Below are 57,671 nucleotides of genomic sequence, written 5' to 3' on the forward strand. Positions count from 1 at the left end.
TTAACCACAGATATTGCACCTGGATATGATCATATTACATCTGCAATTGGTGCGGCTATGATTGGCTGGTTTGGGACGGCGATGCTTTGCTACGTTACTCCAAAAGAACATCTCGGCTTACCAAATAAGGAGGATGTGCGTGAAGGGGTTATTACGTATAAAATTGCTGCACATGCTGCCGATTTAGCGAAGGGCCATCCGGGAGCACAAGATCGTGATAATGCCTTATCGAAAGCTAGGTTCGAATTTCGTTGGGAGGATCAATTTAATTTATCTTTGGATCCTGAGCGGGCAAGGGAATATCATGATGAAACATTGCCAGCTGAGGGGGCAAAAACGGCTCATTTCTGTTCGATGTGTGGACCAAAGTTCTGTTCGATGAGAATTTCTCATGATATCCGCGGCATGGCAAATGAGGATAACGAGTTTGAAGGAACCTCCATTGAAGAAGGGATGAAGCAAAAAGCAGAGGAGTTTGTCCATGATGGCTCAAAAATCTATCGATAATTCGAATGAGATTAGGAATTTAATGGAGAATGTAGTTGCTTTAGAGGAACAGATTCAACACCTGACGAAAAGGATCCAAACGATTCAGCTTCACTGTAAGCATGTCTTTTTAGAAACGGCCTTCATGAGGAAATGCCGGAAATGCAGTTTTACGGAAAGTACGTATTATTAATGTCATTTTCCTTATTTAACCTTAACGTTGATGAAGGCCAAAACTTGAGGGAAGACTCTTGGAAATAGGTTTCATAGGCCCGATGAAGGACAAATCTTGGTAAAAGAGCTATAGAAATGGTCTTCATAAGCCCAATGAAGGACAAATCTTGGCAGAAGAGTGATGGAAATGGTCTTCAATAGCCCGATGATGGTCAAATCTTAGCAGAAGTGTGATAGAAATGGTCTTCACAAGCCCGATGATGGACAAATCTTGGCAGAAGAGTGATGGAAATGGTCTTCATAAGTCCGCTGAAGGACAAATCTTGGTAGAAGAGTGATAGAAATGGTCTTCACAAGCCCGATGAAGGACAAATCTTGGTAGAAGAGTGATAGGAATGGTCTTCACAAGCCCGATGAAGGACAAATCTTGGTAGAAGAGTGATAGAAATGGTCTTCATAAGCCCGATGAAGGACAAATCTTGGTAGAAGAGTGATAGGAATGGTCTTCACAAGCCCGATGAAGGACATATCTTGGCAGAATAGCTATAGAAATGGTCTTCATAAGCCCGATGAAGGACATATCTTGGTAAAAGAGCTATAGAAATGGTCTTCATAAGCCCAATGAAGGGCAAATCTTAGCAGAAGAGTGATAGAAATGGTCTTCACAAGCCCGATGAAGGACAAATCTTGGTAGAAGAGTGATGGAAATAGTCTTCATTAGCCCGATGAAGACCAAAACTTTCCAAAAGAGTAATAGAACGTCCTTCATCAAAAACTTTCTATCATAATGGTTTTTACAGCCGCCTGGTTAGGCGGCTGTTTTTTATAAAAAAGGCCATTTTAATAGAATGATAATTCAAAACTATCAAAACTATCGAACTTTGATGAAACGTATTGCGTTTTTCTGTGTATAAAATTACAATGAAATACATAAAAACACTTTAGTTTGCTAAATTGATAAAGAGAATAATGGAGGAATACATCATGAAGAAGGTCATCCAGATATTTATCATCATGGCCGTTGCTATAATGGCAACTGCTTGTGGCGCACAGCCAAATCTGCCGGATGCAAAAACAAAAGAAAAAATACAAAAGGCTGAAAGTGGAAATACACTGGATTCCATTAAAAAACAAGGTGTGATCACCATTGCTATGGATGATACATTCCCGCCAATGGAATATCGAAATGATAAAAATGAATTAGTAGGTTTTGACGTAGACCTAGCAAAAGCCATTACGAAGGAGCTCGGCGTGAAAGCTGAATTTAAACCAACCGCATGGGACGGCATTTTACCTGGATTAGATGCGAAACAATATGACGTCATTATGACTTCTATGAATATTACTGATGAACGAAAGCAAAAGGTTGATTTTGTAGAGTACCTGAAACTAGGACAAGTTGTTGCCGTTAAAGCCGGAAACCCATTAAGCATTCAATCCAAGGAAGACCTTTCTGGAAAAGTTGTCGGTGTTCAAATTGGTTCAACGAGCGAAACGGCAGCAAAACAGATTAAGGGAGTTAAAGAGTTAAAGACTTATAATGCTTATACCGATGTATTTAATGACTTAGGTCTAGGGCGACTTCAGGGAGTAATCGTTGCTGAAGCGGTCGGTCGTTATTATAAAGCAACAAAACCTGAAGCTTTTGATGTGGTAGGAAGCTCATTCCAAAAGTTACCAATTGGAATTGCCGTTCGAAAAGGTGATGACAAACTTGAAGAGGCATTAACAAAAGCTGTGCAAACTGTGAAAGATAATGGCACTTATGCGAAAATCAGCCAAAAATGGTTTGGAAAAGATCTTTCAAAAGAATAGGGGAAGAGCGGATAAATCGGTTTGTAGATTTATCCGTCTTCTTTTTAAAAAGGAGTCGTAAACATGAAGGAATTTTTGTTATTCTCACTTACCTACCTCCCCTATTTATTACAAGGGGCGTTAGTGACCATCGAAATCGCGGCGATAGGAGTAGTTGCCGGAAGTTTAATTGGATTATTATTTGGTCTTGGACGTGTTTCAAAAGTGAAATTATTTTCACAGATTAGCAGATTTTATATTTGGGTGATTCGCGGAACACCGCTTTTATTGCAATTATTTATGATTCATTTTGCCATTCCGTCTGTGATCCCAGCACTCACGATGCCGCCATTCGTTTCGGCCTGCATTGCCTTGTCATTAAATGCGGCAGCTTATATTGCCGAAATTTCTCGGGGGGCCATTCAGTCCATCGATAAAGGCCAAATGGAAGCAGCGCGGTCACTAGGCTTAAGTTACGGACAAGCGATGAGACGGGTCGTTATTCCTCAAGCTTTTCGCCGGATGCTACCGCCATTGGGGAATGAATTTATCGCACTTATCAAGGAATCGTCCTTGGTTTCAACAATCGCTTTATATGATTTACTTCGAACAGGTCAACAAATTATCAGCAGTACGTACCGGTATATGGAAATTTTTATCTTAGTCGGGTTAATCTATTTATTACTTACCACGATCATGACATATATCGTTGGAAAAGTAGAGAAAAAGGTAGGTGCATATGAATGATTTCCTGCAAGAAGGTTGTAAAATCCTTTGGAGATTTGGAAGTTTTAAAAGGAGTTGATTTGGACGTTTCACAGGGTGAGGTCGTCGTAATCATTGGACCGAGCGGATCTGGTAAAAGTACCTTTCTTCGTTGTATGAACCATTTAGAGACCATCAATAGTGGCAGTATTACGGTAAAGGGTAAAATGGTAGAAAATAAAGAATCAACTTTAAATAAACTGCGTCAGGAAATAGGTATGGTCTTTCAGCAATTTAACCTTTTTCCCCACAGGACCGTGATGGAAAATATTATCGAAGCTCCGGTTCTCCTGAAAAAAATGTCAAAAGCGGAAGCCAAGAAAAAAGGGATGGAGCTTTTGAAGAAAGTAGGATTAGAAGCAAAAGCCGATGAATATCCGAATCGTTTATCCGGTGGGCAAAAGCAGCGGGTAGCGATTGCCCGGGCGTTAGCTATGGAGCCGACCGTGATGCTTTTCGATGAACCAACTTCGGCTCTTGACCCGGAGCTAGTTGGAGAAGTACTGGCTGTAATGAAACAACTGGCAAAAGATGGGATGACCATGGTCGTTGTCACACATGAAATGGGATTTGCAAAAGAAGTAGCAGACCGAGTCATCTTCATGGACGGCGGCTATATGATTGAACAAAATACTCCTGATGAGTTATTTGGCCATCCGCAGCATGAACGAACGAAAGAGTTTTTAGGGCATATCAAGTAGGGAGAGATCATCATGAAACAAGCTTCAAGTTTGGATTTAACCTCAAAGATTAATGAAAAAGTAGATCAATTGTTTCCTAGATTAGTGGAAATGAGAAGACAGCTTCACATGTATCCGGAACTTAGTAACCGAGAATTTAACACAACTAAACAAATCAATGACTGGTTAAACGAATTCAAGATTCAACAAATTCCACTTAGCCTTCAAACCGGGACTGCAGCAGAGATTATTGGTAAAACCTTAGGACCAACCGTTGCTATCCGTGCTGACATTGATGCCCTGCCGATTTTTGAAGAGGCCGACGTACCGTTTCGTTCGAAAATTGATGGGATCAGTCATATGTGTGGCCATGATGTTCACACGACGATTGCCCTTGGTGCAGGGATTATTTTACAAGAAATCAGTGATTTACTCCCAGGCAATGTCCGAATTCTTTTCCAGCCGGCTGAGGAGTCGGAGGGCGGCGCCGAGTCAATGATTCACCAAGGGTTATTAAATGAAGTAAAATCAATCATCGGTCTTCACAATGTTCCCGAACTTCCAGTAGGAAAAATCGGGGTTAAAGAAGGCTTTTTGATGGCCAGTGTGGATGATTTTACAATCACTATTAAAGGAAAAGGCGGGCATGCGGCACTTCCGGAAAAAACAATTGATCCAATCGTCATCGGCAGTGCGGTCGTCAGCCAGCTGCAAACCATTGTCAGCCGCACAATTTCTGCAAAAGAATCGGCGGTGGTCACGATTGGCTCATTCCAAGCAGGCTCGACGAACAATGTCATCCCAGATAAGGCCATTCTTAAAGGAACGGTTAGGACATCCAATGTAGATGTCAGGAAGAAAATCTATGATGTCTTTACCAAGACGGTTACGAATACAGTAGCTGCCCTAGGTGGTGAGGTAGAAATTGATTATCAATTTTTACTTCCTGCTGTTTATAATGATGCAAGCGTTGCTGAAATTGTTCGGACTGCCGCAGTGTCTGTGGTCGGAAGTAAGAATACGGTTATTGCTGAGCCTACCATGGGTGGAGAGGATTTTTCTTTTTACCAAAAAGAAGTTCCCGGCTGCTACGTTTGGCTCGGATCCGGTAACGAAGAAAAAGGGATTCAATATAGCTGGCACCATCCGAAATTTATGGTAGATGAGGAAGCTATTAAAATCGGTGTTCATTTGATGGTCCAATCTGTCTTGCTTTTATTAGAAAATTCTTCTATATAATATTGCCTGCCTGCTAGTATGTTGTAGCAGGCAGAATTTTTATAATCCTCTTGTATTTATATTCCAGTTGTATTAGGTTAAATACGATGTAACTTCTTTGGCGGGAGCGATGAATGTGTTTGGACATAAACGGGCCTTTTTGTACTTAAGTATTTTTCTATTTTTCTTTCACTCTTCTTCGACGGTGATCTCAACTTTTCTACCAGTCTATTTTCAAGAAGAGCAGCTTACCGGGACTCAAATAGGTTGGCTAATGGCTGTTGGGCCGTTTTCTTCATTATTATCGCAGCCTTTTTGGGGCTACATCAGCGACCGATATTAAACAATTAAAAAGATTCTGCTGCTTTGTCTAGTAGGGGTGATCTCTTGCAGCATTATCTTGTTTCAAGTTAACTCCTTTTTAATGCTTCTATTCTTATGTGCCATCTTTTATTCGTTTCTCAGTCCGATCGGAGCATTCGGTGACAGCTTAGCATTGCATACCTCTCAAATCGTTGGCTCTTCTTTTGGAAGGATTCGCATGTGGGGTTCTTTGGGCTATGCGGTTACCTCATACCTAGGGGGCCAAATTCTTACTCGAATTGGACTTGAGCATTTACTCTACCCTTATCTTGCTTTTACTATTATCGCTTTTGTTTTTTGCTGGAAGGTCATGGATATTAATACACCATCTGCACCCATAAATCTTAAGGGAGCGATCCGAAATATTCTCCGCCCAAATTTCTTATTTTTCTTACTCATCATTATGTTTGTTACGATTCCGCATCGAACGAATGATATTTTTTCAGGAATCTACATTAAGGAGCTTGGGGGTAATGAATCCTTAATCGGGTTATCCTGGTTTGTAGCAGTTGCATTTGAAGCGATTGTTTATTTACTTAGTCCTTTATGGCTGCGTTTTTTTAATGAAATGACTTATATGGTTATTGCATCGGGATTATATGGGGTAAGGTGGCTTTTATTTTCTCTTGCAGAAACTCCTTCGCAAATCATCTTGCTTCAGGCTTTGCACGGGATCACCTTTGGGATATTTTATTTGTGCTCGTTTCAATATGTTTCAAACTTATTCCCGAACGAATTTAGAGCTACTGGGCAATTATTCTTTATTTCCGTGTTTTTTGGACTGTCAGCGATCATCGGTTCTTTAGGCGGAGGGATGATTCTTGATGTTTTTAATGGTCAAATGTTATATAAACTGTTGAGTTATCTGGCTTTTGCTGGATTTGTTGGATTATTGGGATTCACTGCCTATTCGGGCAAAAAGTTAAGGCCTGTTAGTGAGATTTTACAGAAGTAAGGAAAGGAATGGAAGTTGATGAGTGAAGGAACGGGACTAATGATTCAAGCTGACCGTCTTTGGAATGATTTAATGACGCTTGGAAAAATTGGTAAGGGAAAAGATGGGGGAGTAACCCGCACTTCCTTTGATTCAGAAGATATAAAGGCACGGAAATTTTTACTTCAACTTTTAAAAGATGCAGACTTAGATCCTTATATGGATGAGGCTGGTAATATTTTTGGGCAAATTCACGGAAAGAATCCTAATTTGCCTGCGATTCTTATTGGTTCGCATATTGATACGGTGCATTCAGGCGGGCGCTTCGATGGCGCAATGGGTGTGTTAATGGGGGTTGAAGTGCTCAGGTCCATAAAGGAGAAGGGAATTCAACCGGAGCGAACAGTGAAAGTTGTCTCGTTTACGGATGAAGAAGGAGCCCGTTTTGATTATGCTTTTGTCGGAAGCACCGCCTTGTCGGGTGCGATCAGTTCTGATCAATTGCAAAAGGATTTAGCGACAGCCCTTGATCAGGAGGGATTTTCTTATTTAGAAGCGATGAAACGTGCTAGTATGGAAGGCGGCTATTTTAGCCGAATTAATCCTGAAGAGTTGGGAAAGGCTTGTGTCAGAAAAGCTGAAATAAAAGCCTATATTGAAGTACATATTGAACAAGGAAAAGTTTTAGAAAGTCGCGATTTAGCTGTCGGGGTGGTGAGCGGCATATCAGGCGGGCACTGGGCCGAGGTTACCATTACAGGAGAGGCTGGTTATGCTGGGACAATCGGAATGTTGGAACGAAAAGATGCGTTAACGGCAGTGGGTGAATGTTTGCTTGCTATTGAAAAAATTGCACGTGATAGCGGTGGAAGTGTGGCAACCGTTGGAAAGGTAGCGGTCAAACCCGGAAGCGGAAACGTGATTCCTGGTCGGGTTGATTTTACATTAGATGTCCGAGATATCTCCGATGAACGTCGCGAGCTAACTGTTAAAAAAATTAATGAGGCATTACGAGAAATCTCTGCAGATCGAGGTGTGGACTGTGAAATAAGGCCGTTTCAATTTATTGCATCCGTTATGAGTTCACCGTTGGTGGTTGAGGCTATTAAAGAAGCATTTATTGAGCTGGATTATCCGATTTGTGAGTTACCAAGCGGAGCTGCGCATGACGCTATGGTCATGGGAGGCATTACTGAAATTGGTATGATTTTTGTGCGAAGCAGGGGAGGAATCAGCCATCATCCGGATGAATGGAGTTCGTTTGAAGATGTTGCGCTAGGCTGTGAGGTTCTTTACCACACAACCATGAAGCTTCTTTAGTATGTTGAATATTCAAGACCTCTGCTGCAAAAAATAAGCTGAAGTTTTTGCAGCAGGAGGTGGCACATTTGGAAAAAAATCAACCAAACCAGGATTTAATCTCAAATAATAGAGGGAATGAAGAGGAACTGGTCATCAGTTCGACAGGGTATGGATTAGAATCTGTATCAAAAGAGGAAGCATCAAAGGAATCAAATCGTACAGACTCATCCTGTGGCGGATTGTAAGAATAATCAAAACCCTATTCCTTTTATGGGAGTAGGGTATTTTTTATTAATAATCGTTTTTATTGAAACGATTCCACCGTACGTATGATTTGATTCACCGCTTCTTCCTCATCATTCCCGCTTGCTTCAAAGGTTAATTCTGCATCCTTTGAAACAGCTAAGGACAAAACTCCCATCATAGATTTCAAATTCACTCTTCGTCCATTATGAGTAATAAAAATGTCGGAATCATAACGAGAAGCCTCTTGGACCAATCGGGTAATATATGGCGGATACAGACCTACTTTTGTTTGCAATTTTACCGATTGTTGAATCATGTAAGTACCTCCCCAATTTTCTTAAAACTCTCTGTTTTATGTATGAATCCCCACTCTAAAAAATGCACCGATTACAAAGAAAAATCCCAAAACCATTTTGGGTTTTGAGATTTTTAACACGTTAAGTTTGCTTTTTCTGGTAGGCAATCACGACAATATCGTCATGAGCATTTTGATTTAATTCGTGTTCGAAAGATTTTATTTTTTCAACCATTGAAGCATCCAGATCTGCCGTCTCATATTTTAAATCCTGTTGGTCCATCGTACCTGCCCCTTTCATCGGAATCCCGAAATATTAAATCTATTTTTCCCTGCCATTTTTCTCTTTTAATTCATAACGAATCTTGCCTGGGTCTTGTTTTCCTTTTGGTACAGATCGTTTTCCACCCAGACTTACATTTGGATAGCTTGTGCCTTTTTCACTCATCGATTTTACCTCCCATTCACTTAGGTTCTACTCATCAATCTTAGTGTAAGAAATAAGCAAACATTTCATGCAACTATAATTTTAGAAACCTTAATCGAAAAAGGAATGCACATAATGAAAAATCGGAACACTAACCGTGTTCATTTTTTAAAACGCTATCGCATCTTTTTAGGAGGATTTCCAAGATGAATTCAAAATATGAACCATTATTTGAGCCATTTACATTTCCAAATGGTGTTCAAGTTAAGAACCGCATCGTAATGGCACCGATGACAAATTTCTCATCGAATCCAGATGGGACTGTAACCGAGGCGGAGGTGAAATACTATTCACGCCGTTCGGCCGGTGTAGGCATGGTGGTAACGGCTTGTACTTATGTAACTGAAAATGGAAAAGGATTCAATGGTGAATTTGGAGCAGACCAGGATGATTTCATCCCGAGTTTAAAACAGGTAGCAACCGGGATTAAAGAGCAGGGCGCAAAAGCGATTCTGCAAATTTTCCACGGCGGCAGGGAAGTGCCTTCAGCGCTTATTCCCAATGGCGATGTTGTCAGTGCCAGTGCGGTTCCAACCGAGGGTGAAGGAAAACCAGTTCCAAGGGAACTATCCGATCAGGAAGTAGAATCAATTATCCGCGACTTTGGTGAGGCAACGCGCAGGGGGATTGAAGCAGGGTTTGATGGGGTGGAGATTCACGGAGCAAACGGCTATATCATCCAGCAATTTTTTTCACCACACTCCAATCGCCGGGAGGACCAGTGGGGTGGCAGTATCGAAAAAAGACTTGCTTTTCCATTAGCGATTGTGGAGGAAGTTAAGAAAACAGTTGCTGAATATGCGAACGGTTCCTTTATTATCGGCTATCGGTTTTCACCTGAAGAGGCAACAACTCCGGGAATTACAATGGCGGATACGTTGGTATTAATCGATGCCCTTGCTGATAAAGGCCTAGACTATCTTCATGTTTCTCTAAATGATTTCTGGTCCACTCCAAGACGCGGTATTGATGATACCCGCCCGCGGATTGAAATTATCAAGGAGAAGGTAGGCGATCGTGTTCCTGTTATTGGCGTCGGCTCGCTCTTTACTGCAGATGATGTGTTAAAAGCTTTTCAAACCGGAATACCACTCATTGCATTAGGACGAGAAATGATCATGGATCCCGACTGGGTGCAAAAAGTCAAAGAAGGAAAAGAGTCAGAAATTATCACAAAAATTGATAAAGATAAGCAGCAGGAGCTTATGGTTCCGGATCCGCTATGGCAGGCGATTGTTAATAGTCCGGGCTGGTTCCCTGGTGTCGAATAATTTTTTCAAAAAGAGATGGACCGTCTTTTATAGACGGTCATCTTCCCATCCACGAGAATAATCTTCTATTGTATTTTTCTCCTTTAAGGTTTCAACATATTGAGTTAAATCCACAGCTTGATTGGTGATTGATTCATTTTCTGTGTTTGGATTTTCTTTTTTCATCCTATAACCTCCAACTATTGTTATCCCTTTTGTAATGTATCCAAATTTTGAAAAATTACCCTGTTTAAAAACTGATAAAAAACTAAGGAAAAAGAATGCGTATTGTAAATGATTTTTGTGAATAGGATAGATTTTTAAAAGGGGATGGGAGAGTCAGGATTTTAACTTTAATAACATGCGAACCTGTCAATCCGGGAACCCATCGGTTAATTAGTTATTTTGGTATTAGATCCTTACCACACGTCCATTAAAGGTCTGTTTCCAATATCCTTTCGACAAATCCTCAATCGCAACTCCTGTATTGTTTTGGGAACCGATGAATTTCCCATTCCCAATATAAATGCCAACGTGCCCGTCTTTTTTGTAGGTATCAAAGAACACCAAGTCACCAGGCTGGATTTCATCGAATGGTACCTGTTTGCCTTCATTTTTTAAGCTGTCTGTCGAGCTGCCAATCTCAATCCCGGCTTGGCCAAATGCCCAATGAACGAACCCTGAACAATCAAACCATCCATTGGCAATATCACTTGCGTTCCTCCCGCCGCCAAATATATAAACAGAGTTGCCTATATATTTATAACCCGCTTTTATTACCGTTTGTATCGATCCTTTCACAGGGGCTGTTTGAAAGTTTTCCAATGTTTTCATGCTTTTAGGAATAGGCTTTTTTGACGTTGCTTTATGTATTTGTGCCAGCTTTTTTGACGTTGCTTTTTGTATTTCTGCTAGCTTTTTATATTGTTCTCGTTGTGCCTTAAGCTCTGTTTTCCTATTTGTTAAACTAGCCTTCAAATCATCCAATTCCGCAAGTTTATCTTTTAAAGAATGCTTCTTATTTTCATACTCTTTATTCTCTTCCGCCTGTTGATTTAATAGTTCCTTGTCTGCTATCACAACAGTGGAAACAGCGCCGGCCCGCTCAACAAAATCTTTGATATTTGTAGACCCAAGCAATACATCAAGATATTGTAAGTTTCCGCCATTTTGTTGATAGGCTTTAGCCCGTTCTTTTAATACTTTATTTCTCTTTTTCATCGAATCCTTTAATTGTAAAATTTTCTTTTTTAACTTTTTAACCTGGGATTTTGTAGTTTTGGCTTGCAAATTTGCCTCTTCAAGTTCCTTTTTGTTTTTTTGAATCGATTGGTTAACTTTTTTAAGTGAAAAGTCATTTGGAGTATTTTGAACAATTGGTGGAAGATCTTCTGTGGGATGGTAAGGAAGTTCTGTATCAGCGAATGCTTTTGGAATGGTTCCGATTGCTAAGAAAACTATTGAACTCAACATTATAAACATGAATCGAATCAAATTCATCACTTCTTTCTTAAAAAATGGTTCTGTTAAACTTGGTTGTTGAATTCCGCTCCAGGCACTTCGCTTTCCGTGGGCAGTCTGGGGAGCCTCCTCGTCGCTTTGCTCCTGCGGGGTCTCCCCTAACCCATACTCCCACAGGAGTCTTCGTGCCTTCCGCTCCAATCAACTTTGTTTAAAAAATAATAATTGTTCTTTGACAAAGTCTAAAAATAACCAGAGACAAAATGTATTTTCTTAAAATTCTTACAATTGAAATTATAACATTACATTTTTTCAGCTTTGTAAAAAGGTAATTACAATTCAATATCAGACTAGCTACAAAAAGAGACAGGGACAAAAAAGTCCCTGTCTCTATTCTGGAATTTCTTCGTAGGCTAATTTTTTAATGATGGCTTCATGTTGAGGGTATTTTTCTAAAAGCTCTGCCTGTGTAAAGAGTTCAAAGTCCTGAAAATCAAAACCTGGCGAAACCATACACCCGACCAGTGAATAGGTATCCTTTTCCATAACAGATGATCCGAAGATGGAATTTTTCGGAACCAGCGCCTGCGGGACTTCACCGTTTTCACAATTCATCCCGATCTTCATTTCTTCATAGTTTCCATTTCCATGAATGACATGGACAGTTAACGAACTACCACCATGAAAATACCACAATTCATCGGATTTCAAACGGTGGAAATGGGAAACGTCGTCTGAAGTTAACAGAAAATAAATACTAGTAAAAAGCTTTCGGTGACCATTAAATCTCTCTGAATCAGCGAACATCTCCTCCGATTCAAACGTTCTTTTATAATAACCGCCTTCAGGATGGGGCTCCAGCCCAAGAGTTTGGATTAAATCTGATAATTCTCTTTTATTCATTGCAAAATTCCTTTCAAACTATCTACGTATTCACTGCTTGTATTCGGCATTGTAGGAATTTTCTCCTGCGTGGACAGATAGAAGTGTGTCTGCATATCCGACTAGACGGTTGACAATTTCATCCGAAATCGCATATACAAGACGATGGTGTTCGCCTTTATGGAGAACCGGATTATCAAAAATGATCGTCGTATTAATGAAAATATGCTTGGTATCATAAAGGTTGTAATGGATGATCGTTTTTCCCGCGGCACCGCCTGTTAGCGGATCTTTATAATGAGGCAAAAAGATATACCATTCTTCCGCAGTCGGTGACCGAAAATTTTTCGTAAAGGTCATGCCTTTAATTTCCTCATCAATTAGTTGTTTCAGTTGTTCGTCCATTACATCAATGATGTTATTTTCCATGCAGATTCCTACTTTCTAAAAAACAATGCCTCGAGATGCAGCCCGTGCTGTTGAACTCTTTTTTGAATGTTTTCTGGTGTGATTTGCATTTCATTGTATTCAATTTTAACTTCACCATCATCTGTGTCAACTAAAGCGCGCTCGACGCCGTCAATTTGAATTAGGATAGACTCTAAAGTCTGAATAGCTTCTAGGTTCATGGCTTCTTTTAGCTGTAATGTTAGGTTATTCATATAGCTTCTCCTTCCTGAAAATAAATCCAAGATTACTTTTTCCACAATTCAACTGTTTTATTTAGAAATGTATTACATAAGAATTGTATAATACTAATAGGGTTCATTTGGGATGAGGAGGAGAAATGATGCGTGATGAAGGATACATAGAGGTAACAGGGGGAAAGGTTTGGTATCAAATTTTTAATAAAAACGTCAATGGCACTCCTGTCGTTGTTTTACATGGCGGACCAGGGTCATCGAGTTTTTCACTGCAAAGTCTGCAAGCATTGGGGACTGAGCGGCCAGTTATTCTCTATGACCAATTAGGCTGCGGCAGATCGGAACGGCCAACAGATCCATCCCTATGGCGGATTGAACGATTTGTAGAAGAATTGGGTCAGGTGAGACAAGGGCTAGGGCTTGATGTCGTTCATATTCTTGGACACTCCTGGGGAACAACGCTTGCGGCTGCATATTGTTTAACAATGCCAAGCGGTGTAAAAAGTGTTATATTTTCTAGCCCGTGTTTAAGTGCGCCAATTTGGGAACAGGACCAGCGTCGAAACCTTATGAAACTGCCAAAAGAGGTTCAGGAGACGATTAGGCGGTGTGAAGAGAATGGAACGACGGATTCTAAGGAGTTTGAAGAGGCAACGAAAGTTTTTAACAAAAATTTCGTCTGTCGAATTGATTCAGATCCGGAATATTTAAAAGAAGCTTCAAAATACAAAAATCCAGAAGTGTACAATATTATGTGGGGGCCTTCTGAATTTACGGTTCTTGGTAATCTTAAAAGTTTTGATTGTACGTCACAGTTGTCGGAAATTACTTGTCCAACGCTTTACACCTGCGGCCGTTATGACGAAGCTACACCGGAGTCTACAAAATATTTTAGCTCTCTTACTCCTCAGTCGGAATTTCATGTTTATGAAAACAGTGCTCACCTGCCGTATATTGAGGAGCCCGAAGAGTATTTACGGGTTGTAGGGAGCTTTCTTGGAAAAATTGATTCTTTATGAAACTCGTCAGTTGACGGGTTTTTTCATTTTAATCATAGGTGATTATCTACAGTTTACCTTAACGTATAATGAAATACTTCATAGGAAAGTATACCATTGGAATATTTCCTTAAGGAGGGACAACATGGAAAATAGAAATGAAGATGGGACTGCCATAAATGGTGTTGGCAGCTCCAATGATCACCGTTTTGCTACGAACGAGCATGATATGACATTAACAAATCGCCAGGGGCATCCCATTACAGATAATCAAAACATCCGGACTGTTGGAAACCGAGGGCCTTCTACACTCGAAAATTATCATTTTATTGAAAAAATCTCTCATTTTGACCGCGAAAGAATCCCTGAGCGGGTTGTACATGCACGAGGTGCTGGCGCACATGGTTATTTTGAGGCGTACGGAAAAGCGGGCGATGAGCCGATTTCCAAATATACGAGAGCAAAATTACTACAGGAGGCAGGGAAGCAGACACCTGTGTTTGTCCGTTTTTCTACGGTTGTTGGCGGCGGACATTCTCCAGAAACTCTTAGGGACCCTCGTGGCTTTGCCGTTAAATTTTATACCGAGGATGGAAACTGGGACCTGGTCGGTAACAATCTAAAAATCTTCTTTATTCGAGACCCACTAAAATTTCCTGACATGGTGCATTCCTTCAGGCCTGACCCTGTAACTAATTTGCCAGATCCAGAAAGAATGTTTGATTTTCTTTCTCAAACACCAGAAGCTACACATATGGTGACATTTTTGTTCTCCCCATGGGGAATTCCTGCCAACTACCGCCAGATGCAGGGTTCAGGGGTGAATACTTACAAATGGGTGAACAAAAATGGTGAGGCAGTATTGATAAAATATCATTGGGAACCGATCAAACAAGAGATCAAAAACCTGTTGCAAAAAGAAGCGGATGCCATTCAGGCAACCAATTATAATCATGCCACCCAAGATTTGTATGAAGCAATCGAGCGAGGCGAATATCCGGAATGGGAGCTTTGTGTTCAAATTATGAGTGATGATGAACATCCTGATCTTGATTTTGATCCGCTTGATCCAACAAAGTTGTGGCCGACGGATCAGTTTCCATTTTTGCCTGTTGGAAAAATGGTGTTAAATCAAAATCCGGAGAATTATTTTGCAGAGGTGGAACAAGCTGCTTTTGGAACAGGTGTATTGGTAGATGGACTTGATTTTTCAGATGATAAATTGCTGCAAGGGCGGACATTTTCTTATTCTGATACACAGCGTTACCGGGTTGGAACAAATTATTTACAATTGCCAATCAATGCTCCGAAAAAGCATGTGGCAACCAATCAGCGCGATGGGCAAATGTTGTATCAGGTTGATTCGGCTCCGGGACAGAATCCACATGTAAACTATGAGCCATCGACATTGGGCGGGCTTAAAGAAGCGGACAAAAACGGCAAGGACCATGAGCCGCAGTATAGTGCAAAGCTGGTTCGGGAAAAAATTGAGCGCACCAATGATTTTAAGCAAGCGGGCGATACGTACCGGAGCTTTGATGACGTGGAACGAAATGAACTTATTTCAAATCTTGTAGATGCGCTAAAAATATGCAAACCACATATACAGGATCAGATGATTGAATATTTCACAAATGCAGATCCGGAATACGGAAAACGAGTTCAAGAAGAGTTGGAGAATGCAAAGCGAGAAATGCAGGCGCATACCAGCACAGCTGCCGCCGATGAAACCTCTCTTAACGCCCAAAATAAAGGTCGAAAAACAGACGGGTATTAAAACGGAGTTTTTGTTCTAATTGAAATTCATTCCATCCTGATTAAATATTTCAGGATGGATTTTTTTAAGAAGCAGTATTCTTAATGATTTAGTTTTTCTTCTTTTTCTTTTGTCTGTATAGCAGAGGATTTCCTCCGAGGATTTTTTGCAATCTTTACTAAAGAAATAATAAACACAACACCTAAAATGGCTGTTAGAACCCACGCAAAAACTTCAATTCCATTCATTCCTAAAAGCCTCCTTGTCAAATGCTGTTTCTTACATCTACGCTATTCATTCCGGAAATATGTCTAATCAACTATTATAAAAATATCCCAAAACAAAAATGTAAGCGTTACCATATACAATTCTCCGCTACTTTTTATTTTCCTTTAAATAATTTCTAATAATCAAAATAGTAAATCCGACAAAAATCGAGTGGTGACAGGCACCACCCGATTTTTGTTGAAAAACTTTGGTTAAGTTTCCATAAATTAGACATGATAAACGTAGTGGTGATGTGTATGTGGAAAATGGTGCTCGGGTTTATTCCGGATTGGAAGGTTTTGGTTCAAGCTTTGGTTACTTTTTTGATTCCTTATGGCATCACTAAAGTGTTTAGTTGGATTCGTCAGATAGAGGAGGATTAGAGGGCTATGAAGGGACGAAAGTTCGAGATTAGAAAACTGAAAAAACAGTCATTTCCATCTACGGAACATCAGGAATTCAAGCCTTTACATTCTACCTCTAACCATTTTAGCGGGGATCTTCATGCAGATTTAGAGGTGATCCGCCAGGAAATTGGACATAATTCCGATTTGAATATTCGCGAGTTTATTATAGGTGGAACAGGGGTTCAGGCAGCACTAATTTTCATCGATTCCCTTTCTGACAAGGAACTCATTGATCAGCACATTATGAAGTCCCTGATGATGAATTTCTCAGAAGTTTGTAATCTGCCTAGCTCTCCAAACCATTTGACCATCCCAATGGAGTTTTTAAGAAATCAAGTTTTACCTATTAGCGAGATAACCGAAGCACAAGAGCTGCAAGAGCTAGTTACAAAAGTTTTTAAAGGCTCAACAGCCTTAATGGTTCATGGGCAAACGGATATTTTAATTTTAGGGACCGCGAAAGGAAAATCGCGTTCAATTGAGGAACCAGTATCCGAAGCATTGGTAAGGGGACCAAGGGTAGGCTTTACGGAAACCTTGGGCGATAATACGGCCTTATTGCGTCAGCAAGGTGATAATCGAAATTTAACCTTGTTCCATTTTCAGGTAGGGGAGCGATCACATAAAGACCTTGTAATCGCTTATAACCAGGAAATTGCCAATCCAGAATTGATCGAGGAAGTAAAGAAAAGAATTAATAAAATTAACCTTGATGATGTTGCCGAATCAGGCTATATAGAGCAACTAATTGAGGACAATTTCCTTAGCCCTTTTCCGCAAGCACAAAACACAGAGCGGCCTGACCGTGTAATTAGTGCCTTAATGGAAGGTCGGGTGGCAATATTACTGGACCGAACACCATTTGCACTAATTGTCCCGGCCACTTTCAATATGATGCTGCAATCGCCGGAAGATTATTATGAACGATGGATCCCGGGTTCACTCATTCGTATGCTGCGTTATTTGGCTGCATTTATTGCTCTTTTTGGACCATCTTTGTATATTGCCTTTATTTCATTTCATCCTGGTTTAATTCCAACAAAGCTCGCGATTTCAATTATGAAAACACGCGAAGGAGTCCCTTTTCCCGCCCTTATTGAAGCCCTCATTATGGAGATATCCATTGAAATTCTTCGTGAGGCAGGGTTACGTTTGCCGAAACCGATCGGTCCGGCAATGGGAATCGTTGGAGGTCTCATTATTGGTGAAGCTGCAGTACAAGCGGGAATCATTAGCCCGATTATGGTTATTGTAGTGGCAATTACGGCGATTTCTTCGTTTACCATCCCGCAATATAGCACGGGAATTTCATTACGAATGCTCCGTTTTGTGGCAATGTTTAGTGCAGCCTTATTTGGTTTGTACGGGGTCGTTTTATTTTTCCTTTTCCTCTGCAGCCATATGGTAAAACTAAAGAGTTTTGGTGTTCCCTATGCCAGCCCAGCCGTTCCATATCGGCTTAATGACTGGAAAGACTTCTTGGTGCGGATGCCATTAATGCTCATGAAACGCCGTTCAGAAATGATGAAGACAAAGAATCCAATTCGAAAAGGTTAACCAATACTGAAAGGAAGCGGATCAAGAATGATTCGTACAAATGAAAAAATTACGACCCCGCAAGCAGCTGTCATTGTCATCAATTATATTTTGGCTGCAATCATTTTAACTTTGCCACGTTCAGCTGCGCAAAAAGTGAAAACACCCGACGTATGGATTTCCGTTTTAATCGGCGGTTTTATTGCGATGGCCGTAGCGATATTGATTGCCAAACTTAATCAACAATTCCCGACGAAAACAGTCTTTGAATATACCCAAGACCTTATTGGAAAAATTGGCGGCAGGCTATTGGGAATATCGATTTGTATTTATTACTTTACGATTTCTGCCTATGAAGTTCGAACCATGGCCGAAGTGACAAGAATGTTTTTATTAGAAGGAACACCGATTTGGGGGATTATCATGCCCTTTATGTGGGTGGGGCTGTACTTGATCTTAGGGGGGATTCCTTCCATTGCCAGACTCTTTGAAATTATTTTTCCAATTACAGTCATTTTTTTTCTTTTAGTTGCTTTTATGAGTTTTAAAATATTTGAAATCGATAATTTGCGACCTATTTTAGGAGAGGGGGTTATGCCAGTCATCAGGGGGCTGGAAACCACGGCACTGGCCTATACCGGGTTTGATATTATGTTAATTCTAGTTCCATTTATGCAACAGCCGAAAAAAGCAGTAAAAGCAGTCGTTGTTGGTGTTTCGCTTGCAATCGTTTTTTATCTGATTACTGTTGTGATGGTAATCGGTGCCTTGTCAGTGGACGGAGTCCTAACAAGAACTTGGCCAACATTGGATATGATTCGGAGCTTTGAATTTCCCGGTCTGCTCTTCGAACGTTTCGAATCCTTGGTGTTGGTTATTTGGATCATGCAAATTTTTGCTACGTATGTTATCACGTTTTATGCATCAGCATTAGGTTTTTCCCAAATATTCAAAAGAAGGATTCAGCCCTTTATGTATGGGTTGCTGCCAATTATATATATCGTTGCCATGCATCCCAAGAACCCTAATTCGCTATTTAAATTAGGCGATTGGATTGGAAATGCTGCCTTATTCTTCTTTGGAGCAATGCCGGTAGTTATGCTGACAGTTGCAAAAATTAAGAGGAAACGACATGAAAAGTAGCATTAAAATCATGATGCTTTCTCTTGTCGTTCTACTGCTCGGAGGCTGCTGGAGCAGTAAAGAAATCGAGGAATTAGGGTTAATTGCCGGTACTGCAATGGATTTGGAAAAAGACGGAGAACTAAAAGGAAAATTAGAAGCAGATGATAAAAGTCTTCCTAATAGACCTCTATTCACTTTAAAGAATCAATTTGTGATATCAAGTGGAACGGGAGCAGGGAAAACAGAGAACCCTACTGCACAACAATCTTATATTAACATTTCTGAAACAGGCGATTCCATTTTACCAACCTTACGAAACATGACATTAAAAATTGAAAAGCGAGCTTTTGCCGAACATGAAAAAGTGATTATTATTGGAGCAGATCTGGCACGTAAAGTAAGCCTGGAGAAGGCGCTTGATTTTTTCATAAGAGAACAGGAAATGAGACCAAGCTGTCTTGTTATGATTGCAAAAGGCCAAGCTGGCAAAGTTCTCGAATCAAAAAAACCAATTATTCCTGCCTTTCACCTTTATCAAATTACGCAAGGGGAAAAAAGAAATGCCAAGATTGTACCGGCAATGCCTCTAGGCAAATTAGAGGGGAAAATGAATTCAGGATCCAGTTTTTTGATACAAAATGTCAGCATAGAAGGGGGAGAAGCAAAATTTTCTGGGGCTGCGATCATAAAGGGAAAAACGAAAAAACTACTAGGTTTTTTGAATGAAAAGGAAGTAGAAGGTTTAGCCTGGATTGCCGGAACGGTAAAAGGCGGGGTCATCAGAAGTATTGATAAAAAGAGCGGCCAACCAATTATTTACGAAATGCTTTCGTTGAAAAGCTCCATTAAACCCCACTTAAAAGGAAACCAGCTTTCTTTCCATGTTAACATTCAATCGGAAGGACGAATTGCTGAAAACTGGGTATCATCTGGAGACCCGTTTAAAAATGAATTTCTAAAAAGAGCCGAAACAGCTGCCAAAAACCAAGTCAAGCAGCTCATTCAAGATTCACTTCAAAAAACACAACACCATTATAAAGTAGACGTCGTCGGATTTGGCAACCAACTAAGAATCCATTATCCCGCCCAATGGAAAAAACACAAAAAAAACTGGGACCAAACCTTCAGCCAGATCCCCATCACCTATCATATAAAAATCACCATAAAAGACTACGGAATGTCAGGATAAAAGCAATCGACAAAATTCGGATGGTGACAGGCAACGCCTGAATTTTGTCGAAATGCATTTTTAATGAATTTTTCATATTTACCCTGTATAGTCTTTGTAAAGTTGGTGTTTGGAGGTGTTGGCGGATGAGAAGGTTTTTGGCTTTTGTTTTGGTGGGTGGTTCTTTGTTTTATTTGTTTAAGCACGGAGAGCTTCCGTCTTTGGCGAAGCTTCATGGATTTTTTTCTGATTCTCAGGTAGCCCATGTGGAAAAGAAGGTGGAGGATTCGATCTCTAGTCAAAGCAAACAGGCGAAGGTATCTTCCATTCCAGCCTCATATGATAAAAAATATACCCCGACAAAAATTCAAACCTATTGGGTCTCGATAAAAAATGGAAAAATAGTTGTAACAGGAAAAGCGACGCCGTACGGAAAATATTACAAAGCTGATGGAGTCATTTTATACATCGATGAACCTCGGGCCAATAAGAAATCTACGGTAAAAGTACCGTTTACCAATTATCAAAATTTCCATTATGAATTCCCTCTTACCTATAACGTTGGTGATGTGGTCGTAAATCTTGATGAATATTACAACGGCAAAAAAGACGATCCGAATAAAGTATTGGGCTATGCAAAATATCAATTAACCGATGGTGACCCGTATTTGCAGCCAAGTTTCATGGTACAAAGTAATGACCCGACACTAAAGGCACTTTCTGCAAATATAACAACAGGAAAACAAACGAATACAGAAAAATCTCAGGCCATATTCAAGTGGGTCGCCACCCATGTTGCTTACAATGCACCTTTGGTAAACGCATCGAACCCGCCGATCTATTCCGCTTTACAAACCTATAAAACTCGTGTTGTGTTATGCTCCGGCTATGCGGATTTAAACGCTGCACTTCACCGAGCGGCAGGCATTGAGGCAAAAGTGGTTTACGGGGAAAATCATGCCTGGAATGAAATTAAACTGAACGGCAAATGGCAGGTGGAAGATCCCACTTATGGCGCAGGATTTATAAATCTAAACACAGGTAAATTTGTCCAAAGTTATCATCCTGCCTATTTTTCTAAATCAGACATGCATAAAGCAGGGGAATATCATTGGTAATAAAGCTTTAAAATCTTCGGGAGCTAGGTCCCTATTTTCATAAAAAACTTTCCATTGTGTCATCCTATTATTATGATCAAAGCTAAGAAATGAGGCACATATGAAAGAATCAGAGAAAAAGGGATGGTTTTGGCATTGGGGCTTGAAAATGTACCAATTCCGCTGGTTCGTTGCGGCCTTTTGGATTTTATTGTTTATTGTTTCAGCAACGTACGCACAAAAGCTGCCCGATCGGTTAAAAGATAGCGGGTTAACCCCAAAAGGGAGCGAATCGGACCGCGGCTTTTCTCTTATGCAAAAGAATTTGGGTACAGCACAATCCTCCATTGATATTGTTTATATAAGCAATAAATTTGATTTAACCCGTCCTAAACATAAAGCTGTCATTTTACATTCTTTAGAACCTTTAGCAAAGAAAGAATATATTAAAAGTATTAAATTTAACCAAACAGACCGCCTGAATAACAGAAAAGGCATTCAAGCGGTGAGGGTTGAACTCAAGCTTAAAAGCTCGGAAGCCCTTAATCATTTTCCAGAAATCAGAAAACTCATCACTGAACCTAAAGGCATGAAAACCTATGTCGATGGAGACACAGCAACACTTTACGATATTCAGCGGGCAACCAAACAAGACATGCATCATTCAGAAATGATCGGTCTTCCGGTCGCCTTGTTGGTCCTGCTGTTTATTTTTGGCTCGGTAGGTGCGGCATTGTTACCACTTGTCATTGGGATTATGAGCGTATCTTTGACGCTTGGAATAACCTATTTTCTTACTGGATTCTTTTCCCTATCTAATTTTTTGCCCAATATCGTTATGATGCTCGGCCTTGCAATTGGCGTCGACTATGCACTGTTTCTCGTCAGCCGCTTCCGGGAGGAGCTGAGACGGGGCAACGAGGTGCAAGATGCCGTCGCTGCGTCTGCACACACAGCAGGGAAATCGGTGTTTTTTTCCGGATTTGCCGTTTTGATTGGCTTACTGGGAATGTTATTTATTAAATTACCGATTATTTATTCCCTTTGCCTTGGAGGTGTGCTCGTTGTTTTGTCAGCCGTTCTGCTTTCCTGCACGTTGTTACCAGCCCTGCTTGGTATTTTCGGCCGCCACATCAATTCGTTAAAGGTGTTTCCGCGGACACAAAAGAAATTAGAAGGTTCAACGATTTGGGAGAAAATTGCCAATGCAGTAATGAAACATCCTGCGGTCCTAGCTATAATAATTAGTACCTTATTGCTGTCACTCATGTTGCCAATAACACGAATGCGGATTGGCGTTCCAACTGCAGATGTCCTTCCACCTGCCTTTGAGTCGCGAATGGGTTCGGACATCTTGAAAAATAATTATGATAAGAGGAAATCGAGTCCGATTTTTATTGTTTTAAAAACAAAAAATAAGGTTTCAGATGAATCATCGATTCGAACCATTCAGTCATTCGAAAACAAAATTCGTAAGATTTCCGGAGTCATGGATGTCAACAGTTTTATTGACGTTCTTGGAAAGCACTCCCCAGAAGAAACAGCGATTCTTATCAGTTTAGCTGCTACAAAAGCGGATATGGAAAAAGAAGATTTGGTGAAAGGCCACTACACTCTTCTGACGGTTGTTCCGAAGTCAGATCCGGGAACCAAGGAAGCCGCTGACCTTGTTAAAAGGGTACGGAACATGAAAATAAATCAAGCAGAACGTTTTGTTACAGGGCAAACGGCATTAAGGGTAGACATGCTTGACCGGATCTTTTCAGGTCTCCCTTATTTAATGGGTTTTATTATCGCGGTTACGTATCTCATTTTGCTTTTTGCTTTCAAGTCTGTCTTAATTCCTCTGAAAGCCGTTGCTATGAATATTCTCAGCCTTGGAGCCAGTCTCGGGATTGTTGTGATTATTTTTCAATATGGATGGCTCGCAGATGATTTACGGATTACCTCGACAGGATATGTCAGCATTATCATGCCAGTAACGATATTTTGTATTGTCTTTGGCATTTCAATGGATTATGAGGTTTTTCTAATCTCGAGAATCAAAGAAGAATATGACCGGACAGGGGATAATAATCGAAGTACGGCGGTAGGGCTGCAAAAAACAGGTAGCCTTATTAGCAGTGCTGCATTCATTCTAATGGTGGTCGTCGGCTCGTTTATTTTTACCAATATTGAAATTACCAAGGCCCTTGGTGTCGGCCTATTCTGCGCCATTTTTATTGATGCGACATTGATACGAATTATCGTCGTTCCTGCACTGATGAAACTGCTCGGTCCGGCCAATTGGTGGGCACCGAAATGGATTGGGGGAAGATCGTGAGTTTTTTGGGGGAAATGGAGATTCGCTGATAAAAATTTCTCCACTGGGATTTTAGGCGTTATTTGCGAATCATGACCATTTATTTGCGGATTAAACCATTTTATTTGCGAATCAAAGCAATTTATTTGCGGATTTCCCCATTTTATTTGCATATCAAATTCAAATTAGAAAAGGCTGTCCAAATGGACAGCCCCGTACATTTATTTATACTGTCTAGAATTATTATATTTATCTTGATGCAGGAAATCGACAAACTCATCGGAAAGCTCGCCTAAATGGAGCATTTCTTCATAACCTGCCATAAGACCTTCGAAAAATCCGGCCGGCAGGGTGAAATCAATTAATGGTGCTCCTGTTTTGGTATAAATCCCCGTATATAGATTCCCGGGCGGTTCCGCCATTTTTAACAGATTCTTCAAAGAAATATCCTTATTATTGTTCTTAAGTTTCACTTGAATCCCGTAAAGATCAAAAGCAGTAGTTAAAATATCGGTTAATTCAGTTAATTGTTCTTCCGTAAGCTCCGCGCTCGGATCCGTCGCATTCATAAATTGCTCCAGCCGGTAATCCAAGGATTCCATTTGATCTAGAGAATCTTTGTTATTTTCCTCCACCTGCGACAAATACGTAAAGAAATTTTCAACCTCTTGTTCGGTAATACCAATTTTTTGCAATTCATCTTCAATGCTTGCCATATATTTATCATGGTTTGTATAAAAGCCCACCGAGGCATCTAAATCCTCGATGAACTTATAGTCATTTAAAGAATCACCAAAATGATCTAAAAGCGCGTTTAGTTCACTTTGCTTCATTTTATATTTTGTCAGTAAATCTTGTAAATTTTTCGCATTGATCGGTGTACCCAAAACACTTTTTAATTCCTCAACGGAATTGAAATCCTCTAACGGGATTTCATAATAATCCAGGTAGTCCAACAACTCCTGCTTCGTCCAGCCAATTTCCGTCAAATATTGATTCAGCTCATTTTCCGGAGGTGTGGCACTGGCAAACGGGGCATAGGACAAGAGAAGGATGGATAGCAAACAAGTTAAGAACGTCTTCTTATAGAACATAAATCAACCTCCAATGAATATCCTACAACCACTAATGTTCCCTTCTAAAGAAACTTAAGAGATAAAAATCATTGGTAAAAAACTTGGGGAGATTTTACAAAGAAATGTATAATTGACATAGGTAATCGATTGACCCTCTAGGGTTACACTATATAAGAAGAAATCGGGATTCACAGTGTAGGAAGGAAAACAGCAATGAATGTATCATTAAACCAAAAGATGATTAAACAATTATGCGGAGAGCATTCCTATAAAAAAGGGGAAGAATTATCAAGGCGCAAAAAAGTGGAGCTGACGGATTATTCACCGAATCACGAAATCTGTCATGCCATCGTTCATGCCACAAATGTATTTCAGATTACGATTAAAAATAAACACGGGCAAATTGAAACAACCTGCACATGTCCAAAGTTAACTACCTATCAAAAGCCTTGTCACCACGTGGCAGCCGTATTGGTCAAAATCTTAGAAAAGCAGTCGTCAAATCATACTGATTTAACAAGGGGAATCTTAGGATTATTCCAGGGGGGACCGATCCGGCCAAGTACCGGAGAGCATATTATTGAAGACAGACAATTATTCACTGTAGAATTTTTGTGCAAGCCCATCTCTATTGACAATAACGAATGTATGTTCGGGATTATGATTCACAGCAGTTCTAAATCTTTTAAAATAAACGATTTTTTGGACAGCGTTAAACAGCGGGAAGCATATCAAGATTACGATCCTAAGATCCATTATTTTCAAAGAGAAACGGATGCTGTTCTTCAGGAATTAATTCAAACAAGGGACAAATCCATCCTTAAAGATGAATTTATTTTAATCCCTGCCCGTGATTGGGAGAGGCTTTTACCGATCCTGTTAAAGGCTCCCTTGGTAAAATTGAAACATCACGGGCAAATTTTTGAAAAGATTCACTTATCAAGCGGACCCATCCCGCTTTATTTTCTATTTGAAACTGGGCCTAATGAAGATTTCCAACTACGAGTTAATGGTTTAAATAAAATCACCATCCTTTACGATTTCGTTCTATTTGAGGGGCAGATTTGGAAGCTAGAAAAAGAAGAATTGGCTCGTCTAAGTGAACTAAAGAAAATGTTAGATACTTCCGGTACACACCAAATCTCGATATCGAGAAATCAAATGGAATCGTTTATTGAGCAAGTCATTCCGGGACTCATGAAAATTGGCCATGTCCGAATCGGCGAAGCTGTTTCAAAACGATTGGACCAAACTGCTTTAAAAGCAAAACTATATTTAGATCGAATCAAAAATCGTTTGCTTGCTGGTCTAGAATTTCACTATGGCAATGTGGTTATCAATCCTCTTGAAGAAAATAAACAAGGCTCGCCACTGTTAAGAAATGGCGAACAGGAGGAAAAAATCCTGCAGATCATGGAGGAAAGCGGCTTTACGAAAACAGAGAGCGGTTATTTTTTACAAAATGAGGAATTGGAATATCATTTTCTGTATCATATTGTTCCAATCTTAAAAAAACTCGTTCAAGTCTATGCTACCACGGCGGTTAGAGTGAGATTGTTTAAAGAAAACCCACAGCCGCGTTTTCGGGTGGATCGAAGAGAACGGACGGATTGGCTGTCGTTTCGCTTTGAATTGCAGGGAATTCCTGAATCTGAGATTCGTAATATCCTAAGTTCGCTTGAGGAAAAGCGGAAATATTATCGACTTCGCGATGGGTCTTTTCTTTCGCTGGAGAGTCCGGAATTTAATGAATTGAATCGATTTTTACAAGGGATTGGCGTAAAACCGAAAGAGATTCACACGGAATTTGAACTTCCGCTTACACAAGGTTTGTCCGTCCTTTACTCTTTTGAAAATTCAGTGAGGATTGGTTCATCTCTAAAGCAGCTTTTAGAGGACCTTCAAAATCCAGAAGGGGTTCATTTTGCTATTCCTGCAAGTCTCTCTGGGATTCTACGGGATTATCAAAAACTTGGCTATCAATGGCTAAAAACACTCGCCCATTACGGTTTAGGGGGGATTTTAGCAGATGATATGGGCCTTGGGAAGACGCTGCAAAGTATTAGCTATATCCACTCGGTTTTGCCTCAGATACGGAGGGAGAATCAGACCGTTTTGATCGTTTCGCCCTCCTCTTTAACGTATAACTGGTGGAACGAATTGAAGAAATTTGCTCCAGAGATTCGGGCTGAAATCGTTGATGGCAGCAAAATCGTTCGGGACAGGCTGTTGAAAAACCTTGCAGTGGTGGATGTCGTGATTACTTCCTACCCGCTGTTGGTAAAAGACACTTTGTTATACAGTAAACTAGCTTTCCATACGCTATTTTTAGATGAAGCCCAAGCCTTTAAAAATCCTGAAACGCAAACAGCAAAGGCGGTAAAAAAACTTCAAGCTAGCCACCGATTTGCTCTCACTGGAACACCCATCGAGAATTCGCTTGACGAGCTATGGTCAATTTTTCATATTGTATTTCCAGAATTGTTTCCGAATCGAAGAGCTTTCCATGAATTACGACGGGAAGAAGTTGCGAAGCGCGTTCGACCATTTATCCTCAGACGGGTAAAGGAAGATGTGCTCGCTGAACTTCCCGAAAAAATTGAATCCATGCATGCCTCAGACCTGCTGCCAGATCAGAAAAAACTATATGCAGCCTATTTAGCTAAGCTGAAGCATGATACCTTAAAACATTTAGACAAAGAAACTTTTCAAAAAAATCGCATCAAAATTCTTGCCGGACTTACACGGCTCCGGCAGCTATGCTGCCACCCGGCCTTGTTTGTGGATGGATATAAGGGAAGTTCAGCGAAATTTGAGCAATTACTGAAAATTATCGAGGAGTGTCAAAGCACAGGGAGAAGAATGCTGATTTTTTCGCAGTTTACGCAAATGCTCGGGATTATCGGAAGGGAACTGGCAAGTAGGGGAGTATCTTATTTTTACCTGGACGGCAGTACCCCTTCTGAAGATCGAGTGCAGCTTTGCAGCCGATTCAATCTCGGCGAAAAAGATATATTCCTGATTTCCTTGAAAGCAGGCGGAACCGGTCTTAATTTAACGGGCGCCGATACGGTGATTTTGTATGATTTATGGTGGAATCCTGCCGTCGAACAGCAAGCTGCTGACCGTGCTTACCGAATGGGACAGAAAAACACCGTCCAGGTGATTAAACTGGTCGCACATGGGACGATTGAGGAAAAAATGAACGAGCTTCAAGAAAAAAAGAAACACCTGATTGACGATGTCATCCAGAAGGGAGACGAGAAGTTGTCTTCCTTAACAGAAAAGGATATCCGCGAGATCTTGATGATTTAAACTTTAGGAGGCAAGCTTCATGACCGATTTCAATTTACAATTCCGGAAAAGAATAGGTTTCCCTGCAAACGAAACCATTACATTCGATAATTTAGAAGACGTTCTCGAAAAAACAGCCAAAACGATTCCATTTGAAAATATAGGTATCATTGCAAATCAGGCAAAAAAAATCACGAAAGAGAACTTGATTAACAAAATTATCGATCAACACGAGGGCGGTCTTTGTTATGAACTAAATGGCATTCTCCATTTATTTTTACTGGAAAATGGAATTGATGCAAAATTAATTTATGGTGTCGTCTACGACCACAATCATCAGCGTTGGATTCCGACCGGGAAAACACATGTTGCAACTATTATCACTAACAATGAGCAACCCTATCTTGTAGATACAGGATTTGGTGTGAATCTCCCTTTAAAACCTGTTCCATTATCCGGAGAGGTGGTAACCTCGAATAATGGCGAGTTCCGAGCGGAGAAAACGGAAACTGAGCATGGGGATTATATTTTTTACATGAAATTGAAACATAAAGACAAAGATTGGAAAATAGGCTATGCTTTTGATACCAAAGTGGCTATTACCGATTATTCAAGATTAACTGGGGTACAAAAAATCATTATCGAGCATCCGGAATCTCCTTTTAATAAAAAGCCGTTAATTACCAGGCTGACTGACAGGGGCAGCATGACCTTAACAGATACATCTATTACTGAATGGATCGATGGTAAGCTAGATAAACAGGATATTGATCAAAAAAAATATAAAGAGCTTGCAAAAGACCGTTTTGATATTCAGACCTAATAAAATCCACCCATATTGCATGGGTGGATTTTAACTTCACGATTTTAATCCTCGTTTTACACGCACAAAGGCTACGAAATCATCCAGTTCCTCTTTTGAAAGTAGGACACCATCCAGGGACAAAACTTTTTCGTTGGAATCTATTAATTCGGTAATTTCAATCACTGAATGTTCCGCCAATGAATCCTCTGTTCTCCCTAATATATAATCTACTGATGTATGAAATAAATCGGCTATTTGTGATAAGGATTGTAATGATGGCAAACGATAACCCGACTCATAGCCGGCATAGGTGCTTTTGGCAATCCCCAGTTGGTCTGCGGTTTCTTGTAAGGACCATTTTCGTTCTTTTCGTAATTCCGATAATCGCTCCAACATTCGTCTCAAACTCCACTCTAAAGGATTTTGAAAAAATTATATCATAGGTTATAAGATTAGAATAGAAAAAAAGTACGCGAATTGAATAATAATGCTTGATTTATATAAAATTAATCCTATAATTTAAAGTATAAATACGCATAACGCGAATGATATGAAAATTGTTCTGCTAATCGGGGTGATATTTTTTGAAGAAAATTTTAATATTAGCAACTGGTGGTACGATTGCCTCAGTGGAAGGGAACGAAGGGCTTGTTCCCGGATTATCTGCCGATGAATTATTGCACTTTTTCCCAAAATCAGCAGGTAACATTGAGATTGAATGCAAGTTCCTCATGAACATAGATAGCACAAATATGCAGCCGGAGCATTGGGTTGAAATGGCTCATGCGATCTACCAACACTATGAAAATTACGACGGATTTGTCATTACGCATGGAACGGACACGCTCGCCTATACTTCTGCGGCCCTTTCCTACATGCTGCAAGGACTTCGCAAGCCTGTTGTATTAACCGGGTCCCAGGTCCCGATTAGCTTTAAAAAGACAGATGCCAAAAAGAATGTGGCCGATGCACTAAGATTTGCTACAGAGGACATTGGCGGAGTGTTTATCGTTTTTGATGGTCGGGTGATCATCGGAACGAGAGCTGTAAAAATGCGAACGAAAAGCTATGATGCATTTGAAAGTGTAAATGCCCCCTATGTTGCCTATGTGAATGAAAAAGAGGTAAAATATCAGTGGAAACCTGTACCAACCGGCGTGGGACTTGCATTGAATACTAATATAAATACCGATGTTTTTTTAATGAAATTATACCCCGGGACAAAACCGGAAGTGTTTGATTGCCTAAAAGGTTTATACAAAGGTATAATAATTGAGAGTTTTGGGAATGGCGGACTGCCATTCGAAGGGCGCAACCTTCTTGTGAAAATCAAAGAACTAACTGAAGCGGGCATAGCGGTTGTGATTACGACTCAATGCCTTGAAGAAGGTGAGGATTTACTTTTATATGAAGTAGGTCGTAAAGTAGCCCAGCATGATGTCATTTTATCGGGAGATATGAATACCGAGGCCATTGTGCCCAAGCTCATGTGGGCTCTTGGTCAGAAATCTTCTATTAAAGAGATCAAGACTATTTTTGAAACTCCTTTGGCAGAAGATTTATCGATTAAGGGCGAAAAAGAAGAGTAATAGATTTTTACTAAAAACAAAGAGGCGATATGGATGTTGACCAATGAAGTAAACATGCGAGTGGAGAAAGACTTTTTAGGGGAAAAGGAAGTACCAGTTGAAGCCTATTACGGTGTACAAACATTAAGAGCAGTGGAAAACTTCCCAATTACTGGCTATCGTATCCATGAGGAATTAATAAAAGCAATGGCGATCGTGAAAAAAGCTGCCGCGATGGCGAACATGGATGTTCACCGCTTATATAACGGAATTGGTGAGGCCATTGTGAAGGCCGCTGATGAAATGATTGAAGGGAAATGGCATGACCAAATTATTGTCGATCCGATTCAGGGCGGTGCCGGTACTTCCATCAACATGAACGTGAATGAGGTTATTGCCAACCGTGCAATTGAAATACTTGGACATGAAAAGGGTGATTATTATCACTGCAGTCCTAATTCCCATGTCAACATGTCGCAGTCAACAAATGATTCATTCCCTACCGCAATTCATATTTCGGTATTGAATCTTCTTGAAAAATTATTGGGTACAATGGAAACAATGCATGGAGTCTTTATGCAAAAATCGCAAGAATTTGCCCATGTAATCAAAATGGGGCGGACCCATCTTCAAGATGCAGTACCGATTCGCCTTGGCCAGGAATTTGAAGCATATGGACGAGTACTAGAACGCGATATTAAGCGAATTAAGCAATCCCGCCAGCATTTATATGAGTTAAACATGGGTGCAACTGCAGTTGGAACCGGTCTCAATGCGGATCCTCGTTATATTGAGTTTGTTGTAAAACATCTTGCTGACATCAGCGGATTACCACTTGTTGGTGCAGAACATTTGGTGGATGCAACTCAAAATACAGATGCTTATACAGAGGTATCAGCGGCATTGAAGGTTTGTATGATGAATATGTCAAAAATCGCCAATGACTTGCGTTTAATGGCTTCTGGTCCACGTGCTGGATTAGGAGAGATTAGCTTACCAGCCCGTCAACCGGGATCTTCCATTATGCCGGGAAAAGTAAACCCAGTGATGGCTGAGCTCATTAATCAGGTGGCCTTCCAAGTAATCGGGAATGATCATACGATTTGCTTGGCATCTGAAGCTGGGCAATTAGAATTGAACGTTATGGAGCCTGTTCTTGTATTTAATCTGCTTCAGTCGATTAGTATTATGAATAATGCGTTCGGTGTATTCACGGAGCATTGTTTAAAGGGTATTACTGCAAATGAAGATAGATTAAAAGAGTATGTGGAAAAGAGTGTTGGTGTCATTACAGCGGTTAATCCACATCTTGGCTATGAAGTAGCTGCTCGGATTGCCAGGGAAGCCATTTTAACTGGAGCTTCTGTACGTGATCTTTGTTTAAAATATGATGTATTGTCTGAAGAAGAACTAGATTTAATTCTTGATCCATATGAAATGACGCATCCAGGGATTGCAGGAAAGGCATTGTTGGAGAGAGATTAGTAGATACGCCAGGCATTTTGCCTGGCGTATTTTGTTTGGTAATTCTTGCTTTCCACTTTTACCATCGAATTATCGTTGATTTAATCATCACAATCAAAATAAAACCATACGATTAATACTACGGCTTTTTTAGGAGTGTGTTTCGTATGGATGATCGTTTTTTTCGAAATGTCATGGGGAGCTTTGCTACTGGGATTACCATTATTACCACAGAGGTGAAGGGGACTGCCCATGGAATGACTGCAAATGCGTTTGTCTCAGTATCTTTGAATCCAAAGTTAATTCTTGTGTCGATTGATAATAGAGCTAAAATGTTGGGCTTTCTTCAAGAGTCGAAAAGGTTTGCTGTGAGCTTTTTAGCCAGTGAACAACAAGCGGAATCGATGAGATTTGCCGGACAGAAAAAGGATGAAGAACCTTTTATTTTTGAGCGATTTGGTGAATTACCTGTTATAAAGGGTGCTTTAGCGAATGTTGTTTGTACTGTTTTTAATCAAGTTGAGGCAGGAGATCATGTTTTGTTTATTGGAGAGGTACAGGATTTACAGGTGAAGGATGGGGAGCCGCTCCTTTACTTTAAAGGTAACTATCGAGAATTAAAAGAGTTAGATTAAATAGTAAATATTCTATAATTATATTATGTAAACTAGGAATGCTATTAGACTGTGCTTCCCGGCTCAGTCTTTTTGTTTGCCATAAAAAAATTAATCCTATGAAAATTATGCTTTCATCATGTATGATGTAAAAGACTAATCGTATAGGAGTGACAATCTTTGGTTCAGCTTCATTTATACAGCAAAAAATTTCCCTTTTTGAAAGAAGCATTTTTTTCACACTATCGTGAAATCGCAGCAGGTTACAGTCATCATGTACTTCTAGAAAGCGGCCGGGGCGGTCGGTATAGCATCGCTGCATTTAATCCCGAGAAGATCATTACGGGAAAAAACCATCAACTCACCATACAAGATGGAGACCATCAAGAACAGTTAAACGGAAACCCCCTGCATTTATTAAAGGAATGGATGGGGCAATACCATGTCGATAGAATTGAAGGGCTGCCTGATTTCCAAGGCGGTGCCATTGGATACATCAGCTATGACTATGGTCGTTATATTGAAAAACTACCCTCACTTGCAAAAGATGACCTCGAAATGCCGGAAATCTACTTTTTAATTTTTAAAGAATGGTTTGTATTCGATCATCATACAAACGAATTATGGTTATTATTTTTGCATGAAGAAGGAGAACCTATCGAAGAAAAGGCTGCACTTTGGGAGAGCCGTTGGCTTGAAAAAATTCCGGCTGTTGAAACCTCAGAAACCGTTTTGATTCTGTCGGATTCATTAGAAGTTTCAATGGATGAGCAGCAGTTTATCAATGCCGTCAAGAAAGTTCAGGCATACATCGCTCAGGGGGATGTTTTTCAAGTCAATCTTTCCGTTCGGCAATCAAAACCCATGGAGGTAGAAGCGATTGACGTCTATGAACAATTGCGCCTGCTTAATCCCTCTCCTTATATGGGCTATTTCCATACACCAGAATTTCAATTAGTCAGCGGATCGCCTGAACTCTTGGTAAAAAAGCACGGCAATGAAGTTAGCACACGGCCGATTGCAGGGACTCGTTCCAGAGGGAAAAACGAGGCGGAAGACCAAAAGTTGGCCAATGAATTGATTGAAAATGAGAAGGAACGGGCGGAGCATGTGATGCTCGTTGATTTGGAACGAAATGACCTCGGCCGGGTTTGTGCATATGGAACGGTTGAGGTAAATGAATTTATGGTCATTGAAAAATACTCGCATGTGATGCATATCGTCTCGAATGTTCGAGGACAATTAGCGGCCGATAAAAATAGCTTTAATGTTATTGATGCGGTTTTTCCAGGAGGAACGATTACCGGTGCTCCAAAGATTCGCACGATGGAAATTATTGAAGAGCTTGAACCGGTTCAAAGGGGCATTTATACGGGATCACTTGGCTGGATTGATTTCTCCGGTGACATGGAACTAAATATTGTGATTCGGACCATGTTGGTGAAAAACGGTATGGGACATGTCCAAGCAGGAGCGGGAATTGTGATTGATTCTAATCCGAAGCATGAGTATAAAGAGTCACTGAAAAAAGCCGCAGCGCTTTGGCGGGCAAAAGAAATGGCAGAAGGGAAAGGAAAACAGCGATGATTTTCATGATTGATAATTACGATTCTTTTACCTTTAATTTGGTGCAATATTTAGGAGAATTAGGCGAGGATTTAGTCGTTAAACGAAATGATGAGACAACAATTGAGGAAATCTCCAAGTTGCGCCCAAAATTCTTGATGGTTTCTCCCGGTCCCTGCAGTCCAAATGAAGCCGGAATCAGTCTAGAAGCAATCCAAGCTTTTGCGGGTGAAATTCCGATTTTTGGTGTCTGTCTGGGTCAACAATCGATTGCTCAGGCCTTTGGCGGAGAAGTAGTACAAGCAGAGCGTCTTATGCATGGAAAGACCTCGGAGATTTTTCATGATGGAAAAACAATTTTTGAAAATTTGCCTAATCCATTTCCAGCGACTCGTTATCATTCCTTAATTGTTCGAAAAGAAAGCTTACCCGAATGTTTGGAGGTATCTGCCTGGACTGCGGAAGGGGAGATTATGGCGATTCGCCATAAAGAGCTTCCTATTGAAGGAGTTCAGTTCCACCCGGAATCCATTATGACAACGGCTGGGAAAGATCTATTGCGAAATTTTGTCCGCCATTATGGAAGAGTGACGCACACGGTTAGAGGGTAATCACATGTTTATTTATGTAAACGGGGAAATTGTTAAAAAAGAAGAGGCGGTCATTTCTCCTTTTGATCATGGCTTTTTATATGGAATGGGACTTTTTGAAACCTTTCGGGTTTATAATGGGCATCCCTTTTTATTAGACACCCATATTGCCCGTCTAAACGAGGGTCTCAAAGTCCTAAATATTGAGAAACAGTTTACACGAGCTGAAGTGTGTAATGCCCTTAGGGTACTGTTAGATGCGAACGGATTCATCAATGCCTATATCCGCTTTAATGTATCAGCGGGTCTGGGTGAGGTTGGATTGCAAGTCGAACCCTACCGGGAACCAAATGTGCTTATTTTTGCAAAACCACTGCCTGATGCGGGGGAGATGGCAGAAAAGAAGGCCATTCTTTTGCAGTTGAAGCGGAATACACCCGAGGGTTTGACACGGTTAAAATCACATCATTATATGAATAATCTTTTGGCAAAAAGGGAGATTGGCAGTTCCACGGAAGTAGAAGGTATCTTTTTAACAGCAGAAGGTTCTATTGCCGAAGGGATCGTTTCAAATATCTTTTGGAAAAAGGGAAACACCGTATATACACCGTCGATTGCGACAGGCATTTTAAATGGGATCACACGGCAGTTTATCCTCCAAAGTGCTAAACGTTTAGGAATGGGTGTTGAAGAAGGACTTTTCCAGGCAGAAGAGGTGATGGGCGCAGAAGAAATCTTTGTCACCAACTCCATCCAAGAAATTGTACCGATAAAGGAGTTTGAAGGCCATACAATGCCGGGGAGAAGCGGGTTGTTCGTCAAAAAACTCCATCAAATTTACCGGGAATCCTGCAGTCTGCTTTGGTCCATAGAATAAAGTTAAAATAAAATCTTAGATTCTACAAAATTCGGGTGGTGCCAGGCACCACCCGAATTTTGTAGAAAAAAACTATCACTTCTCGAGAATTTGTTTGTATTCTCGTCCTTTTTGGACGTAGACTTCGATGGACATTTGGATAAGTTGCAGGTCTTTTTCTGTAAGTTCACGGACTACTTTTCCGGGTGATCCGACGACTAGGGAGCGTGGCGGGATTTTGGTTCCGCTTGTGAGTAGGGTGTTAGCTCCAATGATGCATTCGTCACCAATTTCGACGTGATCGAGGAGGGTGGAGCCCATCCCGATGATACTGCGATTGCCAATCTTGCAGCCGTGTAAAATCACATTATGACCAACTGTTACTCCATCCCCAATTTCTACTGGACAACCTTCGTATAAATGGATGGTGGTATTATCTTGGATACTTGTTTGTTCTCCAATGGAAATCGGGCCTTCGTCCCCGCGTAAAACCGCATTAAACCAAATGGTAGACTCCTTCCCAATTTTTATATCCCCGATTAAATATGCGCCAGGTGCCACAAATACCGTTTCGTCGATCGAAGGGGCAACACCATTGTAGGGTATCTTCATTCTTTTCTCTCCTTTTAAAAATCTGAATAATAACTCTCTTCAGTTATTAGTATACCACTCTATAGTAAAGGAAAAAAATGAGAACTATTTTCAAATCAATTTTGCCAAGCCAAACTTCAAAAATGTCAAAAATATTTAATAAACATTCGACAAAATTGTTAAAAATTCACGGTAATATCCTTCTTTTTTTTCCCAATGGTAGAATAAAACTATCACAATAGTAGAAACAGGTGGGAAGATGAAATGTACGGGGAGAGTATCTATTTTAGCTTTTATAATCGTTAGTTATTTGATTGGTCTTTACATTCACGGCAGTGCCTTTACAAGATTGGACCTCGTACTTATTCCTGTCCTTTCTCTATTCGCATGGTATTCTGGAAAGCAATATGATTTAGTGAAATTTCATTCAGAAAAGGATTTTTTAACAAAAATATATAATCGCCGTTATACTGAAAAAATTTTTCCTAAATTGAAGGCCAAAATGGAGCGGCTGAATAAATCGATGGCAGTGTTTCTTTTAGATGTAAATAATTTTAAAGAGATTAATGACTCACTAGGTCATGATACCGGTGATGTAGTTTTAATTATGCTAACCGAGCTTCTTGCAAAAACCTTAAATAAATCAGAAGTCTTATTCAGATGGGGCGGGGATGAATTTTTAATAATCGCTCCAAACACCAATCAGATTGAAGCCGAAAAAATAAGAGGTAAAATTGAAACTTGTCTACTAAACTCAGAAAGAAATACCTATCATATCGCAGTTTCCATTGGTTATTCCATTTATCCTGACCAAGCAAAACGATTTGAAGAAGCTGTAATGCTTGCAGACCAACAAATGTACAAAACGAAATTAGAAAAGAAATGCAATGGATTTGTTCCCGTATCCTAATCTTTTGAAGGAGATGGATTGTTTTATTTACGGGTTACCTCATTTCGATTCAAAAAAGGGAGTTTTAAATGTAATGGAAAAAAGAATTCAATCATGGTTAAACAAGCCCAATTACTTTCGTTATGGATTCATTTGCATCTTACTATTAAGTACGTTTTTAAACTTAACCATTTTAATGGATGAACGAATTTATATATTTTATGTTCTTGCCACCGTTTTCTTAGGAATTGGTTTTTATAATCAATCTCCCTTGTTTCTAGTGTTATGTACCACCCTCATTGTGACCTGCAGGTATTCCTTTGCACCAAATTTGCCTGATGCAGGCACTTTTTTCGTTCAACTAGGCACTTATCTATTAATTATGGTCATTTCAGTTGGACTGATGAAACATAACCAGCGAATAAAAAGAGATAATATTGAAATGATTAAGGTTCTTTCCAAAGCACTGGACTCCAGGGATACTTATACTTCACAGCATTCTGAAAATGTTGCTAAATATGCTTTGAAAATCGCTAAGAAAATGAAATTATCAGCTGAATTATGTGATATGACACAAAAAGCTGGGTTATTACATGATATCGGAAAAATAGGGGTTCCTGAACATATCTTAAAGAAGCCGGGTAAGCTAACTGAAGAGGAATATTCGATTATTAAAGAGCATCCGTTAATTGGGAATGAAATTATTAAGCATGTTTCAAGCTTTCATGAAACAGGAATATTAGACGGCGTTTTATATCATCATGAGCGATATGACGGCAAAGGATATCCTCACGGGCTTAAAGGCGAGGAGATTCCGTTAATTGCCCGCATTTTAGCTGTTGCGGACACATTTGATGCGATGACCTCGAAGCGGATTTACCGTACGGAGCTTGATGTACATAAAACACTAGCTGAAATTAACCAAAATAAAGGGACACAATTTGATCCAGAAATTGCTGAAGTATTTTTACGTTTATTTGAAGAGGAGCATTTAATAGACTTGCAAAAGGAAAGTTCAAAAATATTATTTAAATCCCAAACAACGAAAACCCTCGGCCAATGAATGGTACGAGGGTATATAAACTCCTTCATCCCCAACTACAACTTCTCCCTTGGATGAACCGTAAAAATGAAGGATGCCGGTGAAAAACCCTTCATTTTCCAATGTAAGCGTTTTAACTTTGACAAAATAATAAAAATAGTCAAAATATATTGACGAAGGCGATTTACGGTGGTAACCTTATAACAAATTTAAGATGAATTGATGACGAGAAGAGTAGGATTTGTTCCTTGTTTAACAGAGAGTCGACATTGGGTGGGAGTCGATAGCAGGAAATTTCTGAAAATCATCTCCGAGATGCGTAGCTGAAAAGTTAGTAAGCTAGGCCGGAAGGGTCCACCGTTAAATTGGAACACGTATCATGATACGGTACGTTGATTTGAGAGCCGCAGCTTTAGTGAGGAATTTTCGCTGTGGAAGTAGGGTGGTAACGCGAGCTAACTCGTCCCTATACACGGGGCGGGTTTTTTGTTGTTTAAAAATTGAAATTTGAAATTGGAAAGTGCAATTATTTAGGAGGGACCATGAATGAAACAACAAGTTGAGCAAACAGACAAAACAGAACAAACATTAACTGCGGAGGATGTTATCCTTGCCAGTCACAATATTAAGGACGAAATTTCGCCCACTCCCCTGCAATACAATGCCATTCTATCTGAACGATATGAGTGTAATGTATACCTTAAGCGCGAGGACCTGCAAAGTGTTCGTTCCTTTAAAATACGCGGGGCATATAATCGGATTAAAAAACTAAGCGGCGAAGATCTACATAATGGGATTATTTGTGCAAGTGCCGGAAACCATGCGCAGGGAGTAGCCTATTCCTGTCATCTTCTCAAAATTAACGGAAAAATCTTCATGCCAAGCACAACACCAAAGCAAAAAGTGAACCAGGTAAAATTCTGGGGCAGGGAAGATGTTGAAATTGTCTTGGTAGGGGATACCTTTGACGATGCTTATGAAAAAGCAATGGAATGCAGTAAAGCGGAACAAAGAACCTTTATCCATCCATTCGATGATTTTGATGTCATTGCAGGACAAGGGACGGTCGCTGTTGAGCTCCTTAATGACTCTCAAGAGCCAATTGATTATTTATTTGCAGCTATCGGCGGCGGGGGACTTGTTTCAGGTGTTGGAACCTATATGAAACAATATTCTCCGAATACTAAGTTAATTGGCGTCGAGCCAATGGGTGCCCCTGGCATGAAAGAATCATTATCAAAAGGAAAGGTCACCTCTCTTAAAGAAATCGATCCTTTCGTTGACGGTGCAGCTGTTAAAACCGTTGGGGCACATACGTTTGAGATTTGTAAGGACCTCGTAGAAGATATTTTGGTAGTCCCTGAAGGAAAGGTCTGTACAACACTCATTTCGTTATATAACGAAAATGCCATCGTTGTGGAACCAACCGGTGCTTTATCGATCGCTGCACTTGATTCCTACAAGGAACAAATTAAAGGAAAAACAGTCGTTTGTATTGTCAGCGGTGGGAACAATGATATTGGAAGAATGCAGGAAATCAAAGAGCGTTCCAAAATTTATGAAGGCTTACAGCATTACTTTATTGTTCAATTCCCGCAGCGTCCTGGTGCATTGAGAGAATTTTTATTAGATGTTCTTGGACCAAATGATGATATCAGCCATTTTGAATATACGAAAAAGAACAACCGCGAAACTGGACCGGCCCTAGTTGGAATCGAATTAAAGGATAAAGACGATTACTTCCCATTAATGGAACGGATTAAGGCAAAAGGATTTTTATATCGGGAAGTGAATAAAGATAAAGCATTATATCAAATGTTGGTTTAGTAAACTTTTTTAATCTTCGAATCCTCTGGATCCGAAGATTTTTTATTTTAAAAAGAAAAATGGTACGATATTTCTGAAGAAGAACTACCTAAACTCTCCCTAAAAATTATATTAATAATCCATGAAAAATCTAAAGTAATGGAGGAAACATGTTAAATTATTGGTAGAGTTATTTAAAAGGAGAAAGAAATCATGAAAAAACGGATCTTAGTCATCGAGGATGAAGTCAATATTGCTAAGGTGTTAAAAATAGAGCTTGAATATGAGAGCTATGAAGTGTTTGTCGAACATGATGGAAAATCAGGATTAAATATGGCAACAGAAAAACCCATCGATCTTATTTTACTGGACGTTATGCTCCCTGAAATGAATGGAATCGAGGTACTAAGAAGGCTTAGGAAGGCAGGGAATCAAACTCCGGTTATTCTTTTAACGGCGCGAAATATGACATTGGATAAGGTAACGGGATTGGATCAAGGAGCCAATGATTATATAACCAAACCATTTGAAATCGAAGAACTTTTGGCCAGGGTTCGTGCTTGTATCCGAGACCACTCGATTCATAGTCCAACGGAAGATACTTCTGTACTTACTGTAGGGGATTTATCGATCGACACAAATACCCGAGAAGTATCAAGAGATGGGAATTCCATCACCGTTACTCCGAAAGAATATGATTTATTGCTCTATTTAGTAACGAATAAAAATAAGGTTGTCACGAGAGATAATATTATCTTAAATGTTTGGGGCTATGAATATGAAGGAGAGACCAATGTAATTGATGTATTCATTCGCCATCTTCGCAAAAAAGTGGACGAAGGGTTTGACTCCGAATTAATTCATACTGTTCGTGGAGTAGGTTTTACCGTTAAGGAGAAATAACATGAAAATCACCACGAAAATTAACCTAACGACAACCGCCTGGCTGCTTTGTGTGTTAATCCTTATTAATGTCGTTGTCTTTTTTTCTTTTTTAAAAATTACCGTCAATATGGAAGAGGATGCCCTATTACAAAAAGCGAATGATATTATCGATGAACTTAAATCTGCTCATCCTGAAGAGCAAACAGAAATGTTAAAAGATTTTTTAACCATCCATTCCTATATCAGGGTCGTTGATCCTAATGGAAAAACACTTACAGAAGTAACCAATGATAAGGAAATAACCAGTAAGATTAAACCAAAATATACGAAAAAACAGGAATCCGGCAGGATATTAATTGGAACAGAAACGGGAGAAAAACAAGTAATCTATGTTCGAGTTCCGATAAAAACTAGTATGAACCGAACAGCAACTCTTGATATCGGAGAAGCCTTAATGGGACTTGAAATGAGAAAAGATATTTTATTATGGGTCCTTGGAGTATGTACTGTCCTATCCGGTATCTTGTCCCTGCTTGGCGGGAAATGGTTATCCGGCTTCATTATGCGTCCGATTTCTAATATGATCAAAACCATGGAGGACATTGAACAAAGTGGTATCCCAAAGAAGATTGTGATGCAAAATCGGACAAGGGACGAATTGGAGCAGATGGCCTCGACCTTTAATCGAATGATTGAACGGCTAAGTGAAAATATGGAAAAACAGGACCAGTTTATTTCAGATGCTTCTCATGAATTAAAAACGCCGCTCACTGTCATTAAAAGCTATGCCAGCCTCTTAAGAAGAAGAGGGGTACAAAATATTGAAATGTCAACGGAAGCGATTGAAGCCATCTATTCGGAAGCAACCCGGATCCAAAAAATGACCGAAATGTTCTTGAATATGGCCACCTCCGAAAAAGAAACGACCTTGGATCTAAGGCAAGTAGATTTAGTCGGTTTATGTAAAGAGATTCAAAAACAGCTAAAAAATGCCTATAAGCGGGAGATTCATCTCCACCACAGTGAAGAACATATTTATATCCTAGCGGATGAACTGAAATTAAAACAAGTGATCATCATCCTTCTCGATAATGCGATCAAGTATAGTAAAGATCAAATCGACTTATATTTGAATCAGCAGCAGCATTTTGCCTCTATTGTTGTAAAGGATTACGGCATCGGCATACCAAAGCAAGATCTTCATCGGATTTTTGAACGATTTTATCGGGTCGATAAAGCAAGAAGTCGAGAAACAGGCGGAACTGGCCTGGGGCTTGCAATAGCCAAGAATATTATGAAAATGCATAAAGGGGAAATAAAAATAAAAAGCAAAGAAGAAAAAGGAACAGAAGTCGAATTACTATTTCCTCTTTAAGATTGTGAAAAATTCACACGGTGCCTGGCACCATTGTGAATTTTTCACTAAGTCTCCATACCGTTTAAGTCCGTTTTACCGCTGATAAAATAAAAATGGTCGCAAGGATGGAGGCGGCACCGATCCATTCAAAAACACCGAATGGAACATGAAGCCAAGCTACTGCTAAAAACGCAGCAGATAATGGTTCTACACATGCTAAGAGGCTTGCTTCTGAAGCTTCTATGTATTTTAGGCTTTCCATATAGCAAAAAAAGGCGACTAACGTACCAAAGATAACGACAAAAAGAACAGCCATCAACGCAGAGAACGACCACGACCCATGAAATTGCCATGGCGGCTGAAAAAAGCTGAAAACTACACCGCCAATCAGCATCCCCCAGCCCGTTGTAATCAAAGAACCCCATGTATTTAATAGTTTCCTAGGATATAGGGTATAAAAGGCTAAGGCAAAAGCGGAGAGAATTCCCCAGAAAAACGCCGGTCCGGAAATTGAAAGTGCCTGGATATTCCCATTTGTAACGAGAAAAAAGGTCCCTAAAAGCGCTAAACAAATGGCGATAATTTCATGTTTAGCAGGTAATACCCGTGAACGGAAACAAAGATAACAGGTAATCATCACCGGCGCCAGATATTGAATAATGGTAGCGGTAGCTGCATTTCCTTCTTTTACAGCTGCAAAATAGGTATACTGAACACCGAGCATTCCAATGATTCCAAACACAATTAATTGCAATACATCCGATTTATTTTTCCATATGGTCCATATATTTTGTTTTCCACCAAAACGGGAAAATAATAATAACCCCAATCCAGCAAAAAGCAGCCGGATCACTACGAGCCAGCTGACACTGAATCCTTGTTTTTGAAACAAGAACTGTGCAACCGTACCTGAAATCCCCCAAAAGGAAGCGCCAATTAGTACTAAAATAACTCCCTTGGGTCTGGGGTTTGGCATAACAACAACCTGCGAATCCAAATCAATCACTCCAAAACTCTTCAAATTACAAACATACTAAATTATAACAATCTTTATTAGATTTTGGCTATTCAATTTGTTAAATTTGGAATCTAGAAAAAGAACATTAGTTTTTGTATAATAGTAAAGTAACTCATTTTTAATAGAAAAATATGGAAGTCAACAAGCTTTATGGGGGTCTGTATGAATAAAAATAAGTATGTATTTTGGGGTCTGGTCATTACCACCCTTATATCGGCACTTGATGCCAATATTATGCAAACAGCAAGTCCGACGATTGTGAAACAGCTTGGCGGGATGGAGCTGTTTGCTTGGATCTTCTCAGTTTATATGCTCGCAAGTACGGTTACCGTGCCGCTGTACGGAAAATTATCCGATATGTACGGAAGAAAACGGCTACTCATCATTTCAGTAGCAATCTTTACCATTGGTTCTTTGCTTGCAGGGTTGGCCAATTCAATGGTCTCGTTAATTATTTACCGTGGTATCCAAGGGTTAGGGGCAGGAGGAATGCTGCCAATCTCGATGATCATTGTCGGTGATTTATTTACGATTGAAAAACGCGGGAAAATTCAAGCTGTCTTTAGCGGAATATGGACATTGTCTTCAATTGTAGGACCTGTTCTTGGTTCTTTTTTTGTTGAAACCCTAACATGGAGATGGATTTTCTTCATAAATATTCCAATTGGAATTGCGACGGTTCTTTGCTTAATCCCCTACAAGGAACAAAATCAATTTAAAAAGACTTATATTGATTATAAAGGTTTTGTTTTATTCGGTCTTTCCATCACGCTTTTATTGCTCGCCACAAACGTAGCAGAACCATTATGGTATGTCGCCTGTGGAATAGTCGGAATGGTTGTATTCCTGCTTGTTGAACGGAAGGTAGAGCAGCCATTTCTTCCGGTTTCCTTGTTTAAAAACAGAGGAACTTTAATGGTCAATCTTTACATGTTATTTCTCTGTATTTCTTTTTTCGGAACACCGAACTATATCCCGCTGTTTTTGCAAGAAGGCAGCCATATGAACATTTATCAAAGTGGCTTGATTCTATTAAGCATTGCCATTGGCTGGACCTTTGGAAGTACACCGGCAGGAAAATGGATTATACGCTACGGTTATAAGCATCTGTTTATCATTGGTAATCTTATATGTACCCTTGCAGGTTTGGTCATCTTTTTCGTCATTAAAGACGTATCCTACTTTTTATTGTTTGGTCTTTTGACCGTTCAAGGATTTGCGTTTGGTTTATTATTCGCCGTTGGAACAATTGCATCACAGGAATTTGTTGAAAATGATATAAAGGGGATGTCCACTTCCCTGCAAATCTTTATTCGAAACATTGGAACGTCCATAGGGGTAACGGTCATGGGGCTGTTTATCAATCATGCTGCGACAATGGTGATCGGGATGAAAAATATTTATCTTTTCGCCCTATGTGTCAGTGTGCTATCGATTGTGGTTACGTTTTTTATTCCGACAAAATCACCGGTTGGAAATGAAGGTTAATCTTTTGAATAATTTGGTCATTAGAATAAAGCGAAAAAACCGACTCATTAAAAAGATGGTTTTTTCGCTTTATTTAAGCCACTGATTTTTCACAATTGCTTTCTTCATTTTTAATTGAAACATAACTATGCAAAATCATGCCAAGGATGACGATTAGAATACCGCACCAAGATAAAGGAGCTGGAATTGGCAGCGACAAAAATACTAGTTCACCAGCTAATGTAAAAAGGACTTCCATTGATTGTGTTGCTTCAACTGAAGCTAATTTTTGAATATTTCCTCGTACCATATCCGTTGCTTTGAAAAATAGGACAGTGGCAACGACTCCAGAAAAAAGTGCAACTAATAATGATTGGAAAGCCTGCCCCTTGCTTGGTAGGCCAACGGTGTAAAAGCCATATAAGGAAAGTACAAACCAGAATGGAAGACTTGCAAGAGTCATCCCTAACACTCTTTGAAAAGTATCTAAACGCCCTTCACAGATGTCCATCATTTTACGGTTCCCTAAAGGATATGCAAAGGATGCGATCAGAACAGGTATAACTCCGAGTAATAAATTTTCAAAGGAAAAATGTTTCGAATGTTCAATTTGCATTAAAACAATACCTAACAAAATGATAAGTGACATGATTAGACCTTTATAAGGAATTTCCCCCCTTATTTGTAAAGGTCCATTTTTTGTGTATATTGTTTCAAAAAATAACGGTGCGAGTAATGTACCTGATATAATCGTGATTTGCCAAGTACCTGCAATAAGCCAACCAGGTGAATACGCTGCTGCAAAGCATAATGGAGCATAGAATACACCAAATCCCACAGAACTCCATAGGACCCAAGTTCCGGGTTTTTTTCTCATTTCATTTAAAAGCGGACGAAGATTTTTTCTACTTAGTACGATACACATAAGAAAGGGAACCATAAAAATATATCGGAGCGAAGCACTCCAAATCCAACTGCCGCCAGACAACTCCATAGATGAATTAAGAATAAACGTAAAAGCAAAAAAGAAGGCGGCACAAATGCCGAGTAAAATTGGTTTCAACTGAAGTACACCTCTGTTCATTCTCTAAATAATAAATATTTAATTTTTGTTAAATGTCTTTTTCATAAAACCAATATATCGCATAGTGGTTATTAAGGCAATCAGATTATTTATTTGTCAAATGGGAAAAATAACAAATAAGGAGGAGGACAAAATGACCAAACAAGAGGCTTTGAAAATTATAGTCCTGATTGAATCCGTTTATAAAGGCTTTAGGACAAAAAATGAAACCATTACTTTTTGGTTCAATTACTGCCCAGAGTTAAATTTTACTATGGTTATGACAAAACTAAAAAGGCATATCCGAACAAATCCTTATCCTCCTACTATTTCCGACTTGACAGAAGAAACTGAGAACAAACCATTTCAATGGTTACATGAATATAAAACAATTTGAGCCAATTATTCACCTTTCACAACAATTGACAACCAAAAAACTCGTTGATATATTGGTTTTATGAAAACAATTAAAACCATTGACCGCCCTGTATTAAGAGATCAAATATATGAATCTTTAAAAAAAGCAATCATTACCTTGGAATTGGAACCTGGGAAACGCATATTGGATAAGGATTTGGCTGCGGAATTTGGGGTTAGTCGAACTCCTGTTAGAGAAGCGCTGAAAAGACTGGAGGATGAAGGGCTTGTTGAGTCCCTGCCAGGTTCGCAAACAAGAATCACGAAGATCAATTTGGAGGAGGCCCGGAATGCGTTTACGGTTGTCGCAGCTTTAAACAGTTTAGCTGCACGCCTTGCTATCCAACAAATTTCTACTGAAGAAATTGAGCGAATGGAAGCCAAAAATTGCGAGCTGAAAAAGGCATTAGAAGAGAAGGATATTATTGGAGCAGTGGAGGCAGATGATCAATTTCACTACGTACTCTTAAAAGCTTCTCACAATCCGGAGATAGAAATAGCGCTAGAACGAATAATGACCAAAATCAGGAGATTGGAATTCTCTAAGTTTAGTTCTGTGGATGGTCATCTTTCACTCGAGCAGCATCGGCAAATCATTGCAGCATGTAAAGCAAAAAATAGTAACTTAGCAACTGCCTTAGTCGAGGAAAATTGGTTGAGTTTAAGTAGAGTTTTAATTGGGGAATCCGAGTAGAGTACGGCAAAACGTCGTGCTCGTTTTTTATCGAGACAATTAACTAAATTATCAAAAAATAAATTGACCATCCAATCGATATGCGATATATTGGTTTTAAGCAAGGCCCAATTAATTTTTACATAAACAAAAAATAGCCTTGATAAATGTTACTCCAAATCAGTCAGAAGTAAGATACTCAATTGACCAATTAGGAGGAAAGGTAAAATGAATTCAACATCAACCACATCGCAAAACCTCGAAGTCCATGACCAAAAGGTATTAAACTGGGCAAAGGAAATCGTTGAAAACAGTTCCTCACCACGATTAATCCAAAAGGAAATCATTAATGCCGTAGACAGAAACGCAATTTGGAGAGGACAGGAATGTCTCAATTTATTGGCTCCAGAAGCGCCAACCAGCCCGACCGTCCGACAATTATTAGCATCAGAAGTAGGAACACGGGCAGCAGAAGGCCATATCGGTCCTACGCAAAGATGGTTTTCCGGAACAAAGTATATCGATGAAATTGAATCTCTTTGCGTGGAATTACTCAAAAAAGTATTTAACTGCAATTATGCGGACCATCGTCTTGTTGCAAGCATGATCGGAAACATGACGGTTTATGCCGCCCTAACAAAACCGGGAGATAATATTTTGACCATTGCCCAGCCATTAGGCGGCCATTCCAGTAATCGATATGATGGTCCGGCCGGGATCCGCGGCTTGAATATTTATGATGTTCCAATGGATCCAATTGATTTAGTAGTAGACATAGATGAATTTGCAAAAGTAGCCAGACAGGTAAAACCAACATTAGTGACCCTTGGCGCATCGATGACACTTTTCCCATTCCCATTAAAAGAAATGTCCGAAATCGTAAGTGAATGGGGCGGAAAAATATTCTTTGATGGTGCCCACCAACTCGGACTGATCGGAGGCGGCCAATTCCAAGACCCACTGAACGAAGGTGCTTGCATTATGACAGGTTCAGCGGGAAAAACCTTCAGCGGTCCACAAAGCGGCATAATTGTTTGGAATGATCCAACCCTCACACAACCTGTTTGCAATACGATTTTCCCAGCACTTGCAGCAACACACCAAGTAAATCGTGTAGCGGCACTCGCCGCATCAGCTGCTGAATTCCTCGCTTTCGGAAAAGAGTATATGGCTCAAATTGTTGCCAACTCAAAAGCACTGGCAAAGGCACTTCATGACAGAGGAATCACGGTTCTTGGCGCACATAAAGGTTTTACAGAAACGCACCAAGTCATTGTTGATGTGAAGAAATTTGGCGGTGGATTGGATGTGGCTCATAAACTTGCCAAGGCGAATATTATCACAAACAAAAATTTAATTCCAAGCGATAAACCGGAAGATTGGGATTATCCAAGCGGCTTACGGATTGGAACCATTGAAATCACTCGCTTAGGGATGAAGGAAGCAGAGATGGATATCATTGCAGACTACATCGTCCGAGTCCTAGAGGATCAAGAGCCAGTTGAAACCGTTAGAAAACGTGTTATAGATATGCGATCAGGATATCAAAAAATCCTTTACTGTTTTGATTGATATGATTAATTAATGAAAAACCCCAGCCCCTGAGTGGTTCTGGGGTATGTGGTAAAAGTTTGAATAAGGTGAGAGGAAAAATGGAGATTCAAATTCATCATGATTTTCCTCAAATCGATTTGGATAAAATGAGAGAAGTCTTTGAATCTGTTGGTTGGACAAAACAAACCAATGTGTTTTTCCGTAAATAAATTATAGAAATCCTGTATTATTTCAATAATACGGGATTTTTTATTCCGATAATCAGGGACATATGTCCTTCCTCTCATTTAAGCAAAGGATATATCATTTACATATTGATTGTTAAAAGAGGAGAGGAATAAATGAAAGGGATTCTATTTGCGTTTTTAGGAGGGGCTTTTATTACCCTTCAAGGTGTTGCTAATGCACGGATCAGTCAGGATATCGGTACTTGGCAAACCGCGACCATTACTCAATTTACCGGATTCATTGCGGCCTTGGTGATCCTCATGTTTGTCCGTGATGGAAAATGGCAAATGTTTAAACAAGTGAAACCATTATATTTAACAGGAGGCGCCTTTGCGGCTGTCATTATCTACAGTAATGTTACAGCTATTCATCATATCGGTATCACTCTTTCAATCGCCGCAATCCTCATTGCCCAGCTTAGCCTGACCTTCATCATTGATAGTAAAGGATGGTTTGGTGTCAGGAAGCAGAAGATGAACCTGTCACATTTCATCGGGATTATAATGATGATTACTGGTGTATTAATTCTAAAATTTTAATGGGAACGGTAGGAGAAATCACGGAATGAATGAAATCAAAAATCAAGAACAATTGAATGATTTTTTGCAAAAGTACGAACTGGAACCCATTTTTAATGAAAATTTATTACCCTATTTATCACTGTTCCACTTTGAACAAGGTGAGAATATATGTTCTCAAGGAGATGCCGCAGAGTTTCTATACGTTCTTGTGAAGGGGAAACTAAAAATCTATACAAACTCAGTTGAAGGTAAAACACTTATTCTCTCTTTCAAGACCCCACTTGAAGTAATTGGGGATATTGAATACGTCCAAAATATTCATTTTATCAATACAGTTGAGGCTGTATCACCAGTAACTTTGATTGGTGTTCAACATCACTGGTTGAAAAAATACGCGAGTGACTTTTCACCGTTTCTCCAATTTTTACTAAAAATCATCACAGAAAAGTTCCATCTTAAATCCAATTCAATGAGCTTAAGCCTGATGTATCCAGTCGAAGTACGTTTAGCCAGTTATTTATTATCGGTCTCATTTGATGAAACAAATTCTCCTGTGAACAAGCAACTAAGTTCGGTTAATCTTACGGATACAGCTAATTTCATTGGTACTAGTTATCGGCATCTGAATCGCGTCATTCAAAAGTTTTGTGAAGATGGACTTGTTGAACGAAACAAAGGCTCCATTATGGTTAAGGACAGGGAAGGCTTACAGAAGCTTGCCATTCAACATATTTACGAATAGTCTTTCGCGGGAAAGAAGGGGGGAATTGGGATGGTATTTGGATTACTGATATCGCTTCTTGCAGGAGCATTTCTCAGTGTGCAAAACATTTTTAACAGTAAGGTGAATGAACGAGCAGGATCATGGTCAACCACCACACTCGTATTAGGAATGGGATTCCTCGCATCATTGACATTTGGTACCATTTTCGAAGGGAAAAATCTATTTGTCTTGCAAGGTATGAGGACTTGGTTTTGGTTCAGCGGTTTGATTGGAATAGGGGTGGTGATGTGCCTTGTGAAGGGGATGCGTCTCTTGGGTCCTACGTTTTCCATCTCAATCGTTCTGACATCACAGCTGGTCTTTGCATTATTGTGGGACTCTCTTGGATGGTTTGGACTCGAACAAGTCCCTTTTACATTTAAAAAATTAATTGGTGTCCTCGTCATCGTTGCCGGCATTTTGGTTTTTAAATTTGGAGGAAGTAAGCAAGGGCTTTTAAAGAGTGCCACTAGCTCTGGGAATGATGCAAAACATAAAAAACATGGATCTGTTATGTAAGGATCCATGTTTTTTTACTATTATCTTGGTGTAAGAGGCTTTACCGAAATCGCTGGGGAAGAGGTTTTAATAAGACAGCCATCTAAATGCTCTTGATTTAATAACCCAAGTTGAAGAGCAGCTTTGATTTTACCATCATCCGGTTTTTTCACAATTTGAATCAAATCATTCATTTGCAATTCTTCTAGTCTCTTAATCATCAATTCATCGTTATATTTCTCGGTGTTGCGAATTTGCCGTTGAAGTTTGTAACCGCATATTGTAATTTCTCCTTTTACATTCTCACCAACAAACTGATCAAAGTAGTGCTGGAAGGACTCCTTCAATTGATTCATTTCCAATTCAATTTCTTTTTTCTGTTTATTCAATTCATAATATTTAACTAACATGTCTCCAGTAAGCGAGGTTTCATTTTTGTTTTTCATGTTGTTCTCCCCTTTAATCGAACGTATATTCTATATTATGAAATGCATCGCAAATAAATTACTATTTGGGAAAAATTTACAGTATACAATCGAAAGGAGTGAAGAATCCAATTCGATTCCTCACTCCTTTTTTTAAATAAAGCTCTGTTAAACTTGGTTGTTGATTTCCGCTCCAATCAACGTTTTTCAAATCAACATTATCCTTTAACACAGTCTTAAATAATGCTATTTTTCGTAATCCAAGTGTCATTTATATCACTATCACAAACATGCGAGATCGGAATAAAAATGGGAACGATGTCGCCATTTTGTTCTCCAAATCCCTGATTTCTTTTATAGGCGACAAACTGGTCCCTAATTTGATTTGCACCTATATTCATGATAGAGGCGTGGTCAAACACATTTATTTTATAGCCTAACAAATTGATTTCTGTTGGCGCGAAAATAACCATCAAAATCACCCCATAGAGTTAGACATTTCTAATAAACCCTAGGCTAATGTTTAAATCACACTATTTTTTACGGAATTTGAATCAACAACATCTGGATCGACAACCCATGAAATAGGAATATTGACCGGCGATATATCACCATTCTGTTCGCCAACTCCTTGATTCCTTTTATAGGCAACTAACTCATCGATTATTTGATTGGGGCCAAAATTTACGTAGGAAGAGTTATCAATCGCATTCACTTTAAAACCAAGAAGATTTATCGCATAAGGCCCAACGATCATTTCCATCCCTCCCTGTTTATTTTCACTCTTGGAGAATCAACTGGTTCGTCATCATATGTCGTATGAATCGGAATCAAAATCTTAGTTAAGTCAGCTATTTGTTGGCCATACCCTTGATTTTTTTTGCCGGTCACATTAACCCCAACAATATAATTCTCGCCGATGGATACCAATGAAGCATGATCAGGACTTCCCATTTTCAAACCGCCAATATTAATCTTTGTTGGAATAAAAAACATGTTTTCTCCTCCAAATTACAGCATTTTAAGAGAAAAAATTACGTATTTTTAAAGTTTATTCGTTTAAAGGTGAAAAAATAACAGGTTTAAAGATAGGGGCAACCATATTCGTTTTTTGCACACAAAGGCAGATTTATTTTTATATTTGGGTAGCTGCCTATGCCTTTTTCCTTCGTTAACATAGTCTAGACTGTAACCTATAAAAAGGAGTGTGTGCTTCATGGGATTTAATACAGGAGCGATGAGTGGATTTCCTGGTACTGGTGGAATGGGAAGTATGGGTGGAGTTCCCGGTATGACAGGTGCGGGAAGCACAGGAGGAGTTCCCGGTATGACTGGTATGGGTAGCATGGGAGGAGCTCCCGGTATGACTGGTATGGGCAGTATGGGAGGAGTTCCCGGTAGTATGGGAGGAGTTCCCGGTAGTATGGGTATGGATGGAATGACTGGTTTTCCTGGTCATGGATTTGATGGGATGCATGGAATGGGTGGTTTCCCAGGTCATGGATTTGATGGGATGCATGGATTTCCCGGTCAAGGAGGAATGGGAACATTCCCAGGACATGGATTTGGAAGTATGGGTGGATACCCAGGATTTGGAGGATACGGAAGCATGGGAGGTTATCCTGGCTACAGTGGTTTTGGAGGATATCATGGATATCCAGGATTCCCAGGAGCAGGGGGAACCCAAATGTTTGGTCCACAAGGCGGAATGACAGGTTTCCCTGGTTATGTACCGGGGACAATGGGAGGATTTCACGGTTAAATAAGCCTTTCCCGCTGAATTAAAAAAGTGAAGTGGTGTCCCAAAAGCATGGGACACCACAAAAAAACGAAAGTGGTCGTTTCCACTTTCGTTAGAAGGAAAAATGTTTGGGTTACTACAAAGTATGTTCATGCTTGTACGTCGATGTAGTTTACTTGTCCTATATTAAAAAAATATTCTTTAAAAATGGGTCTAACAAATTTTTTGGACAAGCTCGATCGAATTATTCTTAGGTGAATTAACCAGAGACGAAACCTCATAGGCATCCATTAATCGCTCATCAAACGGTTTTAAAAATCCCATTAAATATTCTAGATTCGAAACAGAAGGATCCAGCCATATTTTTTCGTCCTCCGGCTTGAGAATGACAGGCATACGATCATGAATATCCCTCATTAATTCATTTGGCTGGGTTGTGATAACCGAGCAGGAAAAGAGGGACTTCCCAACAGGAGATTTCCAGGTCCCCCAAATTCCCGCCATCGCAAATAAATGATTGCTTTTCAGCTTTATACGCATCGGCTTTTTTGAGCGATCCTCCAAACGTTTCCATTCATAAAAACTATCGGCTACAATTAAGCAGCGTTTCCGTTTAAAGGAATCCCGGAAGCTTGGTTTCTCAGATAAAGTCTCTGCCCGGGCATTAATCATTTTGTTGCCAATGGAAACATCCTTTGCCCATGAGGGGACGAGACCCCATTTTAAAAATCCCATTCGATTCATCGTTCCATCATTTATGATGGCTAAAACCAGTTGAGAGGGTGCAATATTATAACTTGGACTATACAGTTCCTCATCCAAAAAGGAATGAACATCAAAACGGTCCAAAACTTCCTCAAGAGTTGCAGTTAACGTAAATCTGCCACACATACAAAAATCACCTCTGTAATTGAGTGTAACAAAGTTTTTGATATTTCTTAAAGTTTTTCATTCAATTCTATTGACAAGACAGAAAATTTAAATTATTTTTATAGTAATCCTAGCTAAAAGACTACCACAAAAATCAAATCATACATGTTAACCTTCCAACTAGAATCTACTTATTAAATTGAAAGCGCTACCCTATACCTATAATTTCCATTTACCTCCAAGCTTTATCTACCAAGACCCTTTTAAATCCTTTTTATATTTATCGCAAGTGGTATATACCATTTTTAGAAGTGAGATAATTAACGTAAACACTAAAAAATTGGAGATCATCAGATGAGCAGAATGATGAAAGACGAAGAAGCAATTCCATTTTATAAACAATTAAAAGATAAAATCCTTGATGATATTGAAATTGGCAAATTAAAGCATGGAGATAAGCTGCCATCAGAAAGAGAACTGGCTGACCAATATGGAATCAGCCGGATGACCGCAAGACACACCTTGTCCATTTTAGAAAGAGAGGGTGTAGTAGAGAGACGAGTAGGCTCAGGAACTTTTATTTCGAATAAAAAAATAGAAATGGACTTTATTACCTTTAACAGTTTTACAAGAAACATGATTAATAGGGGATTAACTCCTAGCACCCAGGTTCTTTCGATTCGAAAAATAGAAGCAAAACCGATGTTAGCAAACAAATTAAAAGTAGCAATTGGTGAGTCAGTGACAGCAATCAAACGCTTGCGGCTTGTTGATGACATGCCAGTTGCGATTGAAGAATCATTTATTCCTGAAAAACTTTGTCCTAATCTCGATCAAATTATCACCGATAACAGTTCCCTTTATGAAATTTTAGAAAACCATTTCGGTATTGTCCTCGTTAAGGCAAAGGAGTATATGCAGGTTACATACTCCGAGGAAAGTGACAGTAAGCTATTAAAAATCCGTTCCGAAAGCCCTTGTATTTTTCAAGAAGCGGTCGCCTTTGACCGAAATGAACAGGAAATTGAATTTTCCACTTCATTAACCAGAAGTGATATCGTTAAATTTTATTCTGAATTGAATCTGCAATAAACTAGGATTCCTTTCAGATTTAGATTAAATGGTATATACCATTAACAACCGAACTAGGAGGATGAATCATGAAGGTAATTGGTGTTGGAGATAATGTAGTAGATAAATATCTTTATAAAAGGACCATGTATCCAGGCGGCAATGCTTTGAATTTTAGTGTTTATGCAAAACAGCTTGGCATGAAGTCTGCCTATCTTGGAGTTTTTGGCAGCGATCGTGCTGCTGAACATATAACCAAAACCTTAAAAAATTTAGAAGTGGATCTTTCACATTGCAGGTATCATGATGGTGAAAATGGTTATGCGCAGGTAGATTTAGTCGATGGAGACCGGGTTTTTATCGGCGGCAATGGGGGAGGCGTCCAAAAGGACCATCCAATTGTCCTTACCGATGAGGACTTGGAATATATCAAAACCTTCGAAATTGCTCACAGCAGCATATATAGCGAGATGGAAGCGGAATTACATAAGTTAAAAGAGGCAGGGGTCAAAGTATCCTTTGACTTTTCAGCTGACTATAATGATCAAATTTTAGAAAAAACTTGTAAGCATGTGGATTTTAGTTTATTGTCCTGCGGTCAATGGAAAGATGAGGAAGTAGAAGAACTTTTAAAACGAGTTCACTCATATGGAAGCAATCTAGCAATTGGTACGATGGGTTCACGCGGTTCCATGGTTTACGATGGACAAACCTTTTATCGTCAGGAGCCTCATTTTGTTCAACCCGTCGATACTTTAGGGGCAGGAGATTCTTTCTTCACCGCCTTCATTCTTCATTATCTTAAAGGAAAGAAAGAAAAAACGATGAAGACAGAAGCAGAGCTTATTAAGGCGAGCTTGGTAGAAGGTGCAAAATTTGCTGCGAAAACCTGTCTTGTCGACGGTGCTTTTGGGTATGGGATTTCATTCTAATCCCCTTTTAGGGGGAGGAATTTTATTAATAGGATTCACAGGGGGTGTCACGCGTTAAATAGTTTGAAAGTTTAGTATTTTTAAAAAATAGGAGGGTTAATGAATGAGTAAAAAAATGAAGATTTTATTAGTAGCCATGCTAATGTTTGCACTCGTGTTAACAGGATGTTCAAGCTCTTCGTCAACCAAAGAGGACGAATCGGGTAAAATCGTTCTAAAATTTTTGCATAAGTGGCCGCAGCCAGAATACGCTCCCTATTTTGAAGAAGTTGTAAAAGAATTTGAAAAGCAAAATCCAAATATCATAGTAAAAATGGAAGCGATTGCAGACGAGCCAATTAAGGATAAACTCCGTGTCATTCTTGGCGGTAATGATGTTCCTGACATTATGTTCTCTTGGTCAGGAGAGTTTGCGAGAAAATTTGTTCGTGCCGGTGCAGCTTTAGATTTAACTCCTTATTTAAATGAAGATACCGCTTGGAAAGACAGCTTCATTCCAGCTTCTTTGCAGCCTTTTAGCTCTGACGGCAAAAACTATGGAATTCCGCTTCGCTTTAACGGAAAATTCTTTGTCTATAACAAAAAAATATTTGATAAGTACCACTTACAGGCACCAAAGACGTGGGATGAATTTGTACAAGAGTTAGATACCTTGAAAAAGGGTGGAGAAACCCCGATTATTTTTGGTAACCAAAGCCCTTGGGCAGCCATCCATTACTTAACTGGTCTAAACCAAAAACTAGTAGCACAGGATGTAAGAATGAAAGATTATAATCCTAAATCCGGAGAATTTACGAATCCTGGTTATGTAAAGGCCATGGAGATGTTTGCTGACTTGAATAAAAATGGTTACTTTATGAAAAATGCCAACTCTACTTCTCATGATATGGCGAAACAATTGTTCCTAGCAGGTAAGGGAGCCATCATGTATGTTGAATTAGAAGAATTCCCGGATATCGAAAAGGGCTTAAAAGGAAACTGGGGCTTCTTCCCGATGCCGGCAATTACAAATGGAGCAGGAAATCAAAACTTCATTACTGGTGCACCGGATGGATTTATCGTTTCATCAAAATCCAAGCATCCTAAAGAAGCTATTAAATTCCTAAAATTCTTAACTAGCAAAGAAAATGCTATAAAACTGACAAAACAGCTTAGCTGGCCAAGCCCGATTGATGGTGCAACAACCCCTGAAACTTCCTTGAAACAAGTAGCAGAAGGCGTTGATTTCATGAAGAAGGAAGAGGGCATGGCTGAATGGCTAGACACAGATGTCCATGCAAAGGTTGCAGATGCATACCTAACGAATATTCAGCTATTGCTTGACGGCACAAAATCACCGGAAGAAATTATTAAACAAGTTCAACAAGTTGCCAAACAAGTACAAGGTGAAGTGAACTAATAGATGAAAGGGTAGGCAGTTGTTTAACTGCTTACCCCCTCTAAGGAGGAAGAAGGATGACAAAAACATTTCGAAATAGCCGTACAGCCTTACTTTATATTTTACCAGCACTTCTTCTCATCCTGTTGTTTGTGTTTCTGCCGATTGTTCTAAATCTTTACAACAGTTTATTCAGGTGGAATTCATTTTCGTCAGGAAAAACGTTTGTAGGCTTTGAGTATTATAGCAGACTCTTCAAGGATCCCGTTTTTTATATTGCCTTAAAAAATAATTCGCTCTACGCTGTCATTTCATTAATATTTCAGGTAGGGGGCGGATTAATAATTGCCGCCATTTTAGAAGATAAACTGATTAGAAGATTTCAACCATTTTTCCGAACTGTATTTTTTATCCCTTCCGTTATTTCCATCGCCGTTGTTGGTTTACTATGGCAGCTGATTTATAATCCGGAAGTTGGTCTAGTTAATAGTTTTTTAAAATTCATTGGTCAGACTGAATGGGCGCATTCTTGGCTTGGGGATAGTAAAGTTGCCATTTATGCAGTTGTTGCCGTTTCGCAATGGCAGTATACAGGTTACATGACGATGCTGTTCTTGATCGCAATGCAAAAAATTCCATTTGAATATTATGAAGCGGCCATGATTGATGGCGCATCTAAGATAAAAACCTTTTTCAATATAACACTTCCACAAATCAAAGAAATGACAATCGTGGGTATGGTGATTACCGTAATTGGTGCATTCAAAGTGTTTGATGAAGTGTATATCATGACCTTTGGCGGGCCTGGTCAATCGACAGAAGTGTTAGGAACGATGCTTTACCGGGCAGCTTTCCGAAATGATGAAATGGGCTATGCTTCCACAATTGGAACAGTCATTTTCGTCATCACTCTCATCCTATCCTTAATCCAAATGAAACTAGGAAAATCAGGACAGGAGGCGTAAGAAAATGACGACAAGAGAAAATCCAGTGGTTAAAACAAACGAATTCC

Annotated in this window: 61 protein-coding genes, 1 pseudogene and 1 other annotated feature (2 of these 63 cut by a window edge); of the genes and pseudogenes, 43 read left to right on the top strand and 19 right to left on the bottom strand. The window is 39.6% G+C overall.

Annotated elements, in window-relative coordinates; translation table 11 throughout:
• The 9 genes and pseudogenes from thiC to E2K98_RS30980 all read left to right on the top strand — a co-directional run.
• Window positions 1–507: the final stretch of a phosphomethylpyrimidine synthase ThiC gene (gene thiC / locus E2K98_RS15070; RefSeq protein WP_133335441.1), read on the top strand. 1,263 nt of this gene lie to the left of the window's left edge; the window shows 507 of its 1,770 coding nt (coding positions 1,264–1,770); the start codon falls outside the window, past its left edge; its stop codon occupies window positions 505–507.
• Window positions 485–679, top strand: a complete 195-nt coding sequence (locus tag E2K98_RS15075) for a hypothetical protein (protein WP_133335443.1) — start codon at window positions 485–487, stop codon at window positions 677–679. The genes thiC and E2K98_RS15075 overlap by 23 nt, the downstream gene beginning before the upstream one ends.
• 965 nt (window positions 680–1,644) lie before the next feature.
• Complete coding sequence (locus E2K98_RS15080; RefSeq protein WP_165976283.1) at window positions 1,645–2,475, top strand: basic amino acid ABC transporter substrate-binding protein; 831 nt, start codon at window positions 1,645–1,647, stop codon at window positions 2,473–2,475.
• A 63-nt stretch (window positions 2,476–2,538) separates the two neighbouring features.
• Window positions 2,539–3,201, top strand: a complete 663-nt coding sequence (locus tag E2K98_RS15085; protein WP_133335447.1) for an amino acid ABC transporter permease — start codon at window positions 2,539–2,541, stop codon at window positions 3,199–3,201.
• Window positions 3,198–3,920: an amino acid ABC transporter ATP-binding protein gene (locus E2K98_RS15090; protein WP_133335449.1), complete on the top strand. Its 723-nt coding sequence runs from the start codon at window positions 3,198–3,200 to the stop codon at window positions 3,918–3,920. Before E2K98_RS15085 ends, E2K98_RS15090 begins: the two co-directional genes overlap by 4 nt.
• Window positions 3,921–3,932: 12 nt before the next feature.
• Complete coding sequence (locus E2K98_RS15095) at window positions 3,933–5,138, top strand: M20 metallopeptidase family protein (protein ID WP_133335451.1); 1,206 nt, start codon at window positions 3,933–3,935, stop codon at window positions 5,136–5,138.
• Between the two features lie 115 nt (window positions 5,139–5,253).
• Window positions 5,254–6,435 (top strand): annotated as a pseudogene (locus tag E2K98_RS15105) (MFS transporter).
• Between the two features lie 18 nt (window positions 6,436–6,453).
• Complete coding sequence (locus E2K98_RS15110; protein WP_133335457.1) at window positions 6,454–7,734, top strand: Zn-dependent hydrolase; 1,281 nt, start codon at window positions 6,454–6,456, stop codon at window positions 7,732–7,734.
• A gap of 68 nt (window positions 7,735–7,802) precedes the next feature.
• Complete coding sequence (locus tag E2K98_RS30980; protein ID WP_165976285.1) at window positions 7,803–7,961, top strand: hypothetical protein; 159 nt, start codon at window positions 7,803–7,805, stop codon at window positions 7,959–7,961.
• 59 nt (window positions 7,962–8,020) lie between these two features.
• Here E2K98_RS30980 and E2K98_RS15115 read toward each other — a convergent pair whose 3' ends face one another.
• The 3 genes from E2K98_RS15115 to E2K98_RS32055 all read right to left on the bottom strand — a co-directional run bounded on the left by E2K98_RS15115 (window position 8,021) and on the right by E2K98_RS32055 (window position 8,705).
• Window positions 8,021–8,278: an HPr family phosphocarrier protein gene (locus E2K98_RS15115; protein WP_133335459.1), complete on the bottom strand. Its 258-nt coding sequence runs from the start codon at window positions 8,276–8,278 to the stop codon at window positions 8,021–8,023.
• A gap of 121 nt (window positions 8,279–8,399) precedes the next feature.
• Window positions 8,400–8,540 carry a hypothetical protein gene (locus tag E2K98_RS30985; RefSeq protein WP_165976286.1) on the bottom strand — a complete coding sequence of 47 codons (141 nt, stop codon included), beginning with the start codon at window positions 8,538–8,540 and terminating at the stop codon, window positions 8,400–8,402.
• A gap of 39 nt (window positions 8,541–8,579) precedes the next feature.
• A complete protein-coding gene (locus tag E2K98_RS32055) occupies window positions 8,580–8,705 on the bottom strand; it encodes a hypothetical protein (RefSeq protein WP_268884104.1) in 126 nt (41 codons plus the stop codon).
• 185 nt (window positions 8,706–8,890) lie between these two features.
• On the opposite strand from E2K98_RS32055, the gene E2K98_RS15120 reads away from it, so the two are divergent.
• Window positions 8,891–10,015 carry an NADH-dependent flavin oxidoreductase gene (locus E2K98_RS15120; protein ID WP_133335460.1) on the top strand — a complete coding sequence of 375 codons (1,125 nt, stop codon included), beginning with the start codon at window positions 8,891–8,893 and terminating at the stop codon, window positions 10,013–10,015.
• A gap of 27 nt (window positions 10,016–10,042) precedes the next feature.
• Here E2K98_RS15120 and E2K98_RS30990 read toward each other — a convergent pair whose 3' ends face one another.
• From E2K98_RS30990 to E2K98_RS15140, 5 genes are all read right to left on the bottom strand, one after another.
• Window positions 10,043–10,180, bottom strand: a complete 138-nt coding sequence (locus tag E2K98_RS30990; protein WP_165976287.1) for a hypothetical protein — start codon at window positions 10,178–10,180, stop codon at window positions 10,043–10,045.
• 225 nt (window positions 10,181–10,405) lie between these two features.
• Window positions 10,406–11,488: a C40 family peptidase gene (locus E2K98_RS15125; protein ID WP_165976288.1), complete on the bottom strand. Its 1,083-nt coding sequence runs from the start codon at window positions 11,486–11,488 to the stop codon at window positions 10,406–10,408.
• Between the two features lie 357 nt (window positions 11,489–11,845).
• Window positions 11,846–12,358: a cupin domain-containing protein gene (locus E2K98_RS15130; RefSeq protein WP_133335464.1), complete on the bottom strand. Its 513-nt coding sequence runs from the start codon at window positions 12,356–12,358 to the stop codon at window positions 11,846–11,848.
• A 30-nt stretch (window positions 12,359–12,388) separates the two neighbouring features.
• On the bottom strand, window positions 12,389–12,766 hold the full coding sequence (locus E2K98_RS15135) for a hypothetical protein (RefSeq protein WP_133335466.1): 378 nt from the start codon (window positions 12,764–12,766) through the stop codon (window positions 12,389–12,391).
• Window positions 12,767–12,774: 8 nt separating this feature from the next.
• Window positions 12,775–12,999 (bottom strand): heavy-metal-associated domain-containing protein, encoded by a 225-nt coding sequence (locus E2K98_RS15140; protein WP_133335468.1) that lies wholly within the window; start codon window positions 12,997–12,999, stop codon window positions 12,775–12,777.
• A 125-nt stretch (window positions 13,000–13,124) separates the two neighbouring features.
• Here E2K98_RS15140 and E2K98_RS15145 point away from each other — a divergent pair, with 125 nt between their 5' ends.
• Both E2K98_RS15145 and E2K98_RS15150 read left to right on the top strand, forming a co-directional pair.
• Window positions 13,125–14,000: a proline iminopeptidase-family hydrolase gene (locus E2K98_RS15145; RefSeq protein WP_133335470.1), complete on the top strand. Its 876-nt coding sequence runs from the start codon at window positions 13,125–13,127 to the stop codon at window positions 13,998–14,000.
• Window positions 14,001–14,208: 208 nt separating this feature from the next.
• Window positions 14,209–15,756, top strand: coding sequence for a catalase (locus E2K98_RS15150; protein WP_235824825.1), 1,548 nt, complete (start codon window positions 14,209–14,211; stop codon window positions 15,754–15,756).
• 80 nt (window positions 15,757–15,836) lie between these two features.
• Here E2K98_RS15150 and E2K98_RS30995 read toward each other — a convergent pair whose 3' ends face one another.
• Window positions 15,837–15,983 (bottom strand): hypothetical protein, encoded by a 147-nt coding sequence (locus E2K98_RS30995; RefSeq protein ID WP_165976289.1) that lies wholly within the window; start codon window positions 15,981–15,983, stop codon window positions 15,837–15,839.
• 408 nt (window positions 15,984–16,391) lie between these two features.
• Here E2K98_RS30995 and E2K98_RS15155 point away from each other — a divergent pair, with 408 nt between their 5' ends.
• From E2K98_RS15155 to E2K98_RS15175, 5 genes are all read left to right on the top strand, one after another.
• The gene (locus tag E2K98_RS15155; protein ID WP_133335474.1) at window positions 16,392–17,966 is read left to right on the top strand and encodes a spore germination protein; all 1,575 of its coding nucleotides are present in this window, start codon (window positions 16,392–16,394) and stop codon (window positions 17,964–17,966) included.
• Window positions 17,967–17,993: 27 nt separating this feature from the next.
• Window positions 17,994–19,088 (top strand): spore germination protein, encoded by a 1,095-nt coding sequence (locus E2K98_RS15160; RefSeq protein WP_133335476.1) that lies wholly within the window; start codon window positions 17,994–17,996, stop codon window positions 19,086–19,088.
• On the top strand, window positions 19,078–20,259 hold the full coding sequence (locus E2K98_RS15165; RefSeq protein WP_133335478.1) for a Ger(x)C family spore germination protein: 1,182 nt from the start codon (window positions 19,078–19,080) through the stop codon (window positions 20,257–20,259). The genes E2K98_RS15160 and E2K98_RS15165 overlap by 11 nt, the downstream gene beginning before the upstream one ends.
• Before the next feature lie 125 nt (window positions 20,260–20,384).
• Window positions 20,385–21,356: a transglutaminase domain-containing protein gene (locus E2K98_RS15170; protein WP_133335480.1), complete on the top strand. Its 972-nt coding sequence runs from the start codon at window positions 20,385–20,387 to the stop codon at window positions 21,354–21,356.
• A gap of 100 nt (window positions 21,357–21,456) precedes the next feature.
• Complete coding sequence (locus E2K98_RS15175) at window positions 21,457–23,658, top strand: MMPL family transporter (protein WP_133335482.1); 2,202 nt, start codon at window positions 21,457–21,459, stop codon at window positions 23,656–23,658.
• A 200-nt stretch (window positions 23,659–23,858) separates the two neighbouring features.
• Here the strand turns inward: E2K98_RS15175 and E2K98_RS15180 are convergent, their stop codons facing one another.
• On the bottom strand, window positions 23,859–24,731 hold the full coding sequence (locus E2K98_RS15180) for a processed acidic surface protein (protein ID WP_133335484.1): 873 nt from the start codon (window positions 24,729–24,731) through the stop codon (window positions 23,859–23,861).
• Window positions 24,732–24,926: 195 nt separating this feature from the next.
• Between E2K98_RS15180 and E2K98_RS15185 the strand changes: the two genes are divergently transcribed.
• On the top strand, window positions 24,927–28,028 hold the full coding sequence (locus E2K98_RS15185; RefSeq protein ID WP_133335486.1) for a DEAD/DEAH box helicase: 3,102 nt from the start codon (window positions 24,927–24,929) through the stop codon (window positions 28,026–28,028).
• Between the two features lie 19 nt (window positions 28,029–28,047).
• On the top strand, window positions 28,048–28,830 hold the full coding sequence (locus tag E2K98_RS15190; protein WP_133335488.1) for an arylamine N-acetyltransferase family protein: 783 nt from the start codon (window positions 28,048–28,050) through the stop codon (window positions 28,828–28,830).
• Window positions 28,831–28,866: 36 nt separating this feature from the next.
• Here E2K98_RS15190 and E2K98_RS15195 read toward each other — a convergent pair whose 3' ends face one another.
• Window positions 28,867–29,208: a helix-turn-helix domain-containing protein gene (locus E2K98_RS15195; RefSeq protein WP_133335490.1), complete on the bottom strand. Its 342-nt coding sequence runs from the start codon at window positions 29,206–29,208 to the stop codon at window positions 28,867–28,869.
• Window positions 29,209–29,396: 188 nt separating this feature from the next.
• On the opposite strand from E2K98_RS15195, the gene E2K98_RS15200 reads away from it, so the two are divergent.
• The 6 genes from E2K98_RS15200 (at window position 29,397) to pabC (ending at window position 35,491) form a co-directional block, all read left to right on the top strand.
• Complete coding sequence (locus E2K98_RS15200) at window positions 29,397–30,401, top strand: asparaginase (protein WP_133335492.1); 1,005 nt, start codon at window positions 29,397–29,399, stop codon at window positions 30,399–30,401.
• Between the two features lie 33 nt (window positions 30,402–30,434).
• Complete coding sequence (aspA, locus tag E2K98_RS15205; RefSeq protein WP_133335494.1) at window positions 30,435–31,865, top strand: aspartate ammonia-lyase; 1,431 nt, start codon at window positions 30,435–30,437, stop codon at window positions 31,863–31,865.
• 146 nt (window positions 31,866–32,011) lie between these two features.
• Entirely contained in the window at window positions 32,012–32,479 is a 468-nt protein-coding gene (locus E2K98_RS15210; protein ID WP_133335496.1) for a flavin reductase family protein, read from the top strand.
• A 159-nt stretch (window positions 32,480–32,638) separates the two neighbouring features.
• Window positions 32,639–34,045 carry an aminodeoxychorismate synthase, component I gene (pabB, locus tag E2K98_RS15215; RefSeq protein WP_133335498.1) on the top strand — a complete coding sequence of 469 codons (1,407 nt, stop codon included), beginning with the start codon at window positions 32,639–32,641 and terminating at the stop codon, window positions 34,043–34,045.
• Window positions 34,042–34,635 (top strand): aminodeoxychorismate/anthranilate synthase component II, encoded by a 594-nt coding sequence (gene pabA, locus E2K98_RS15220; RefSeq protein WP_133335500.1) that lies wholly within the window; start codon window positions 34,042–34,044, stop codon window positions 34,633–34,635. Before pabB ends, pabA begins: the two co-directional genes overlap by 4 nt.
• Before the next feature lie 4 nt (window positions 34,636–34,639).
• A complete protein-coding gene (gene pabC, locus E2K98_RS15225; RefSeq protein ID WP_133335502.1) occupies window positions 34,640–35,491 on the top strand; it encodes an aminodeoxychorismate lyase in 852 nt (283 codons plus the stop codon).
• A gap of 75 nt (window positions 35,492–35,566) precedes the next feature.
• Here the strand turns inward: pabC and E2K98_RS15230 are convergent, their stop codons facing one another.
• Window positions 35,567–36,082: a gamma carbonic anhydrase family protein gene (locus E2K98_RS15230; RefSeq protein WP_133335504.1), complete on the bottom strand. Its 516-nt coding sequence runs from the start codon at window positions 36,080–36,082 to the stop codon at window positions 35,567–35,569.
• A 238-nt stretch (window positions 36,083–36,320) separates the two neighbouring features.
• On the opposite strand from E2K98_RS15230, the gene E2K98_RS15235 reads away from it, so the two are divergent.
• The 5 genes from E2K98_RS15235 (at window position 36,321) to E2K98_RS15255 (ending at window position 42,058) form a co-directional block, all read left to right on the top strand.
• The gene (locus tag E2K98_RS15235; protein ID WP_133335506.1) at window positions 36,321–36,971 is read left to right on the top strand and encodes a GGDEF domain-containing protein; all 651 of its coding nucleotides are present in this window, start codon (window positions 36,321–36,323) and stop codon (window positions 36,969–36,971) included.
• 73 nt (window positions 36,972–37,044) lie between these two features.
• Entirely contained in the window at window positions 37,045–38,013 is a 969-nt protein-coding gene (locus E2K98_RS15240) for an HD-GYP domain-containing protein (RefSeq protein WP_133335508.1), read from the top strand.
• 192 nt (window positions 38,014–38,205) lie between these two features.
• Window positions 38,206–38,463 (top strand) — a binding site (T-box leader).
• Between the two features lie 75 nt (window positions 38,464–38,538).
• Window positions 38,539–39,819 carry a threonine ammonia-lyase IlvA gene (ilvA, locus tag E2K98_RS15245; RefSeq protein ID WP_133335510.1) on the top strand — a complete coding sequence of 427 codons (1,281 nt, stop codon included), beginning with the start codon at window positions 38,539–38,541 and terminating at the stop codon, window positions 39,817–39,819.
• 192 nt (window positions 39,820–40,011) lie between these two features.
• Complete coding sequence (locus E2K98_RS15250) at window positions 40,012–40,701, top strand: response regulator transcription factor (RefSeq protein WP_133335512.1); 690 nt, start codon at window positions 40,012–40,014, stop codon at window positions 40,699–40,701.
• A 1-nt stretch (window position 40,702) separates the two neighbouring features.
• Window positions 40,703–42,058 (top strand): sensor histidine kinase, encoded by a 1,356-nt coding sequence (locus E2K98_RS15255; protein WP_133335514.1) that lies wholly within the window; start codon window positions 40,703–40,705, stop codon window positions 42,056–42,058.
• A 64-nt stretch (window positions 42,059–42,122) separates the two neighbouring features.
• Here the strand turns inward: E2K98_RS15255 and E2K98_RS15260 are convergent, their stop codons facing one another.
• A complete protein-coding gene (locus E2K98_RS15260; RefSeq protein WP_407921214.1) occupies window positions 42,123–43,037 on the bottom strand; it encodes a DMT family transporter in 915 nt (304 codons plus the stop codon).
• Window positions 43,038–43,220: 183 nt separating this feature from the next.
• Between E2K98_RS15260 and E2K98_RS15265 the strand changes: the two genes are divergently transcribed.
• Window positions 43,221–44,546 carry an MDR family MFS transporter gene (locus tag E2K98_RS15265; RefSeq protein WP_165976290.1) on the top strand — a complete coding sequence of 442 codons (1,326 nt, stop codon included), beginning with the start codon at window positions 43,221–43,223 and terminating at the stop codon, window positions 44,544–44,546.
• Window positions 44,547–44,619: 73 nt separating this feature from the next.
• Here E2K98_RS15265 and E2K98_RS15270 read toward each other — a convergent pair whose 3' ends face one another.
• Entirely contained in the window at window positions 44,620–45,588 is a 969-nt protein-coding gene (locus tag E2K98_RS15270) for a DMT family transporter (RefSeq protein WP_133335519.1), read from the bottom strand.
• 154 nt (window positions 45,589–45,742) lie between these two features.
• On the opposite strand from E2K98_RS15270, the gene E2K98_RS15275 reads away from it, so the two are divergent.
• From E2K98_RS15275 to E2K98_RS15300, 6 genes are all read left to right on the top strand, one after another.
• Window positions 45,743–45,985, top strand: coding sequence for a hypothetical protein (locus E2K98_RS15275; RefSeq protein WP_165976291.1), 243 nt, complete (start codon window positions 45,743–45,745; stop codon window positions 45,983–45,985).
• A gap of 60 nt (window positions 45,986–46,045) precedes the next feature.
• Window positions 46,046–46,699, top strand: coding sequence for a GntR family transcriptional regulator (locus E2K98_RS15280; RefSeq protein ID WP_133335523.1), 654 nt, complete (start codon window positions 46,046–46,048; stop codon window positions 46,697–46,699).
• A 207-nt stretch (window positions 46,700–46,906) separates the two neighbouring features.
• On the top strand, window positions 46,907–48,250 hold the full coding sequence (locus tag E2K98_RS15285; protein WP_133335525.1) for a serine hydroxymethyltransferase: 1,344 nt from the start codon (window positions 46,907–46,909) through the stop codon (window positions 48,248–48,250).
• A gap of 323 nt (window positions 48,251–48,573) precedes the next feature.
• Window positions 48,574–48,999 (top strand): DMT family transporter, encoded by a 426-nt coding sequence (locus E2K98_RS15290; protein WP_133335527.1) that lies wholly within the window; start codon window positions 48,574–48,576, stop codon window positions 48,997–48,999.
• Between the two features lie 25 nt (window positions 49,000–49,024).
• Complete coding sequence (locus E2K98_RS15295) at window positions 49,025–49,723, top strand: Crp/Fnr family transcriptional regulator (protein ID WP_133335529.1); 699 nt, start codon at window positions 49,025–49,027, stop codon at window positions 49,721–49,723.
• A 30-nt stretch (window positions 49,724–49,753) separates the two neighbouring features.
• Window positions 49,754–50,263 carry a DMT family transporter gene (locus tag E2K98_RS15300; protein ID WP_133335531.1) on the top strand — a complete coding sequence of 170 codons (510 nt, stop codon included), beginning with the start codon at window positions 49,754–49,756 and terminating at the stop codon, window positions 50,261–50,263.
• A gap of 20 nt (window positions 50,264–50,283) precedes the next feature.
• Here E2K98_RS15300 and E2K98_RS15305 read toward each other — a convergent pair whose 3' ends face one another.
• The 4 genes from E2K98_RS15305 to E2K98_RS15320 form a co-directional block, all read right to left on the bottom strand.
• Window positions 50,284–50,688 carry a hypothetical protein gene (locus E2K98_RS15305; protein ID WP_133335533.1) on the bottom strand — a complete coding sequence of 135 codons (405 nt, stop codon included), beginning with the start codon at window positions 50,686–50,688 and terminating at the stop codon, window positions 50,284–50,286.
• 215 nt (window positions 50,689–50,903) lie between these two features.
• Window positions 50,904–51,140: a hypothetical protein gene (locus E2K98_RS15310; RefSeq protein ID WP_133335535.1), complete on the bottom strand. Its 237-nt coding sequence runs from the start codon at window positions 51,138–51,140 to the stop codon at window positions 50,904–50,906.
• 50 nt (window positions 51,141–51,190) lie between these two features.
• Window positions 51,191–51,424, bottom strand: a complete 234-nt coding sequence (locus E2K98_RS15315) for a spore germination protein (RefSeq protein WP_026573008.1) — start codon at window positions 51,422–51,424, stop codon at window positions 51,191–51,193.
• The gene (locus E2K98_RS15320; RefSeq protein WP_133335537.1) at window positions 51,421–51,663 is read right to left on the bottom strand and encodes a hypothetical protein; all 243 of its coding nucleotides are present in this window, start codon (window positions 51,661–51,663) and stop codon (window positions 51,421–51,423) included. Before E2K98_RS15320 ends, E2K98_RS15315 begins: the two co-directional genes overlap by 4 nt.
• Window positions 51,664–51,883: 220 nt before the next feature.
• Between E2K98_RS15320 and E2K98_RS31700 the strand changes: the two genes are divergently transcribed.
• Window positions 51,884–52,429, top strand: a complete 546-nt coding sequence (locus E2K98_RS31700; RefSeq protein ID WP_133335539.1) for a hypothetical protein — start codon at window positions 51,884–51,886, stop codon at window positions 52,427–52,429.
• A gap of 192 nt (window positions 52,430–52,621) precedes the next feature.
• On the opposite strand, the gene E2K98_RS15330 is transcribed toward E2K98_RS31700, so the two are convergent.
• Window positions 52,622–53,299, bottom strand: coding sequence for an SOS response-associated peptidase (locus E2K98_RS15330; protein WP_133335541.1), 678 nt, complete (start codon window positions 53,297–53,299; stop codon window positions 52,622–52,624).
• 333 nt (window positions 53,300–53,632) lie between these two features.
• Between E2K98_RS15330 and E2K98_RS15335 the strand changes: the two genes are divergently transcribed.
• From E2K98_RS15335 to E2K98_RS15355, 5 genes are all read left to right on the top strand, one after another.
• Window positions 53,633–54,370 carry a GntR family transcriptional regulator gene (locus E2K98_RS15335; protein ID WP_235824816.1) on the top strand — a complete coding sequence of 246 codons (738 nt, stop codon included), beginning with the start codon at window positions 53,633–53,635 and terminating at the stop codon, window positions 54,368–54,370.
• Window positions 54,371–54,438: 68 nt separating this feature from the next.
• Window positions 54,439–55,281, top strand: coding sequence for a fructoselysine 6-kinase (locus tag E2K98_RS15340; RefSeq protein WP_133335542.1), 843 nt, complete (start codon window positions 54,439–54,441; stop codon window positions 55,279–55,281).
• A gap of 103 nt (window positions 55,282–55,384) precedes the next feature.
• Complete coding sequence (locus E2K98_RS15345; protein WP_133335544.1) at window positions 55,385–56,680, top strand: ABC transporter substrate-binding protein; 1,296 nt, start codon at window positions 55,385–55,387, stop codon at window positions 56,678–56,680.
• Between the two features lie 56 nt (window positions 56,681–56,736).
• Window positions 56,737–57,624: a carbohydrate ABC transporter permease gene (locus E2K98_RS15350; protein WP_133335546.1), complete on the top strand. Its 888-nt coding sequence runs from the start codon at window positions 56,737–56,739 to the stop codon at window positions 57,622–57,624.
• Window positions 57,625–57,628: 4 nt separating this feature from the next.
• A protein-coding gene (locus tag E2K98_RS15355) for a carbohydrate ABC transporter permease (protein ID WP_133335548.1) crosses the window boundary here: on the top strand, window positions 57,629–57,671 show its 5' portion. The gene runs 860 nt beyond the window's last position; only the first 43 of its 903 coding nucleotides appear in the window; it begins with the start codon at window positions 57,629–57,631; the stop codon falls past the right edge of the window.

The organism is Bacillus salipaludis, assembly GCF_004358205.1.

Coding starts and splice junctions, on each gene's coding strand:
- E2K98_RS15350 (WP_133335546.1), top strand. CDS start 56,737: ATGACAAAAACATTTCGAAATAGCCGTACAGCCTTACTTTATATTTTA.
- E2K98_RS15275 (WP_165976291.1), top strand. CDS start 45,743: ATGACCAAACAAGAGGCTTTGAAAATTATAGTCCTGATTGAATCCGTT.
- E2K98_RS15115 (WP_133335459.1), bottom strand. CDS start 8,278: ATGATTCAACAATCGGTAAAATTGCAAACAAAAGTAGGTCTGTATCCG.
- E2K98_RS15170 (WP_133335480.1), top strand. CDS start 20,385: ATGAGAAGGTTTTTGGCTTTTGTTTTGGTGGGTGGTTCTTTGTTTTAT.
- E2K98_RS15285 (WP_133335525.1), top strand. CDS start 46,907: ATGAATTCAACATCAACCACATCGCAAAACCTCGAAGTCCATGACCAA.
- E2K98_RS15315 (WP_026573008.1), bottom strand. CDS start 51,424: ATGATCGTTGGGCCTTATGCGATAAATCTTCTTGGTTTTAAAGTGAAT.
- E2K98_RS15175 (WP_133335482.1), top strand. CDS start 21,457: ATGAAAGAATCAGAGAAAAAGGGATGGTTTTGGCATTGGGGCTTGAAA.
- E2K98_RS15265 (WP_165976290.1), top strand. CDS start 43,221: ATGAATAAAAATAAGTATGTATTTTGGGGTCTGGTCATTACCACCCTT.
- E2K98_RS15075 (WP_133335443.1), top strand. CDS start 485: ATGGCTCAAAAATCTATCGATAATTCGAATGAGATTAGGAATTTAATG.
- E2K98_RS15135 (WP_133335466.1), bottom strand. CDS start 12,766: ATGGAAAATAACATCATTGATGTAATGGACGAACAACTGAAACAACTA.
- pabA (WP_133335500.1), top strand. CDS start 34,042: ATGATTTTCATGATTGATAATTACGATTCTTTTACCTTTAATTTGGTG.
- E2K98_RS15300 (WP_133335531.1), top strand. CDS start 49,754: ATGGTATTTGGATTACTGATATCGCTTCTTGCAGGAGCATTTCTCAGT.
- E2K98_RS15320 (WP_133335537.1), bottom strand. CDS start 51,663: ATGTTTTTTATTCCAACAAAGATTAATATTGGCGGTTTGAAAATGGGA.
- E2K98_RS15190 (WP_133335488.1), top strand. CDS start 28,048: ATGACCGATTTCAATTTACAATTCCGGAAAAGAATAGGTTTCCCTGCA.
- E2K98_RS15120 (WP_133335460.1), top strand. CDS start 8,891: ATGAATTCAAAATATGAACCATTATTTGAGCCATTTACATTTCCAAAT.
- E2K98_RS15235 (WP_133335506.1), top strand. CDS start 36,321: ATGAAATGTACGGGGAGAGTATCTATTTTAGCTTTTATAATCGTTAGT.
- E2K98_RS15150 (WP_235824825.1), top strand. CDS start 14,209: ATGACATTAACAAATCGCCAGGGGCATCCCATTACAGATAATCAAAAC.
- E2K98_RS15240 (WP_133335508.1), top strand. CDS start 37,045: ATGGAAAAAAGAATTCAATCATGGTTAAACAAGCCCAATTACTTTCGT.
- E2K98_RS30990 (WP_165976287.1), bottom strand. CDS start 10,180: ATGAAAAAAGAAAATCCAAACACAGAAAATGAATCAATCACCAATCAA.
- E2K98_RS15330 (WP_133335541.1), bottom strand. CDS start 53,299: ATGTGTGGCAGATTTACGTTAACTGCAACTCTTGAGGAAGTTTTGGAC.
- E2K98_RS30985 (WP_165976286.1), bottom strand. CDS start 8,540: ATGGACCAACAGGATTTAAAATATGAGACGGCAGATCTGGATGCTTCA.
- E2K98_RS15165 (WP_133335478.1), top strand. CDS start 19,078: ATGAAAAGTAGCATTAAAATCATGATGCTTTCTCTTGTCGTTCTACTG.
- E2K98_RS31700 (WP_133335539.1), top strand. CDS start 51,884: ATGGGATTTAATACAGGAGCGATGAGTGGATTTCCTGGTACTGGTGGA.
- E2K98_RS15110 (WP_133335457.1), top strand. CDS start 6,454: ATGAGTGAAGGAACGGGACTAATGATTCAAGCTGACCGTCTTTGGAAT.
- E2K98_RS15185 (WP_133335486.1), top strand. CDS start 24,927: ATGAATGTATCATTAAACCAAAAGATGATTAAACAATTATGCGGAGAG.
- E2K98_RS15130 (WP_133335464.1), bottom strand. CDS start 12,358: ATGAATAAAAGAGAATTATCAGATTTAATCCAAACTCTTGGGCTGGAG.
- E2K98_RS15095 (WP_133335451.1), top strand. CDS start 3,933: ATGAAACAAGCTTCAAGTTTGGATTTAACCTCAAAGATTAATGAAAAA.
- E2K98_RS15085 (WP_133335447.1), top strand. CDS start 2,539: ATGAAGGAATTTTTGTTATTCTCACTTACCTACCTCCCCTATTTATTA.
- pabC (WP_133335502.1), top strand. CDS start 34,640: ATGTTTATTTATGTAAACGGGGAAATTGTTAAAAAAGAAGAGGCGGTC.
- E2K98_RS30995 (WP_165976289.1), bottom strand. CDS start 15,983: ATGAATGGAATTGAAGTTTTTGCGTGGGTTCTAACAGCCATTTTAGGT.
- E2K98_RS15295 (WP_133335529.1), top strand. CDS start 49,025: ATGAATGAAATCAAAAATCAAGAACAATTGAATGATTTTTTGCAAAAG.
- E2K98_RS15280 (WP_133335523.1), top strand. CDS start 46,046: ATGAAAACAATTAAAACCATTGACCGCCCTGTATTAAGAGATCAAATA.
- E2K98_RS15340 (WP_133335542.1), top strand. CDS start 54,439: ATGAAGGTAATTGGTGTTGGAGATAATGTAGTAGATAAATATCTTTAT.
- E2K98_RS15090 (WP_133335449.1), top strand. CDS start 3,198: ATGATTTCCTGCAAGAAGGTTGTAAAATCCTTTGGAGATTTGGAAGTT.
- E2K98_RS15080 (WP_165976283.1), top strand. CDS start 1,645: ATGAAGAAGGTCATCCAGATATTTATCATCATGGCCGTTGCTATAATG.
- E2K98_RS15160 (WP_133335476.1), top strand. CDS start 17,994: ATGATTCGTACAAATGAAAAAATTACGACCCCGCAAGCAGCTGTCATT.
- E2K98_RS15210 (WP_133335496.1), top strand. CDS start 32,012: ATGGATGATCGTTTTTTTCGAAATGTCATGGGGAGCTTTGCTACTGGG.
- E2K98_RS15155 (WP_133335474.1), top strand. CDS start 16,392: ATGAAGGGACGAAAGTTCGAGATTAGAAAACTGAAAAAACAGTCATTT.
- E2K98_RS15290 (WP_133335527.1), top strand. CDS start 48,574: ATGAAAGGGATTCTATTTGCGTTTTTAGGAGGGGCTTTTATTACCCTT.
- aspA (WP_133335494.1), top strand. CDS start 30,435: ATGTTGACCAATGAAGTAAACATGCGAGTGGAGAAAGACTTTTTAGGG.
- E2K98_RS15335 (WP_235824816.1), top strand. CDS start 53,633: ATGAGCAGAATGATGAAAGACGAAGAAGCAATTCCATTTTATAAACAA.
- E2K98_RS15345 (WP_133335544.1), top strand. CDS start 55,385: ATGAGTAAAAAAATGAAGATTTTATTAGTAGCCATGCTAATGTTTGCA.
- E2K98_RS15140 (WP_133335468.1), bottom strand. CDS start 12,999: ATGAATAACCTAACATTACAGCTAAAAGAAGCCATGAACCTAGAAGCT.
- E2K98_RS15180 (WP_133335484.1), bottom strand. CDS start 24,731: ATGTTCTATAAGAAGACGTTCTTAACTTGTTTGCTATCCATCCTTCTC.
- E2K98_RS15230 (WP_133335504.1), bottom strand. CDS start 36,082: ATGAAGATACCCTACAATGGTGTTGCCCCTTCGATCGACGAAACGGTA.
- E2K98_RS15255 (WP_133335514.1), top strand. CDS start 40,703: ATGAAAATCACCACGAAAATTAACCTAACGACAACCGCCTGGCTGCTT.
- E2K98_RS15195 (WP_133335490.1), bottom strand. CDS start 29,208: ATGTTGGAGCGATTATCGGAATTACGAAAAGAACGAAAATGGTCCTTA.
- ilvA (WP_133335510.1), top strand. CDS start 38,539: ATGAAACAACAAGTTGAGCAAACAGACAAAACAGAACAAACATTAACT.
- E2K98_RS32055 (WP_268884104.1), bottom strand. CDS start 8,705: ATGAGTGAAAAAGGCACAAGCTATCCAAATGTAAGTCTGGGTGGAAAA.
- E2K98_RS15250 (WP_133335512.1), top strand. CDS start 40,012: ATGAAAAAACGGATCTTAGTCATCGAGGATGAAGTCAATATTGCTAAG.
- E2K98_RS15310 (WP_133335535.1), bottom strand. CDS start 51,140: ATGGTTATTTTCGCGCCAACAGAAATCAATTTGTTAGGCTATAAAATA.
- E2K98_RS15305 (WP_133335533.1), bottom strand. CDS start 50,688: ATGAAAAACAAAAATGAAACCTCGCTTACTGGAGACATGTTAGTTAAA.
- E2K98_RS15145 (WP_133335470.1), top strand. CDS start 13,125: ATGATGCGTGATGAAGGATACATAGAGGTAACAGGGGGAAAGGTTTGG.